Genomic DNA, 55,179 nt, shown 5'->3' on the forward strand with positions numbered 1-55,179 from the left:
CAAGATCTCCGGGTTGTCTGCAAAACCCCCGGAATCACACGAACCTCAGCCGCTCAACCCCTTTCGAAACGGCCTCTTTGGCAATTCAGATGGCCGACATATGTGCTTATTTTTTGCAGCAAAAATATGCACCTAACAGCTACGTCAAGCGTAAAGGTGGTCATCTATACTTTGACCGTCTCCAGCCGGTTTTGAACACGGCGGCAAGCAAGTCAAACGCGCTGGGCATTGTGCAACTATAAAAAGGGCGGATAACCGAAGCTACCCGCCGGGTCAGTCCTACTTCCCGGTTGTGCCGAGTTTCAGACCATTTCTTATAATAATGATTCTACCTTTTTTTTCAAGAATTTAAACTGATTCAGTTTCAGAGACTTAGCGGATGATGCCGGTGAACGTTGTCGTGAAGCGCCATCTCAGTTATAACCCGCGTATGAACATGCCCCTCAAGATCACGAAGATCGGCAACAGCGCCGGGGTGATCCTGCCCAAGGAATTGCTGGCGCATCTCCAGGCGGCGGCGGGCGACAGCCTTTCGGTTGTCCTCACGCCGCGCGGCATCGAATTGTCTGCGGCCGAGCCGGATTTCGAGGCGCAGATGGCCGCCGCGCGCGAAGTCATGGCGCGGCGCAAGCGGGCGCTGCGCGAACTGGCGAAATAATGGTCCGGCCCGATTGGGTCTGGATCACGCCCGCCGTGGCGGAAGCCGCCCATGCCGAGCAGATTGCCGAACATGGCGGGGGCGGCGACGCGTTGCGCGATCGTGGCCTGTTCGAAAGCGCGATGGCGCGGCCCCAGCAACTTGCCCATTATGGTGAACCGGATGCCGCTGCCCTGGCGGCAGCTTACGCCTATGGGCTGGCGCGTAACCATCCCTTTGTCGATGGCAACAAACGGATTGCGGCGGTGGTCAGCGAAACCTTCCTGCTGCTGAACGGCCATGGCGTGAACGCGACCGATGCCGAACTGGTCGTGGCGTTCATGGAACTGGCCGCTGGCACCCTGTCGGAAGAAGAACTGGCTGACTGGTTTCGCCACCATCTCGCCCCCTGACACCCCGGCGCCAATATCCCCTGTCCTACACGGCGATCCTCTGATCTACCCTGGGGAATGACACAGTCCATCCCCGCTCGCCCGCCCGCGCAGCCCGCGCCGGCGCTCTTCACCCCCGCCCGCTGGACCCCGGCCCGGCAGCGAACCTTCCTGACCGCCCTCTACCAGAGCGGCAGCGTGGCCCAGGCCGCGCGCATGGTCGGCATGTCGCCCTCCAGCGCGCATCGCCTGCGTCGTCGCCTCGCCGGCACCGCCTTCGACGGGGACTGGAGCAACGCGCTGGCGCTGCATGCCCAGGCGATGGCCGACCCGATCGCCACCCAGCTTCGCCCGCAGGCCGCGACGCGGCGCTGAGGCATATCGGTGCAAAACAGGTGCAAAGCTGTCGCGTCACCGGGGCATCATGGACGCAACATGCGTCGCCCCGGTGGCGCGTTCTGATGCAGAGCAGGCGCGTGGGTGACGCGCTGCCGGTGCAAAAGCGGCGCACATCCCCCGAAAAGGCCGATAACGCTGTGAACTTCGGGCGTGACCCTGGGGCGAACCGGCGTCCGCTCGCCGGTTCAGGCCTCCAGCATGCGCAGGGTGCGGCGCTTCTTCCAGTCGAGCACAACCTGGATGCGCATGCTCCAGCTGCCGTCCCAATCGACCGCCAGATCATGCGCGTCGAGTTGGGCGGTGATCCGCCGGCCGATGTCGAGCGCGGCCGCCTCGCCCGCCGCGCAGGCACCGTAATTGAGGTAGAGCGCCTCGCCCTCCACCGCCGCCTCGGTGTCCTGCATGTGGAAAAAGGCATAACCCTCGGCCGGGCGCCCTTCGCCGATCGCTTCCTCGATCTCGTCCCAGATCTCGATCGCGCCGCAACTGCCGCAGCAGGTGAAATTCTGCCGGGCGATCACGCCCTCGGCCTCCAGCGCGGCAAAGGCCGCGTCCAGCCGGTCGCAATCGGTCATGTCGGGCCAGGCCTTTTCGGCGGCATTATGTTCGGCCAGCGCCTGACGCAGCGCGGCCGATGCCTCGCGGCGCAGGGTCGGGCCGGGCAGTTCCTCGACGAACGTGTCGTGGGCGGCGGTCAGGATCGCGTCATCGTCATGAAATCCCCCGGCGACGTCGCGCCATACCTGGTCGCGCAGCGCGGCGAGCGGATCATAGGGGGGAAGGGCTGCTTCTTGCTCGGGGGCGTTGGTCTTGCCGAAGATTCGTTTCCACAATGCGCCGAACATGCGTTTGCCTGCCTCCCGCGATGCACTTTACTCGGCTCCAACATGGCGTGGCTTCGGGCAAAGGAAAAGGGGGCATTTCACCCATGAATCGCGACAGCTTCACGGTCCGCCGCAGCGATGCCCCATCTGCATAAGGCGTGTCAGTGTTTTTGCAGAAAATCGAAACTGCCAGCCCGATCCTCCAGTCGACCGCCCAACGTCAGTATTTTATGGGTGGTCGGGTGGGGGTTCAAACGAGTCACGTGCCTCGTTTGAAGGCTGGTGCGGCACAGAAAATGCGTTCCCGCATTTTCTAAAATTATGGCGCGGGTTCCAGCACCACATCCCAATGATCCTCCGTCACCGCCATGCGCTTCGCCTCCTCGGCATCGAACGCCGCCTTGTCGGGGAACATCCGTGCCTTGGCCGCCGCCATCGCCGCCTTGTATGCTTCGCCCGCGCCCACGCCGTCGGCGCCATGCTTGTAGACGATGGTGGTGCGCACGTCCCACCGCGTGCTGCCGCCCATATGGGTGAAGGGCATCTCGACCGTGACTTCGCTGATATAGCCCTGGCGCATCATCTCGCGCAGCAACGCTTCATGCTGTTTGTGATAGGTGGTCAGGAACTGGCCCATCCCGCCCCATTTGACGCGGTAGTAATTTTCCACCTTCAACGGGCCGTCGGCGGGTGCCGCGGTCTGGGCGGTGGCGGGCGCGGTGGCCAGGCTGGCGAGCAGGATCAGGGCAGGGGGGAAACGCATCGGGCAAGGGGCCTTTCGCAATCGAAGATCATCTGCCCCTACAGACGGATCAGCCGCCAATTTCCGCGCCCGTGGCGCAATCGCGCTTGCTCGCTGCCGCGTCCCGCCCCACGATGGGGGCATTCTCCTGCCGCAAAGGACCGCCGATGACCCGCCACCGCCTCTGGACCGTCCTGACCCTGCCCGTCCTCCTGTCTGTCACGCTGGCCGCCTGCAGCGGCGAGAAGAACAGCCCGGCCGACAATGCGGTCAATGCGGTCGAAAATGCCATGGCCAACGCCGCCAACGCGACCAACGCCGCCGCGCCCAGCGCAGACGCTTTCAGCCAGTATGTCGGCAAATATCCCTTCGACAAGGTCGGCGCCCATAGCTGGAACGACGATCCCGCCGTGGTCGCGGCGGTGAAGGCGGCGGTCGCGGACAAGGCAGTGCGCAAATGGGTGCTGGAGGATGGCGGCCCGTCCTCGCCGATCGCGACCGTCGACGGCAAGATCGCGGCCTGGTCGTGCGAGACCCATAATTGCGGCCCGCACCAATGGCTGACCCTGGTCGATCCGGCCAGCGGCACGGCGGAGGTCTGCTATTATGACGAGGCCGTCGATGCCCAGTCGACCCGCTGGTTCAAGGCCGGCCAGGAGGAAAAACGTCCCGGCCAATGCCCTGACGTGTCGAACTGACGGGACAGGGGCGCCACATGATGCGGCGTCGCCTCTGCCGCTATTGGACGACGACCCGCACCCGACCCAGATTCTGAATGCGGGCATAGGGGGCGGCGGCGTCGCCCTTGCGCTCCGACGCGATGCGCAGCGCGGGGAAATAGGTGCCTGGTGCGGCGAAGCTGTGGCGCGTGGTCAGGGTCAGGCTGCTGCCCGAACCGTCGGGCAGCTTCGCCTTCTCGGCAAAGGCGCCGCTGCCGTCGAAATCCCATTCCGCCGACACGATCCGGCCGGTGCCCGGCGGCACACTGATGGTCGCGCGGAAGGTCACGGCCGTGCCCGGCTTCACCACCGCCTTGGCCGCGCCATTGGCGGAGACGCTGGCGACCGGCTGGATGCCGCCCCGTGCCGCCGCATCGGCCGGCACGATCACCTGGCCATTATCGATGCGATAGGCGGTGTTGGCAGGCGGGGTGACGCCCTTTTCCACCCAGGCGGACAAATCGCGCAGCGCTTGCTCCAGCACGCCCAGATAACTGACCGTGCGGGTCGGGTCTTCCTGCTGGCTGCTGTCGCCATGCAGCGCATGGTCGGTGAACCAGATGCGGAAATTCTGGTCTACGCCCGCGCCCTGCGCAGCGATCACCCGCTGGCGATACCAGTCGCCCTGCCACGGCATGGCTTCGCGATCCCACAGATTTTCGACCAGGATCATCTTGCCCTGGAACTGCCCGGTCATCGGCGGCTGGCCCATCGGCTTGCCGGTGGTCGCCGCAGTGAAAAGCGGGCCGAGCAGGAAGGGGCGCTGCGGATAGAGCGGCTTGCCGTCGGGGCCGCGAAACTGGTCCCAGACCGGATAGCCGGCGTCGGCCGGCGGCACCTGATGCCAGTGATAGGTTTCGGCGGCGAGGAAATTGCTGTTGTCGACGCGCACCTTGTCGCCGGCCTTCAGCCGGTCGACCACCGCATCGTCCACCACGCCCAGGATCACGACATCGCCGGCGATGCGGTTGATCGTCAGCCGCTTGCCCTGCGCCGCGCCGGACCCGACGATCAGGTCGCCGCCGACGAAATAGGTCTTGGGCGGCGGGCTCGACAGGCGGAAGGCGACGATGCGCTGCGCCGCCCGGCCCTGCAGCGCGGCAAAGGCATTGTCGACGTTGGCCGCGCCATCGGTGATGCGCGTGTCGAGCTTCAGTTCGGCTGCCTGCGCCGCGCTGATCGGCGCGGCGATGGTCGCGTCATGCTGCAGCCGATAGCCGTCGAAACTCTTGGGATCATCATGGCCAAGATAGCCCGGCTTGTTCCAGAAATCGGTGAAATAGCCGGCATCCGCCATCACCATCCCGCCATAAAGGGCGGCAAAGCCGTGGATGCCCATCGTCTTCCAGCCGAACCAGCTGGGCGTCGGGAAACCCATCGCCGTTACCTCGCGCAGCACTGATGCCTGTTGCGGCGTCAGCCCGGCATAGGGGTCGCCGCTGCCGCCCGGCTCGACCGCGTCCAATATCTGCGGGAACTTGTCGTTGAGCACCCGCATCGCGCGCATCCGCACGGAGAACATGTTGGGCGGCGCCATCGGCGATCCCAGCACATAGGGGACGACGCCGTCCCACACGCCGGTCGTGTTCTCGATCGACCCGACCGTGCGGAAGCCGCCGCCACTGCCGCCAAAGGCATAGCCATAGGGGCGCTTGCCGCCGTACATCTGCTGCGCGACGACGCGCGAATAGCGGGCCGATGCGGCATTGGCGCGATAGGCCGCGATGGTGAAATCATTGGGCTTGCCCGGCATCCCCACCTGATCGCGGCCGCCGCCATTGGTCTCGACATAATAGCCGCCCGACGCGATCGAAAAGCCGATATAATTTTCCTCGCCATCGGTCAGCTTCTGCGCCAGATTTTCGTCATCCGGGACCGGCGTGATATGCTGGAAGAAGCGGCCCTGATAGTGCGCCTTGTCGGGGAAATAGAAGGAGAAGCGGGTCTCCGTCCCCTTGAACCCGCCATGGACATAGCGGTGCCGCACCGGCGCATCGCGCCATTCGTCGATATCGATATAGGGCTGGGTGAAGAGCGGGTCTTCGGCGGCGGCGGCCGGGGTGCTGCCCGGCTGGGCGTCGGCGCCGGTCCCTGCCGTTGCGACCAGGGCCAGTGACAGGGCTGTCATGCAGAGGGCAATCGATCGGCGCATCTTCTTCTCTCCCGTCATGGTGTCAGACCGCCGCTGCTAGCGCCGCCCTGCCCGTTTGTTCGTCCCAATGATCCGCATCGCCGCCGAGCGCGCAATTGAGCATCGCGCGCTTCAGGAACAGGTGACAGGGATGTTCCATGGTGAGGCCGATGCCGCCATGGAGCTGGATCGCCTCTTCCGCGACCAGTCGATAGACGGCGCAGGCCAGCGCCTTGAGCGCGCCCAGGGCGATGATATCGACGTCGGCCTGCTGCGCCCGGCTCCAGAACAGGGCGTCGGCGGCGGTCAGTTGCGTCCGCATGTCGGCGACGCGATGCTTGAGCGCCTGGAACAGCGCCAGCGGCCGATCGAACTGCTGCCGCGTTTCGAGATAGGCGACGGTCATCGCCAGCGCCGCCTCCGCGCCGCCCAGGCTGTCGCCCGCCAGGCAGAAGAGGCGCAGCGCCTCGATCCGATCGGCCAGCGCGCGGGCGGCATCGCCCTCTGCCAAAGTTAGGCCCGTGCCTTCAAGGACGACATCGAACAGGCGACGGCTCTTGTCCCAACCTTGCCGATACGTGACGGAAACCTGCTCGGCCGGCATCAGCGCCACCCGGTCCGCCGTGACATGCAAAACATGGCTGGCGGTATCGGCATCGGGCACGCAGGTCAGCCGGTCGGCAGCGTCCAGCCCGCCCGCCAGTGACGCGGTCATCACCTCGCCCGCCATGGCGTCAGCGATCAGCGCGTCGCGCTCCGGCAGATCATCTGCCGCCGCCAGCGCCTCGATCGTCAGCATCTGCGCCAGCACGGGGCCGGGCACCAGCGCCTTGCCCACGCCCTGATGGATGACGCCCGCCGCCTCGCGGCCGAGGCCCAGGCCGCCCAGTTCCTCCGGCACGCCCATCATCAGCCAGCCCATCTCGGCGATCAGCGCCCAGCTCTGCGCCGCATCCGGGGCCAACTCGCTCTGGCCGAACGCCTTGTCGGCCGCATCCTGTACTTCCGCGCGGGTCATGGTCATGCCGCGCCCTCCTTCAAGGTCCAGCTCTTGGGTTCACGCGGCATGCCGACCAGCCGTTCCGCGATGATGTTGCGTTGCACCTCGTCGCTGCCGCCGGCGATGGTCCAGGCATAGCTGTTCATGAAATCCGCCATCCAGTTGCCGGTCTCCATGCCGCCGCCAAAGGTGATCGGGCTGTGATATTGCGCGTCGATACCGCCCAGCCGAATCCCGAGCGATGTGAACTCCCGCAGCGTGCGCGAATAGGACAGCTTGACGATCGACGCGTCGCCGACCCGCTCGATCCCGGCGATGCGGTTGGCGAGGAACTGGTCGGCGACGGCGCAGCTGGCGTCCACCTTGGCGCTCAACCGGCCGAAGTCGCGGACTATGCCGCTATCATCCTCCCGGCCCTGCGCGCGGACCAGGTCGGCCAGCCGCCACAGCGCGCCACGCAGCCGGGCGCTCAGTTCCAGCAGGGTCAGGCCGCGTTCGGACGAGAGGGTGGATTGCGCCACGGCCCAGCCCTGACCTTCCGCGCCCAGCCGGTCGGCGACCGGAATCTCGACATTGTCGAGGAACAGCTCGGCAAATTCCTCGTCACCGTGAATCTGATGGATCGGCCGCGCGGTGACGCCCGGCGCCTTGAGATCGAGCAGCAGATAGGTGAGGCCGGCCTGTTTCGGCCCGTCTTGGCTGGTGCGCACCAGCAACAGGCATTTGTCGGCGAACTGGCCCATGGTCGACCACAGCTTCTGCCCGTTGACGACATAATGGTCGCCGACCCGCTCGGCGCGGGTGCGGACATTGGCTAGGTCGGACCCGGCATTGGGTTCGGAAAAGCCCTGGCACCAGATTTCGCCGGCCAGGATGCGCGGAATCAGCAGCGCCTGCTGCTCCTCGCTCGCCCATTCGAACAGGGTGCAGGCGGCATGATAGGTCGACATGAAGGACAGCAGCAGCCGCGGCGTGTCGGCGCGAGCCAGTTCCTCATAGAGGATCTTCTGTTCGGCAAGCGACCGGCCGCCGCCCGGCCATTGGGCCGGCCAGTGCGGCACGGCATAGCCGCCCTCGACCAGCTTCGCGAACCAGTCGCGCTGGATCTGTAGGAAGGCGGCCTCGCTGCTGCTGCGCTCCCGCCAGCCTTGGGGCGCATGGTCAGCCAGCCACTGGCGCACTTCCTGCCGCAGCCCGTCGAGCGCATCGGTCAAAGCCTGCCCCTCCATCCCGTTCCGGTTCCTTCCATGCCCGACGCTAGGCCCAATTGCGCGGCCCCCCGCAAGATGGCGGCCGGCGATATCCCCAAGGCGATGGCGCTAGATCGCCACCTCGATCATGTCGTCGACGATGCGGACGGGATAGGTGGCGATCGGTTCGCTCGCCGGGCCGGTCAGTGGCTCGCCGGTCTCCAGGTCGAACCGGGCACCATGCGCCGGGCAGGCGATCCAGCCCAGGCGAATACGACCGCAGGCGAGCGGTTCGTCGGCATGGGAACAGAGCGCGGCGATGGCGTGAATCTGCCCGTCGCTGTTGCACAGCAGGATGGTCTGGCCGTCGATGGTCACGCTTTTGGTCTTGCCCAGCGGCACCTCATCCAGGGAGGCTGCCATTTTGAAATCGCGCTCGCTCATGCCCGAAAGCTGCCCAAGCCGGTGGAGCGCGGCAAGGGCCGGCTCATGCCCATCACCGGGGCGTTCTCTTGCCCGCCGCCCTGTCGCGCCGCGCCGCTCTTAAGTATCGCATCCCTGTTCGGCAGGGGATGCGTGGACCGATGGATTTTGAATGGACGCAGGATGAAGAGGCTTTTCGCCAGCGGTTGCGCGACTTTCTCGCCGCGACGCTGCCGCAGGATTGGGAGCGTTTCTCGCAACATGGCCCGGCCTCCCCGGCGCTGACCGACTATGCCCGCACCTTTTGCGGGCGCCTGGCCGACGAAGGCCTGCTGACCCCGCACTGGACCAGGGAGATTGGCGGCCAGGGCCTCGACCCCTGGCACCAGACCATATTGGCCGAAGAAATGTGGATCGCGGGCGAACCACGCGGCGGCCAATATATGAACGTCAACTGGGTCGGGCCGACGCTGATCCGCTACGGATCGGAGGCGCAGAAAGCCCAGTATCTGCCCGCCATCACCGGCGGCCGGGCGCTGTGGTGCCAGGGCTTTTCCGAACCCGGTTCCGGCTCCGACCTCGCCTCGCTGCGCACCCGCGCGACCCGCGACGGCGACGTCTATCGCGTGTCGGGGCAGAAAATCTGGACCAGCTATGCGGGGCTTGCCGACACCTGTTTCCTGGTCTGCCGCACCAGCGACGATCGCAAGAAGGGCATTTCCATCCTGCTGGTGCCGATGGACACGCCCGGCATCACCGTCCGGCAAATCCCCTCGCTGATCGGCGAGGGCGACATTCACGAAGTCTTCTTCGACGATGTCGTCGTGCCGGTGGAGGCCCGGCTGGGCGAGGAAGGCCAGGCCTGGGAAATCATCGGCTATTCGCTCACTAATGAGCGGCTCGGCATTCCCCGCTATGCCCTCGCCCGCGCCGCGCTCGACCGGGCGGTGGCGCTGCTCCAGACGCAGGGCGAATTTGCCGGCGAGGCGGTGCGGATCGAGGCCGCCCATGCCGCCGCGCTGTGCGAAGCGGCGCGGATGGCCAGCTATGCGATCGTCGACCGCCGCTGCCGGGGCGAGGCGATCGGCGCAGAATCCAGCTCCGCCCGCTTCGCCACGGTGATGGCCGAACGGCGCGTGTGCGAATTCATCGTCGAATATCTGCCGCAGGCGCTGGCCGACGCGCATCCCTATCTCAAGATGCATCATCAGCGCGGGATTGTCGCGGGCATCGCCGCCGGCGCGGCGGAGATCCAGCTCAACATCATCGCCAGCGATGTGCTCAAACTGCCACGGGAGCCGCGCTGATGGACCTGTCCCTGACCGACGACCAGATCGCCATCCTCGACGCGATCGACACGCTGACCCGGCCCTATGCCGGCGCGACGCTGCATGAGGCAGGCTTTGCCCTCAGCAGCGACGCGCTCGACCGTGACCTCGCCGAAGGCGGCTTCCTCGATATCGGTTTCGATCCCGACCTCGGCGCGATCAGCGCCGCCCTGGTGGTCGAGCGGCTGGCGCGCCTGCCCCAGGCGGTGGAGGCGGCGGCCAGCGCCCTTATCCGCCCGCTGCTGGGTGATGCGACGCCGCGCCCGCTCTGCCTGGTGGAGGAAGGCAAGACCCATCGCCCGGTCCGCTTCCTTGCGCCGGGTGCGACGGTGCTGCTGGTCGGGTCCGATCGCGTGCGTAGCTTCGTCGCCGGCCCCGAGCATGTCCGGGCCGAACCCGAAGCCCTCTACGCCTATCCGATGGGCAGCCTGATCGCCCAGCCCGACGATCTTACCGATCACGCCGTGTCGGCCGACGATGTCCGCACCCGCTGGCGCGTGGCGCTGGCGACGGAGGCGGCAGGCCTGCTCGCCGCCGCGCTCGACAGCACCGCGACCTATGTCACCGATCGCCAGCAGTTTGGCCGCCCGCTCGCCACCTTCCAGGCGCTGCGCCATCGCCTGGCCGAGGCGCAGGTCCGCGCCAACGGACTCTACTGGCTGGCGATGAAGGCGGCGGCCACGCTCGATGCCGGGGACGCAGCGCTGGCCGCGCTGCATGCGCAGGAATCGGCGCGCAGCTGCGTCTATGATTTCCACCAGTTCCTCGGCGCCATGGGCATGACGCTGGAGCATCCGCTGCACCTGTGGACCTATCGCCTCAAGGCGCTGATCGGCGACCTCGGCGGACGCGGCGGCCAGGCGCTCGCCGTTGCCGATGCGCTCTGGGGTTAGAATCAATGAAAGAGCCTGATTCACGCCATCGGTGAAAGCGCGGCGCGCTTCCACCTCAGACGATCAGGCTCTAGCCCAGCTTCGGCTTGATCTCCTCGATCACCCAGCGGGCATAATCCTCATATTCGCTGATGCTGCGCACCGCCGGGATTGGCACCGAACTCATGGTGACGCCCAGCGTCGCGAACCAGCCGAGCCGGTCGATGATCTCCGGTGCGGTCATGCCCGGCCGGGCGCGCGGATCATCGACCACGGCATGCCCCTCGCCGACCCGGCTGGTGGCAAAGCCGTACATCACGTCGAACGGCCGGCCGTCATAGCCGGGCTGCGACTTGATGAAGTCGATCTTGGCCGGGATATCCTCGGGTTTCGTTAGATAAGGCCACCAGCCGCTGGCATGGCGCGCGGCGCGCCTGAGCACGGCGTCGGCCTCGCCACCCATCCAGATCGGCATATGCGGTTGCTGCACCGGGCGCGGGGCAAAGGCGACATCGCGGAAGGACACGAACTCGCCCTCGAATTGCGGATCGTCGCTGGTCCAAAGCTCGACGATCGCAGCCAGATATTCGTCGCACATTCGCCCGCGCTGGTGGAAGGGGACGCCGAGCAGGTCGAACTCCTGCTCCAGCCAGCCCGCGCCGAAGGTCACCATCGCCCGACCGCCCGACAGCCAGTCGATCGTCGACAGCGCCTTGGCGGTGATCGCGGGATGCTGCAGCGGCAGGATCGAAATCGAGCTGTTGATGCGGATGCGGCTGGTCGCGCCGGCATAATAGCCCATCGCCGCATAGGCATGGAAATGATGCGGCCCCGACAGGTCGACATGGGCGCGCGGGATCAGGAAATGTTCCGGCACGCTGATCATGTCGTAACCCAGATCATCGGCCAGCTTCGCCAGCTGCGTCTGGTCCGCCCCCGTGACCGACAATTCCCAGGGCTGCATCGTCGCCTTCAGCTCGATCAGCCGGGGCATGCCGAAGGCGAATTTCATGACCCCGCCTCCCGCCGGCTCAGAAGCCCAGATCGAGCACCGGCCCGTCGAAATTGCCGGCCAGCTTCTGCGTCGCCGCGCTCAGCTTATCCATGGGTTCATGCCGGATATAGCCGTCGATGATCCGCTGATAATTGCTGATCAGCCCTTCGATCACCTTGGACAGGCGCATGAAGTCGAAGCCCTCGGCATGCAGCCCCTTCTGCTGCAGCGGGATGTTGGAATAATCTTGGCGCGGGATCATCGGGAACTGATCGCTGTCATAGGGCAGCATCACCGGTTCCATCACCACCGGCGGCTCCTGCCCTTCGGGGAAATGGGTCAGCGACCATAGCTCGAACATGCAGCTTTCCGGGCCGATCGGGCGGATGCGATAGGCCGCCATGCTGGAGAGGAAGGGCAGCAGGAAATAATTGGGGAAGATGAATTCCACCGACTTGACCGGGGTTTCCACCGCCAGCTTGTTGAGATCGGGCGTGGGTTCGCCGCGCGCCTGCCCGGCCTGGGTCACGCAATGATTGACCATGCCGAACCAGTGCATGATCGCCTGTTGCGGGTCTTCGGGCAGTTCCACGTCGATCAGGGTACGGGCGACCGCGACATCCTTGGCATGGCACATGCCGGCCATGCCCTCGCTCAGCAGCTGCATATGGTCGACCTGGTCGACGATATTTTCCTTCATGGACCGGTTGGGATTGATCGGCACGCCGATCCCGCCGGTGTCCATGCCGTACATCATGTTATAGAGGATCGGCACCTTCTGCTGCAGCTGCGGATGGGTGCGCATGACATGATAGCCTTCCATGAAGGCTTCCATCGCGACCTTCCAATTGGCCGGCAGCACCGTGCCGAAACACCATTCGGCGCGCATCTTGTCGGCATTATAGGCGTCGAGCCCCACCGCGAGCGGGCCGAGCTGTTCACGCAGTGACGGCGCGTCATCGTCGAAATTGATGAAGACGCAGCCCATCTCGATCTCGGTGCGGCACGGGCGCAGCGCCAGATCCTGCTCGTCCAGCTGATGCTCGGAGAACATGTGCCGGCCATAGACGAAGGTATTCTTGCCCTCGATATTCCAGCGCCAGCCATGGAAGGGACAGATGAAGCCCTTGCCCTTGCAATTGCCATGGCTGCCCTCGGTCAGCGGCACGCCGCGATGGCGGCAGGCATTATGATAGGCGCGAATGCCGTCCTTGGTCCGCACGATGATGACGGACTTGCCCAGATTGCTATATTCGATCCAGTCGCCGACCTCCGGCACCTGCTCCACGCGGCAGGCCATCTGCCAGACATGGGGCCACAATTCCTCGCATTCGCGGCGATAGAAATCCGCGTCATAATAACGTGCCGTGGGAATGCGCTCGGGATCGCTGATTTCCAGCGGGAAGCCCGCACGCGTCATTTCAGCAGCCTCAACCATGCCATGCCTCACCCAGATTTCTTGCTTGGATGAAGTGGTAAAGGCTGGGCTGGGGAGCGCCAAGGCAGCGCCCCAACCCATCGCCCTACCGATGGACGGCCACCCCCAGTTCGTCCAGCACCTCCCGGCTGTGCGCGCCCAGTTCCGGCGCGCCGCCAGCGACCCGGCCCGGCGTCTGCGAGAACCAGGTCGGCACGCCGGGGAAGCGCACCGGCCCCTGCGGCGTCTCCACCGTCTCGAAAAAGCCGATCGCGTTCAGATGCGCATTGTCGAACAGTTCGTCCGTGGTGCGCAGCGGCGCGGCCGGGATATGCAGCGCCTCCAGCAGTTCAAGCCATTCCTGCGTCGTCCGCTCGGCAAAGGTGTCGCCCAGCAGGCCATAGACCCGGTCGATCTGCTTCGCCCGCTTGGCCAGCGTGTCGAACTCGTCGGTCGCCCAGGGCGGGTTCACCGCCGCGACGAAGGCGTTCCAATGCTTGTCATTATAGACCAGCGCGGCGACATGGCCGTCCTTGGTCGCATAGGGCTTGCGATTGCGGGCGACGACGCGGTGATAATGGGCCGGCCCCAGCGGCGGCTCGAACAGCATGCCGCTCGCATGTTCGGTGAGCATGAAGGACGCCATCGTCTCGAACATGGAGACTTCCACCTCCTGCCCCTCGCCGGTGCGCTCGCGGTGGAACAGCGCCATCATCGTCGCATAGAGGCCAGTGAGGCCCGCCACCTTGTCGGCGATGATCGTCGCCATGAAATCGGGCTTGCCGGTCATCAGTTGCTGCAAATGCGGGATGCCGCATTCGGCCTGGATCGTGTCGTCATAGGCAGGCTTGTCGCCGTCCGGCCCGCGCCGGCTATAGCCATAGCAATTGGTGTAGACGATGTCGGGCCTGATCGCCTTCACCGCCTGATAGTCGAAGCCCAGCTTGGCGATCGCCTTGCCGCGCATCGAATGGATGAAGACATCGGCGGTGGCGATCAGCGCGCGCAGCACCGTCTTGTCCTCCTCCTGCCGCAGGTCCAGCACCAGGCTGCGCTTGCCGCGATTGACGTTGGTGAAGACGCCGCCCAGCGCGGGCGCCGGCCCGGCATTGATATAGCGCGTGGCATCGCCGGCCGGTGGCTCGATCTTGATCACGTCGGCCCCCATGTCGGCCATGATCTGGGTCGCATAGGGGCCGAATACCATCGCCGTCAGGTCCACCACGCGGATCCCGGCCAGCGGCCCTTTCGGCATGTGCGTCGCGTCCATCATCCTCTCCCCATAACTGCCTTGGGGCTAGGCCAAGGGCGCGGCGAAATCCACGCGCAACCCCTTCGCCCCACCGATATGTGGGGCCGCCCGATTGTGCGCGCGGGAGGCCGGATGATACCCGCAGGCGATCATCCAGACGCCAGCAGAAGGCCCCCAGAGACGTGGATTTTGCCCTGACCGAAGACCAGAGGAACATCCGCGACGCGGTGTTCCAGCTCTGTGCCCAGTTCCCCGACGATTATTGGCTGGAACGGGACAAGGATGCCGTCTTCCCGTTAGATTTCCACCGGGCGATGGCGGACGCCGGCTGGCTGGGCATCGCCATGCCCGAAGCCGCCGGTGGCGCAGGCCTGGGCATTACCGAAGCGGCGATCATGGTGCAGGCGGTGGCGGAGGCCGGCGGCGGCATGACGGCGGCGTCCAGCATCCACGGCCCGGTCTTCAGCCTGGAGCCGATCGCCCTGTTCGGCACGGCGGAGCAGCAACAGCGCATGATCCCGCCGATCATCTCGGGCGCGGAGAAGATGTGCTTTGCCGTGACCGAACCCAATACCGGGCTCGACACCACCAAGCTCAAGACCAGAGCCGATCGGGTCGAGGGCGGTTATCGCGTCAATGGCGAGAAGATCTGGATCACCAACGCCCATGTCGCCGACCGGATGATGCTGCTCGCTCGCACCACCCCGCTCGATGAAGTGAAGAACAAGACGCAGGGCCTGTCGCTCTTCTTCACCAAACTGGATCGCAGCAAGATCGAGCATCAGCTGATCCCCAAGATGGGCCGCCATGCGGTCGGCTCCAACATGCTGTTCATCAACGACCTCTTCATCCCCGAAGAGGATCGGATCGGCGAGGAAGGTCAGGGCTTCAGGATCATCCTCAAGGGGCTGAACCCGGAACGCATATTGCTCGGCGCCGAAGCGATCGGCATCGGCCGCAACGCGATCCAGCGCGCCGCCCGCTATGCCCGCGAACGCATCGTCTTCGACCGGCCGATCGGCATGAATCAGGGGATCCAGCATCCGCTCGCCAAATGCTGGATGCAGCTGGAGGCGGCGAACCTGATGGTGATGAAGGCCGCCACCCTGTTCGACAAGGGCGAGGAATGCGGCGTGGAGGCGAACAGCGGCAAATATCTCGCCGCCGAATCCGCGTTCGAAGCCTGCCATACCGCGATGCTGACCCTGGGCGGCATGGGCTATGCCCAGGAATATCATGTCGAACGGCTGCTGCGCGAAGTGCTGATCCCGCGCACCGCCCCGGTCAGCCCCCACATGATCCTCAATTTCATCGCCGAAAAGGTGCTGGAATTGCCCAAATCCTATTGAGGCGAAAACGATGACGCTGCCGATCAAGATGCGCTCCTGGCTGTTCGCGCCGGGCGACAGCGAGAAGAAGATGGCCAAGGCGGCGGACAGCGCCGCCGACATCGCGCTGTTCGACCTGGAGGATGCGGTCGCGACCGAAAACAAGCCGCTCGCCCGCCAGATGGTGCATGATTTTCTCGCCGCCAGGCCGGAAGGGCGCGAGCGGCTCTGGGTCCGGGTCAATCCGCTCGACGGCCCCTATACGCTCGATGATCTCGCCGCGATCATGCCGGCGCGGCCGGGCGGCATCATGCTGCCCAAAGTCTATGGCCGGCAGGATGTCGAATTGCTCGACCATTATCTGACCGCGTTCGAAGCGGCGCATGGCATCGAACGGGGATCGACCCCGCTGATCGTGCTGGTCACCGAAACGGCCGAGGCGATGTTCCATACCGGCGATTACAAGGGCGCCCCGCGCGTGGTGGCGCTGACCTGGGGCGCGGAGGATCTGGCCGACTCGATCGGCGCCAGTTCCAACCGCAATGCCGACGGCAGCTATGGCTTCACCTATGAACTGGCGCGCTCCATGTGCCTGCTGGGCGCCGCCACCGCCGGCGTCACCGCGATCGAGACGATCCAGGGCGATTTCCGCGACCTCGACGGGCTGAAGGCACGCGCCGAAAAGGTGCGGCGCGACGGCTATCGCGGCATGCTGGCGATCCACCCGGCGCAGGTCGATGTCATCAACGCCGCCTTCACCCCGACCGAAGAAGAGATTGCCGAAGCCCAGGCGATCGTCGACATCTTCGCCGCCAATCCCGGCGTCGGCGCGATCGGCTACAAGGGCGGGATGCTCGACCGGCCTTATCTCAGCCGCGCCGAGCAGTTGCTGCGCCAGGCCGGGGCCTTGTGATCGACCTCACCCCCTATCTGCGGCGCGGCGACCGCATCGTCTTTGGTCAGGCCTGCGGCGAGCCGGTCAGCCTGGTCAGCGCGCTGATCGAGCGGGGCGCGCGGATCGGCGACCTGTCCGCCTTCATCGCCACCAGCTTCTCAGGCCTGTTCACGCCCGAAAGCGCCGACAGCTTCCGCCTCTCCTCCATGGGTGCGATCGGTGCACTCCGGTCGATGACGAAAGCCGGCAAGCTGCAGGTCATCCCCGTCCATGTCAGCCAGGTTGCGCCGATGATTACGGCCGGCATCATCGGCTGCGACGTGGCGATGATTCAGCTCAGCCCGGCCGACGCCGACGGCAATCATAGCTGCGGCCTGATCGGCGACTATGTCCGCGCCGCCGTGGACAAGGCGCGGGTCGTGATCGCGGAGATCAACGAAGCCGTGCCCTATGTGCCGGGCGAGTTGATCCCCGCATCCGCCATCGACGTCGCCATCCCCGTGTCGCGCCCGCCGGTCGAGGTGGCGCCCGCGAAGATCGGCGAGACCGACGAAGCGATCGCCCGCCACTGCGCCGCCTATATCGGCGACGGATCGGTGATCCAGACCGGGGTCGGCGCGGTGCCCGACGCGATATTGCGGCTGCTGGGCGACCGGCGCGACCTCGGCGTCCATTCGGGCATGCTGGGCGACGGGCTGGTGGAACTGGCAGAAGCGGGCGTGCTGACCAACGCCCGCAAGGAAATCGACACCGGCGTCTCGATCAACGGCGCGCTGATCGGCACCCGCCGCCTCTATGACTGGGCGCATAACAACCCGGCCATCCGCATGTGCGCGACCAGCTACACCCATGATGCCGCCGTCCTCGGGCGACTCTCGCGCCTCGTCACCATCAACAGCGCGCTGGAGGTGGACCTCACCGGCCAGGTCAATGCCGAACAGTCGGGCGCGGCCTATCTGGGCGGCACCGGCGGCCAGGTCGATTTCGTCCGCGCCGGCGCCCGCTCGCCCGGCGGCTGCTCGATCATCGCGCTCTCCGCCTCGGCCAAGGGCGGCAGTTTGAGCAAGATCGTGCCCAGCCTGTCCGGCCCGGTCACCACCGCGCGCAGCGATGTCGACATCATCGTCACCGAATATGGCGCGGCGGAACTGAAAGGGCAGACGCTGGCCGAACGCACCCGCCGCCTGATCGCCATCGCCGACCCCGCCTTCCGCGAGGAACTGGAGCGGTCGGCCCATATCATCCAGCAGAGGGGGTATTGATGCCCGACGCTTCAACCGACGCAGTCCTGTTCGAGGCGCGGGCCGACGGCATCGCCATCCTCACCATCAACCGCCCCGACCAGCGCAACTGCCTCAGTCGCGACGTGCGCGAGGGGCTGCGCACCGCCTGGCAACGGTTCGAGGATGATCCGGCGCTGCGCGTCGCCATCCTGACCGGCGCGGGGGACAAGGCCTTTTGCGCGGGCGGCGATCTCAAGGAAATGGTCGACACCGGCATGACCGTGCCGCCGCGCGCCATGTTCCCGCTGCCCTATGACGGTATCGAACTCAGCAAGCCGACGATCGCGGCGGTGAACGGCGTCGCCTTTGCCGGTGGCTGGATGATCGCCCAGGCCTGCGACCTGTGCGTTGCCAGCACGGCCGCGCGCTTCGCCATTACCGAGGTGAAGGTGGGGCGCAGCTCGCCCTGGGCCGCGCCGCTCATTCACATGATCCCGCAGCGGATCATGATGGAGATCATCCTGACCGGCAAACCGATCACTGCCCAGCGCGCCTACGAGATCGGCCTGGTCAATCGCCTGGCCGAGCCGGAAGCCCTGATGCAGGCGGCGCTCGATCTGGCGGCGGAGATTTTGGAGGGTGCGCCCCTGTCGGTGAAGGCCGGGCGCGACACGGTGATTCTGGCGACCGAAATGGGCCGCGCCGCCGCGCTGCAGGCTGCCCGCGCGGCATCCGAATATACTTATCATAGCGAGGACGCGCAGGAAGGACCGCGCGCCTTCGCCGAAAAACGCAAGCCGCAATGGACCGGGCGCTGAGCCCGACTGTCTGAAATCGTCAAGTCCGGGTGACGCGGACATGGCAAAAGGGTAGAATGGAGAAGGAATAGGCCATGAACGAGATCAGCAGCATCGGCATGCCCGGCGAGGATCTGATCGAGCCGGTCGTCGTCCCGGTCGAAGCCTATGTGTCGAAACACTATGCCCGCGCCGAGCAGGACCGGCTGTGGCGCAAGGTCTGGCTGCAGGCGGCCCGGCTGGAGGATATTCCCGAGGTTGGCGATTTCGTCACCTATGACATTCTCGAAGACTCGGTCATCATCATGCGCACCGGGCCGGATGAGCTGAGCGCTTATCATAATGTCTGCCCGCATCGCGGCCGCCGCCTGATCGACACGCCCGCAGGCCAGCGCAACGCGCGCGGCAACCGCAAGTCGATCATCTGCGGCTTTCATGGCTGGACCTTCGACCGCCAGGGCCAATGCACCTTCGCCAACCATGCCGATGACTGGCAGGGCAAGCTGACGGCGCAGCGCACCGCGCTTGGCAAGGTCAGCGTCGACACATGGGGCGGCTGGGCCTGGATCAATCTCGATCCCGATTGCGGCCCGCTCGCTGAATATCTGGGCGTGGTGCCCGACATGCTCGATCCCTTCGGCCTCCAGAATATGCGCTATCGCTGGCGCAAATGGATCATCTTCGACTGCAACTGGAAGGTCGCGATGGAGGCATTCAGCGAGACCTATCATGTCCAGACAACCCATCCCGAATTCAACGCCTTCGGCGAATTTCGCGGCTGGGCGCGCAAACATGGGCTGCACACCAATATCGGCTATGAAGCGCCCAAGAATATGGACGAGAACCAGGCCAAGCTGCGCATCGGTTCAGGCGAAGACCCGCGCCTGTCGACCGCGGAAATGCAGCTTTTCACCTGGGAAAATGCCAATACCAACACGACCATGACTTTGGTCGCCGCCGCCCAGCGGCTGAAGGACGAACTGCCCGAGGGCACCCCTGCGCCGCAGGTGCTGCAGCACTGGCTGGCCACGGCGCGCGCCGATGACGAGAAGCGTGGCGTCTTCTGGCCGGTGGTCGAACCCGCCCATACGGCGAAAAGTGGCACCGCCTGGCAGATCTTCCCCAATTTCCAGATCGGCCATGCCGTCAACAACATGCTCTGCTACTCCGCCCGCCCCTATGGCGCGGATCCGGACAAGTGCATTTTCGAGGCGGCGGTCTATGAACTCTTCCCGGACGCGGAAACCCCCGCGACCGAATGGGAATATACCAGCGCGGAGCAATGGCCGCCGGTGCTGCAACAGGATTTCACCAATATGCAGGCGGTGCAGCAGGGCATGAAGAATGTCGGCTTCCGCGGCACCCAGCCCAACCCCTATATGGAGCGGGCGGTGGCCAGCCTCCATTACAACCTGTCCCGCTACATGGGGACTGGCGCACCAAAGCCGCTGGACTGACCGACATTGCCGCGTTCCTGGCCCTTCGCCGCCGATCATCTGTCTGGCGGCGGAGCGCTTTCGCGTCTCCATTTTCACCAATGACTGTCTTCGACGACCGCCCTCCAATGGAAAGGGGCGCTCCCGGCAGGAGCGCCCCTTTCCGTTTTCATCCGGATTGCGCCCCTCAGAAAGGCAGCTTGTAGAGGTTCACCGCATTGTCCTGCAGCACCTTCTTCTTCACTGCAAAGTCATAGCCGCCCAGCACATCGGTCAGATGCGCCTGCACGCCCGGATAGAGCGAGGTCGGATGCGGGAAATCGGTTTCGAACATGACCTTGTCGACGCCGATCGTTTCCAGCAGCAGCTTGGGCGCGACCTTCTCGAACCAGAAGGTGACCCAGAAATGGTCGCGGAAATATTCCCACGGCCGCTTGTTGAGCAGGCCGACCTTGCTCGGCAGCATTTCGTCGAACTGATGCTCCAGCGCCTCGATCGCGAAGGGCACCCAGCCCGCGCCGCTTTCGATCAGGCCGATCTTCAGCTTGGGATGACGGTCCAGGCGACCCGACACCATCCAGTTGCCCAGCGTCGCGGCATTGCCGATCGAGAACATGGTCGCGACCACCGACAGCGTCTGTTCAAAGCCGAAGCCGTCCCAGGTGAGCGTATTGGGGTCGATCGCCGCATTGAGATGGAAATTGAGCGGCAGGCCTTCGGCCTCGCACATTTCCAGGAAGGGCGTCCAATAATCATTGAGGAAGCTCGGCACGCCGACGCGCTCGGGCGTGTCGGGCAACACGAAGCCGCGCAGGCCCATGTCGACGCAGCGCCGTGCTTCGGTCTCCATCGCCTTCTGGTCCCAGAATGGCAGATGGGCCATGTTGAAGATGCGTTCGCCCGACACCTGCTGATATTCGGCCGATGCGTCATTATACATCTGGATGATCGCGACCGCGAGGTCTGGGTCGCCCAGCGACATCAGCGATCCGGCCTGGGTGACGCCGGAATTCTGGAAGCCGATCTGGGCATAGATGCCCATATCGTCCATCGCCTGCAGCCGTTCCTTGATCAGATGGCCACCCGGATGCGCCTGCGCCAGCTTGGGGAAGGCAAGACGGCCGAGCAGCTTGTTATTGTCGGCGCGGATGACGTTGCCGCCCATCGACCCGAAATTGCGGTCGCCCACATACCAGCGTTCGACGCCGTCGGCGTCCTGCTTCACATAGGGCACCTTGGCCTTGTACTTGGCCGGCGCGCGCGAGGTGAAGAGGTCCGGCGCTTCGGTGATATGGGTGTCGGTATCGACGATCTTGATGCCGGCCAGCGACGGGTCGAGCCCGCCCGACTGGGTGCTGTAATCGACCTCGCGGATGACGCCGCCTTCGGTATAGCCTTCGGCCGACCAATATTTGCGGGCGGCCTGGGCGTCGGCGACGTCCTTGTCCTTCACATCAGCCATGCTTCACCTCCAGCGCGCCCTGCCAGCTGGCGGATTCGAAGATCGGCTGGACGGAGGCGGCCGGCGACTGTTCCTCGACCGAACGGCGGACCGCTTCGCTGAGCGTGCGCTGCAGGCCGGCGGCATCGATCTGGTCGGACGGTTCATAGACGAAGCCGATCGCCAGCGGCTGGCCGTCGGGCATGTGGGGCAGCAGCATGGCGGTGACGTCGGCGATCGAGCCAAAGCCGGCAAAGCCGCTGATATGGCCCTCGTCCCGGCAGCGCTGCACCTGGCCGGCGACATCGGCGAAGACGAACTTGCGCTCCTGCGGCGCTTCGGCATTGAGGCGACGGATCAGGCCGTCGCGGCGCGGCTGCTGCACGGTCGAGAGCATCAGCAGACCGGCGGCGGAGTCGGTCAGCCGTTCCTGGCGGCCACCGGCCAGGCCGTTATTGGCCGAGGTGCGCAGCGCCTTCTTGCCAGCGCGCCAGTGAACGATCTGGATGTTGAGGCCGACCATGCCGAACACAGCAATGCCAAGGCCCGTCTGGGCCGACAGGCGATCGATCAGGCCGTTGAGGACGCCATCGCGCACCATGCGCGGCTGGATCGCGGCACCCAGCATCGCAGCGCGCGGGGTCGGCGAATAGGCGCGCGAACCCGGATCCTTGTGGAGCAGGCCCAGGTCGACCAGGCTCGACAGCAATTCGGACGTGCTCGACTGCGGGCGGTCGAAGCGGCGGACAATGTCCATCACCGTCGCCTGCGGATGATCCTCGTCGAAAAATTCCAGTACCTCGACCACGCGCTTGGCGATCTTCGCCTTGTTGGACTCGGTCTTGGCTACCCTCGGCTTATGGGACTCGATCAGAGCCATGGTTCCTCTCCTTCGTTATTGAACATGGTTGTTCACTAACGCCGGGAGGCTGTCAACAAAAAATGAGATGCCCTCGTTTATGTGATATTCTCTGTCTCATTCTCCGTTTCCGGCGACATATTCGCAAACAGCGCCTGAAGCGCACGGCGATCGGTCTTGAGCGACGGGGTGCGCGGCAAGTCCCTGACGAACAGCCATTTTACCGGAACATGGGTGGCGGGGAGATGCTGGCGCACATGCGTTTCCAATGCTGCGACGGCGGGTGCAGCAAAATCGGTGTGAAGCCGGATCGCGGCCGCCGGCACTTGCCCCAGCCGGTGGTCCGCCATGCCTGTCACCGCCGCTTCGGTGACGGCCGGGTGCAGCATCAGCGCGCGTTCGATCGACTCGGGCAGCAATTTGAAGCCGCCGCGGATGATCGCGCCGTCCGCCCGGCCGCGCAGGAACAGGAAATCATCGGCGTCGATCAGGGCGATGTCGGACGTGCGAATCCAGTCCGGGCCGATTCGCGGCGCAATGACTTCCAACAGACCTTCGGTGTCGGGTGGTAGCGGGACGCCACTATCTGGATCGACGACGCGTAGCTCAACACCCGGCATGGCGCGGCCAACCGACCCGATCTTGCGGGCGCCCCATTCGGCATGGAGCGCGGCGGTCATCGACGCTACCGGGCCGGCGAACTCGGTGGCGCCATAGGAGAGCAGGATGGGAATGCCGTAGCGCGCCTCGAACGCCTGCTGCACGCCGGGATCGAGCGGCGCCGCGCCGCAGCCGATCGCGCGCAGGGAAGCGAGGTCTTCGGCCGCTATGTCGGCGTCCAGCACCGCCTGCACGCTGGCCGGCGGCAGGCCGCCATGGCTGGGCCGCCAGCGCCGCACATGGGCATGCCAGGCGCTGAGCGAGAAGCGCTCCAGCAGCTCGACCCGCTGCCCGCGCAGCAGCATCGGCAGCGTCGAATAGAGGCCGGTGATGTTGCCGAGCGGGAAATAGAGGAGAAAGGGGGCCGCGGCCTGGGGATCGTCCGTTTGTTGCCGGGTCAGCGGGGTCGAGAGGAAATGCCGTTCCAGCAGCGCATAAGGCACGGAGAAACTTTTCGGCGGTCCGGTGGTGCCGCTGGTCAAAATCTCGATCTGCGGCGCGGCCGGGCCCTGACGCTGCTGAACTTCTGGCGAGGCATATTCATGACCCGGCAGCGCAGCCGCGGCCATGCCGTCGATCGCGACTGCCGCGATGCCTTCCGTCGCCAGCACGGCCCGGATCTCCGGCCCGATATCCTCGGCAAAGGCGACCAGCGCGGCGGGGGCCATCCGCGTCAGGTCGCGGGCGATCGCGGCGTCCGACTGAAAGGCATAGATCATGCGGATCGTCCGCCCCTGCGCAATCAGGCCCAGCAGCGCGGCGAGCGCCGCCGGTCGATTGCGCGCAACGAAGGCGACCGGGGCATCCGCCGCAATGCCGCTCGCATCCATTGCCGCATCGATCTCTTCGGCTACTGCGCGCAGCGCTCCCCAAGCGATCCATTCGCCCTCATAAAGGATCGCTGCCTGATCGGCGGGCCGTTGCAGGGCGGCGGTGGCGAGCGCGCGCAGACTGGGGTGATCCGTCTCCATGGCGCGATATTGCGGCAGGGCGCGGCGCTGGTCAGCCATTGTCCGCAACGCCCTGGCGATCAGTGCTGCGGCCGCCTTTGCCGCGCTTCGGCCCGGTCCTACCCTGCCGCCCATGCCCGGCCCTGCCGCCCTGATCGACCCCGATGGCCTGACGCTCCCCTGGACCGGGGATGCGCAGCCCTATGGGCTGGTCGATCTCGACCGCGCGCCGCGCAGCGATGCGCCGTTGCACCTGCCACCCTTTCCCTTGCTGGGGATCGGCGACCCGACTCACCCGCTTGCGTCGCGGCTTGATGCGCTGATCGAACTGCCGGTGTCGCTCGCCACGATCACGCAGCAGATCATGGCGCAGCCGGAAGCGGCGCGGGTGCTGGTACAATTGCTGCGGTTGATCGACGGGCTGGACCCGGCCCAGGCGCTCGTCGCGGAATCGCTCGCTTATGGCCTGCTTCAGGGCAGCGCCGGCCATGCCCGCTGGCTGGCCGCGCAAGTCCCCGCGCCTGCGCAGGCACCCGGCGCCATCAAGGTCGATCGGGATGGCGACCGGCTGGCGATCCTGATCGATCGGCCCGATGCCCATAATGCCATCGACCGCGATCTGCGCGACGGGCTGCGCGCGGCGTTCGACATTGCTGCGCTCGATCCTGACATCACCCATGTCTGCCTGCGCGGCGCCGGGCGCAGCTTCTGCACCGGGGCTGACCTTAGCGAATTTGGCACCACGCTCGATCCCGCCGCCGCCCATGATATCAGGATGCAGACGCTGCCCGCCCATGCGCTGCTGCGCTGCGCGGATCGGCTGTCGGTCCATGTGCAGGGTGGCTGTGTCGGCTCCGGGCTCGAAATGGCGGCCTTTGCCAGGCACATCACAGCCAGCGCCGATGCGTGGTTCCATCTGCCCGAACTGGCGATGGGGATCATTCCTGGCGCAGGCGGCTGCGTCTCGCTCAACCGCCGGATCGGGCGTCAACGCGCAGCACTGATGATCCTCTCGGGCAAACGGATCAACGTCCGCACGGCGCTAGGCTGGGGTCTGGTCGACACGATCATGGACGACTGATCCGGCGATCCACGTCATCGCGACATCCTCCGCCCCTAGGCGGTCTCGTGCCTGCGCCCAGGGACGATCCAGCAGGCACAGGTCGGCCGGCGCGCCGACGACCATGCTGCGTTGCCGGCGCAGATCCAGCGGATCGGCGAGATAGAGGGCGAGCGCCGCCTCGGGCGTCAGTGCCTCGTCCTGCCCGATCACCGCACCACCAGCCGTTTCGCGCGAAACCGCCGCGCGCATCGCCGCCCAGGGATCGGCGACGCCATAGGGCGCGTCGCTCCCCGCCGCCAGCACCAGCCCGGCGCGGGCGAAGGCGCCCAGCCGATAGAGCAAGGGCCGTTCGCGCGGTTCGACATCGCGCAGATACTGATCGCCGCGCTCGGCGATGAAATGCGGCTGGCTCACCACCTGCACGCCCAATTCGACCATCTGCTCCAGCAGCGCATCGGGGGTGATGCCGGCATGTTCGATCCGGTCGCCCGGCCGCGCGCCGGCCTGTGCCAGCGCGGCGAGGGTGAAGACAAGTTCGGTCTCGGTCGTGCAATGGCTGGCGATCGCCCGGCCCTGATCATGGGCTGCGCGCAGGAAGGCAACGCACTGGTCGAAGTCGGGCAGGGCATTTTCATGCAGATGCAGCTTGGCCGGGCCGACCGCGATGCCCGGCGGGGGCGGCGCATCCCCCAGCGCCAGCGTGCCGGCGGCAACCAGATGCTGCGGCAGACGCGCGGCTGCCCGCTCGGCGGCGAACCAGGCAAGGCTCGCGCCGTCATTGCCCGGCGACATGTCGGTAACGCCGGTGACGCCATGGCGGGCCAGTTCGCGCCCCACCGTGTCGAGGGCCGGCGGCGTGCCGCCCAGCACCCGGCGCAGCCAGCCATCCTCGTCGAACAAGCGTCCGGTCCAGCGCCCGTCGATCCGCTCCAGCCCCGGCGGCGGCGCGTCCAGCGTCAACAACAGCTCCAGCGCCCGGCTGTTGAGCAGCCACATGCGCCCCGACCGATGCTGGATGCGCACCGGCCGTTCGGCTTGCCATCGGTCGATCGTCCGCGCGTCGGGCAGTCCGGCGACGCTCTCATGATAGCCGATGCCGCGCAGCCAGCCCTCGCCAGGCTGGCCCAGCGCGGCGGCCAGATCGGCTTCGCTGGTCACGGCCGGCGGTCCGCAGGGCAGCGAGGCGCGGGCAACGGCATGGGCGGCGAGATGGATATGATGGTCGTGCAGGCCGGGCAGCAGGGCGCCGCCGTGCGCGGCGACCACAGGCTCGCCGGGGAGCGTGGCGAGCACGCCGATCGCCGCGACCCGTCCGTTGGCGATGCGCAGGTCGGCCCGGCCCACGCCCCATAGTTCGGCGTCGCGGATCAGCATAGCCAGGCCGCATTATCCTGCCCCAGCGCCGCGACCGGTCCCGTGGTTCGCGCCGCCATGGCGGGAAAGGCAAGGCCCTCGGCCTCGGCCCAGCGTTGCAGCGTCGCGGTAAAGCCGGCCGCATCACGCGCCCGTTCCCAGTCGATCGCCTCGGCCACCACGGTGCTCATCGACAGCAGCAGATGCGCGCCTGTGCCTTTATGCCACTGTGCCAGCGCCAGGTGGGCAGCATGGATTCCGGTCATCGGGTCGGCGCAGGCGTCGCCGCCAAAGCCGATCCGCCGGCGCGCCTGTCGCAATGCGGCGCTCAGCCCACCGGCGACGCTGCAATCATCGCCAAAGCCGATCCAGTGGACCGCGTCGCCCTCCGCGCCATGGCCGGTGATCGTCACCCAGACCAGCCCCGGCACGTCGCGCACCAGCGCATCGGCATCGATCCCCAATTGCGCCAGCGCGCGGGGGCGGGCGGCCGCGATCACCATGTCGGCGCGGCGGATCAGCGCGATCAGAGCCGCCCGATCCTCCGCGTCGCGCAGGTCGATCGCGACATTGGCCTTATGCTGGTTCAGCCGCGCGAACAGCAGCGGATCGCCCGCGCGCATCCGGTCGGGCCGGTTGCGGCTCTCCACCTTGACGACCTGCGCGCCGGCCAGCCCCAGCAGATGCCCGGCCAGCGGACCGGCCCAGAGCGCCGACAGGTCGATCACCAGCGGCGGCCCGTCGCGCATCGGCCGCTCACCCCCTGTCACCATCAGGCGGCAGGTGGGGCTGGCGGGCACCTCGTCGATCGCCGCGATCGCGAGGCCCAGTTGACGCCCCTGTGTCACGATCGCGCTGGTCTGCGCAGTAGCGAAAGCCGTGACAATATCGCTGTCACTTTCGATGCCGACATCGCCGAACAGAGCCGGCATCAAGTCCCGGTCGTCGGCCCGTGCCAGGGTCAGCGCGACCTGTCCGTCGATCGTGTCGTAGAGCCGGCATCCACCCCCGGCCGAGCGCCGCCCCGGTATCGAAAAACCGTTCAGCGCCGCCCGCTCGCCCAGCAGTTGCGCGCCGCTCAAACCCGCCAGCGCCGGCGTTCCCGCCATCGCCCGGATCGCCTCCAGTTGCGCCTCGGCCCAGCCGGCAAGCGGCAGGGCGAGAGCCATGTCAGGCTGCGAACAGCTTCTTGATTTCCCGGCGGAGGAGCTTGCCCATTTCATTATAGGGCAGGCTCTTAGCAAAGAGCACGCGCTCGGGCACTCGCGAAGAACGCAGCCGGGCGCGGATGACCTGCTTCAGCTCCTCGTCGGCCGGCGCCGCATGGCCGTCGCGCACGACCACCATCAGGCCGACCGCCTCGCCCCATTCGGCGGACGGGATGGCGACCGCCGCCGCTTCGGCGATGGCGGGCAGGGCCAGCATCACATCCTCGATCTCGCCGGGCGAGATATTCTCGCCACCGCGCACGATCACATCGTCGGCGCGGCCCGACAGGAACAGATAGCCTTCGGCATCGATATAGCCGGCGTCGCGGGTCGGGAACCAGCCATCGGCATCGAGCGCGCTGCGCTCGCGATATTCGCCCGACACCTGGTCGCCGCGAACATAGATTTCGCCCGGCTCGCCGGCGGGCAGGCAACGGCCATCCTCGTCGCGAATCTCGATCTCGACCGTCGGCAGCGGCCGGCCGACTGACGCCAGCCGGGCGCGGGCGGCGGGATCGGTCGCGACATGGGCGGCGCGATGCTCGTCCGGCCCCAGCAGGGCGACCGTCGAGCTGGTCTCGGTCAGGCCATAGGCATTGGTGAAGCCGGTATTGGGAAACAGATCGAGCGCGCGCTGGATCAGTTCCAGCGGCATCTTGCCGCCGCCATAGGCGACCGCGCGCAGATTGCTGAGGTCGGGGCGGACACCCTTGTCGACCGTCTCGATGATGCGCGACAACATGGTCGGCACTACAAAGGCATTGCTCGCCCGCTCGCCCGCCGCCAGGTCCAGCCAGGCGGCCGGATCGAAGGCGGGGAGCAGCAATATGCGGCGCAGCGCATAGATAGAGCTGAGCAGGGCGGCGATGCCGGCGATATGATAGGGCGGCACGCTCACCAGCGCGGCATCCTCTTCCGGCGCGGCGCCGAACTCGACCGTACCCAATATATAGGACACCAGATTGGCGTGGCGCAGGATCGCTGCCTTGGGCGCGGCGGTGGTGCCGCTGGTGAACAGCTGGATGGCGACGCCATCGCCTTCGTCCGCCTCGGTCGGCGCATCGGCCGCAGCGTCCAGCGCGGCGGTCACGAAGTCGGCCCGCGCCAGCACCTTGTTGTCGGCCGAGGGGCAGAGCCGTTCGACCCGCGCGACATCGCCGACGATCAGCGCCGGCGTGATCCGCGCCAGCAGTGCGGCGAGGTCGGCGTCGGCCAGCCGATAGTTGAGCGGCACATAGGGCACGCCGGCGATCGCCGCGCCGAACAGCGCCATCGCCGCCGCCTCGCTGCTTTCGTCCAACAGCGCGACATGGCTGCAGCCACTGTTCCGGATCAGCGCGGCGGCGCCGCGCGCGCCGGCCAGCAGCCGGGCATAGCTCCAGCGCTGGCCGTCACAGACCAGGCCGATGCGGTCGGGCGCGGCATCGGCCGCCATTTCGAGGAACAGGGCGATGTTCATGGGATGGGCGTCAGTCCGAAGCGGGCAGGGGCTTGGCGTCCTTGGGGCTCAGCGCCACGCCGTCGACCGACAGCGAACCCTTGCCCGGCTTGACGCACAGCAATTCGAAATTGCCGGCCGGATCGACATAGCGCTTGCCCATCAGCGTGCCGGCGCTGAAATCGGCGGCGGGGGTGCCGACCGCTTCCGGCTTGGCCTCGCCCATGGCGCTGCCGCCGCATTCGATCGTGCCGGCGCCGCTGCGGATCACCATCACTTCGGTGTCGCACAACGCGCTTTTCAGTTTCGTACCCGGTTTCATATCATTCCTGCCTTCCAGTCCCCCGACGTCCGCCCCTTCAGGCAATAGCGCCGCTGGCCTTCCATTGTTCAATCTGGTCCCACTCGACGCCCAGTTCCATCAGCACCAGTTCGGTATGCTCCGACGCCTGGGGCGACCGCGTGGTCTGCACCGGCTGGCCGTCAAACTGCACCGGCCCGCGCACCAGCCGCAGCGGCGCGCCACCATCGGCGCCCTCCACCTCGATGATCATGTCGTTGGCGATGGCCTGCTCGTCGGTCAGCAGATCCTTGAAGCTCTGGATCGGCGCCCATTGCCCCTTCATCGTCTTCAGATGCTCGCGCCAATAGGCGAAGGGCTTCGCCCCGAAAGCCTTGACCAATATGTCGCTGGCCGCGCCGGCATTCTCGATCAGCGCCAGCACATCCTTGAAACGCGGATCGTCCTCCGCCTCGGGCACGCCGACATGGGCGAAGGTGTCGGCGATCAGGCCGGTTGGGCTGACCATGCACAGGTTGATCGTGCCGCCGTCCGAGGTGCGGAAATTGCCCATGAAGGGGTTGCGCAGCGACCCGCCGGAACTCGGCATGCCGTTGCGGGTCAGGATGTCGGTCTCCATCACCTGCGCGATCAGCGCGCCCGATGCCCACCATGCGCTCGACAGCAGCGAAACGTCCAGCTCGACCGCCTCGCCGGTCTTTTCGCGGTGGAACAGCGCGCCGGAAATGCCGCCGGCAATGAACATGCCGCCGATGGAATCGCCAAAGGCTGGAATGCCCTGGGTCAGCGGGCCGGGCAGTTCCTCGGGCGTCATCGCATGGGCAACGCCGCTGCGCGACCAGAAGCAGGTGCCGTCGAAGCCGCCGACCTCGCGCTCGGGCCCCTTGTTGCCCAGCGCGCTGCCACGGGCATAGATGATGTTCGGATTGACCGCGCGGATATGCTCGATGTCGAACTTGTTCTTCTGCCGCACCTGGGGAAGATAGTTGGTCAGGAATACGTCGGCGCTCTTGGCCAGCTCATAAAGCACGGCCTGGCCTTCCTCCGTCGACAGGTCGATGCCGACACTGCGCTTGCCGCGATTGGGATGCTCGAACAAGGTGTGGCGCAGCGGGTCGAGCTGGACCCCGCCCATGTTCAGGAACCCGCGCTGCGTGTCACCGCGCACCGGATGCTCGATCTTGATGACGTCCGCGCCCCAGTCGGCCAGGATCGCGCCGGCAGCCGGCACATAGGTGAACTGCGCCACTTCCAGAACGCGCACCCCCTTCATCACCTGGGTCATAAAATCAGCCATCCCCTCATTCGCCGCATGATGCGACCTGTTGGAGAAAGGGTAGAAGCTGCGCCGGTCGCCGCAAGTCCGGCGGGCCTGCTATCGCTATCGCGATGCGCCCCGGCCCCCTAGCGCCGCAGCGATATTGCCGGCGTCGGCTGGGTCATGGGTTGAGCCGCCTTGTTGCTGTGCCATAGCCGGTCCGAAAACAGATGTGGGAGACATGCCATGAAACTCGACTCTTCCCTGTCCGCCGTGGTGACCGGCGGTGCGTCGGGCCTGGGGCTGGCGACGGTGCGGGCGCTGCGCGAAGCCGGCGTGAAGGTCGCGATCTTCGATATCAACGAGGATAGCGGCCAGGCGATCGCGGCGGAGGTCGGGGCCACCTTCTGCAAGGTCGACATCATGTCGGAAGACAGCGTGCTCGCGGGTTTCGACGCGGCACGGGCGGCGCAGGGGCAGGAACGCATCCTGGTCCATTGCGCGGTCGTGTCGAAGGGAGGCAAGACCGTGTCGAAGGACAAGGAAACCGGCGGCTTCAAGCGCATGTCGACGCAGGATTATGCGATCTCGGCCGAAGGCGTGCTGGTCGCCAGCTATCGCATCGCCTCGATCGCGGCGCTCGGCATGGCGGCGCTCGACCCGCTGGAGGATGGCGAGCGGGGCAGCATCCTGTTGACCTCCAGTGCTGCGGCGCAGGATGGGCAGGTCGGCCAGGTCGCCTATGGCTCGCTGAAAGCTGGGGTCAACGGCATGGTGCTGCCGATGGCGCGCGACCTGATGGAGCTGGGGATTCGCGTCAATGCGCTCATGCCGGGCATCTTTGCGACGCCGCCGATGCTGCGCTTCAAGGATATGAATCCGGCCATGTACGAAAGCCTGAACAACAGCGTCCCCTTCCCCAAGCGCCTTGGAAAGCCCGAGGAATTTGCCGGGCTGGCACTGGAGATCACGCGCAACAGCTACATCAATGCCCAGCTGTTCCGGATCGACGGCGCGATTCGCTTTCCGCCGCGCTGAATCACCGGGGCTACGTCCATGGGACGAAGAGGCCGCGTTCCATATGGACGCGGCCTTTTGTCTGCCCGCTCAAGCCGCTGTTCGCACGTGCAAAAATAAATACTAAGCTAGGTTGACATTATCGCCGGCAATAGCTAACCTAGCTTAGTGTTAAGGGGATATAGTTCCCCGACCCGTTTTTAGTTGAAGAGGTTGTGCCATGACTCGTTTCGCCAAGATCGCCCTGTCGCTCTCTCTCGCCGCTGCCGCCCTGCCGCAGGTTGCTGCCGCCGGCGAAGCCGTCCAGATCAGCGCGGCCACCGCTGCCGCCGACTACAAGGGCAAGATGCTCTACACCGCCAGCGGCGATCGTCTGGCCGCCATTTATCGCGTCGCGGCCGATGGCAATGCGCAGATCATCCTCAACGGCAAGATGGTGAATGTTCCGGCGTCCAGCCTGACCGCCGCCGACGGCAAGCTGACCACCAGCCTGTCGAAGAAGGATCTGCTGACCGCGCACTAAGAGATCGCCGGGCGCGGCCTCCCCTGCGCCGGCCGATAGCGAATGGGCCGCCCCATCACAGGGCGGCCCTTTTTTATGTCCGGGAAGGGTGGGGCGCCGGGACGGCGGCGGCCTTCAGGGCTTGACGATATTTTCCGAAATCGTGTCGAGCAGGCTGTTGAGGCGCTTCAAATCCTCGGCCGAGAAGCCGGCAAAGGCGACCTCCTCATTCTCCTGCGCGATGCCCGACAGCTGCATGGTGATCGCCTGGCCGCGCTCGGTCAGGAATACGGCATGGGCGCGCCGATCATCATCCTTCTGCCGCCGCTCCAGCAGGCCGTCAGCGCAGAGCCGGTCGATCAGCCGTCCGGCCGATGCCTCGGCCATTTCCAGCAGATTGGCGATATGGCGCTGGGTCGTGCCGGGATAGCGCGCGACCGCCGCGATCACCGTCCATTGCGAGCGGGTGACGCCCAGTCGCACCACGCTCTGGTCGAAATGTGCGCGCAGCTGACGCGCGATGATCGTCAGCTTCATCGTCGCGTTGCGCATCAGCGCCGGCGGGTTGTCGGCGAGTGTCTTGTCCTGCAGGCTTTCCATTGTGCGCGCAGCATAGCGCCATCGCGGCGAAACGAAAGCAGCCTCCTCCTGTTCGGCGCAGCGCGGCGGCCGGACGATCCGATCAGACACGTTCGATGATGATCGCGGGCGCCATGCCCCCAGCCGCGCACATGGTGATCAGGGCATAGCGACCGCCGCTGCGCTCCAGCTCGTCGAGCGCGGTGCCGATCAGCACCGCCCCGGTCGCGCCGATCGGGTGGCCGAGCGCGATCGCGCCGCCATTGGGATTGAGCTTGGCGCGGTCGACGCCCAGATCGCGGATGAATTTCTCCGTCACCACGGCGAAGGCTTCATTGACCTCGAACACGTCGATGTCGGCCACGGTCAGGCCGGCCTTGGCCAGCACCTTGCGCGCGGCCGGGACCGGCGCGTTCAGCATCAGCGTCGGATCGTCACCGACATTGGCGGTCGCGACGATGCGGGCGCGGGGCTTCAGCCCATGGGCGTCGGCATAGGCTTTAGAGGCCAGCAGGATCGCGGCCGCGCCATCGACCACGCCGGACGAGGTGCCGGCATGATGCAGCGGCTCGATCGCCAGATCGGGATATTTCTGGTTGATGAGCTGGCGGAAGGTCGGCCCATCCTGGCGCGAGGGCATGTCCATGAACGCGGCGAAGGCGGGTTTCAGCCCGGCAAGCTGCTCGGCGGTGGTGTCGGGGCGGGGATATTCCTCATGGTCCAGCACCACGCTGCCATCCTCGTCATGCACCGGCACGGTCGACCGGGCGAAGCGACCTTCCCTGAGCGCGATGCCGGCGCGGCGCTGGCTTTCGGCGCCAAAGGCATCCAGCTCTTCACGCGTGATCCCTTCCATCGCGGCGATCGCATCGGCGGCGACGCCCTGGTTCGACTGGGGATGCTTGTCCTGCAACCGCATATTGCCGGTGCCAAGGCCGCCAGCGGCCTTCACGCCCGCTTCGCGCAGCGACTGGCCATACCAGGTGACATAGGACATCATCTCGGTCCCGCCGGCGATCACCAGATCCTCCATCCCCGACATGATCTGCGCTGCGGCCAGGTTGGTGGCGGTGAGGCCGCTGCCGCAGAAGCGATCCAGCGTCACCCCCGACGCCTTGACGTCATAGCCCGCATCGAGCGCCGCCATCCGGCCAAGGTCGCCGCCCTGCAGCCCCATCTGCGCGCTGGTGCCCCAGATGATGTCGTCGACATCGGCGGTGTTCAGATTGTTGCGATCCTTCAGCGCCTTCAGCACCGCCACCGCAATATGCTGCGGGTGCATGTGCGACAGCGCGCCCTTGCCCATCTTGCCGATGCTGCGCGGGGTGCGGACGGCATCAATGATATAGGCGTCGGTCAAGCATCTTCTCCCGGTCTCTTTTGCCGCAGGCGCGGCTCTCGCATCCTATCGCATGGAAGCGGGACGGCCCCCAATCGCACAGGCGATTGATCGCGCGCGGATTGGCCTGCGTCGCCCGGCTGGTGCAGGCTGGGCATGCAGATGATGAGGAGGGAGACGGATGGCGCAAGGCGAAGTCGCGCAGGCGACGGGCGGCAGCTTCGCGCCGCTGCGCGAACCGGTGTTCCGCCGCATCTGGACCGCCAGCCTCCTTTCCAATTTCGGCCAGCTGATCCTGGGCGTTGGCGCGGCTTGGGAAATGACGCGGATGAGCGCGTCGCCCAGCATGGTAGCGCTGGTGCAGACCGCGCTGATGCTGCCGCTGATGCTGGTGACATTGCCCGCCGGCGCCTTTGCCGACATGTTCGACCGCCGCCGGATCGCGATGAGCGGCCTGGCCTTTTCCATGGCCTGCGCCGCGCTGCTGACCTTCCTGGCCTGGACCGGCCACAGTTCGCCCTGGATGCTGCTCGCCTTCTGTTCGCTGATCGGCGCCGGCGTCGCGCTTTATTCGCCGGCCTGGCAGGCGTCGATCAGCGAACAGGTCGGGCCGCGCCTGCTGCCCGCCGCCGTCGCGCTGGGCACGATCAGCTATAATGTCGCGCGCAGCTTCGGCCCGGCGCTGGGTGGCATCATCGTGCTGGCGGCCGGCGCCCATGCCGCCTTTGCGATCAACGCCATCTGCTATCTGCCGCTGTTCCTCGCCTTCTTCGTCTGGCAGCGGCGTCATGTGCCCGCGCGCCTGCCGCCCGAACAATTCCACCGGGCGATGGTATCGGGCATGCGCTATGCGCTGCATGCCGGCGCGATCCGCACGGTGCTGCTGCGCGCTTTCCTGTTCGGACTGGCCGGCGCGTCGGCGTCCGCGCTGGCACCGCTGGTGGCAAAGGATCTGCTGGGCGGCGATGCCAGCATCTATGGTCTGTTGCTGGGCGCCAGCGGGGTGGGGGCCGTGCTGGGGGCACTGTTGGTCGGGCCATGCCGCGATCGCTTCGGAACGCAGCGGACGACCGCCGTGCTGGCGCTGGTCAGCGGCATCGCGCTCGCGCTGGTCGGGGTCAGCCGCCATGTGCCGCTGACTTGCCTTGCACTGCTGGTCGCGGGCGGCGCCAATATCCTGACCATCGCCTTGTTCAACGTGTCGGTGCAGCTGTCGGCGCCGCGCTGGGTGACGGCGCGGGCCTTGTCGCTCTTCTCCTCGGCGCTGACCGGCGGCATCGCGATCGGCGCGCTGCTCTGGGGGCTGGTGGCGCAACATTGGTCGGTCGATGTCGCCCTCTATGGATCGGGGCTGGCACTGGCCATATTGCCGTTGCTGGGCTGGCTGCTGCCACTGCCCGAAACCAGCGAGGCGGATGTCGAGCCCTTCATCATTGCGGGCGAACCGGAAGTCGGCATGGCGCTCACCCGTCGTTCCGGCCCGGTCATCATCGAGATCGACTATGATGTCGATCCCGACCAGGCGCGCGATTTCTATGCGGCGATGGTGGAGGTGCAGCGCACCCGCATGCGCAATGGTGGCTTCAACTGGTCGATCGCGCGCGACATCGCCAATCCCGCGCTGTGGACCGAGCGCTATCAATGCCCGACCTGGGGCGATTATCTCCATATGCGCGATCGTTTCACCCAGGCCGACAAGCTGGCGCAGCAGGTGGCGCGCGCCTTCGACCGCAAGGCGGGCGAGGTGCGGGTGCGGCGGCGGCTGGAGCGGCCGTTCGGATCGGTCCGCTGGCGTGCGGACTCGCCCGATCCGCGACAGGATACGATCGGATATCTTGGCCCCTGAATGCGGCGCGGCAACGCCGAGGCGATGAGTCAGCCGCCAGCCGCTTATCTGCGCGCGAGACCGCGGTTCTCGGCCTTATCATGCCGCCCATAGGGAAGGCCGGACCACCGGCACCGATCATGGGAGGCAAGGATGATCCATCGGAAGACGCTTATTCGTTCGTCGGGCATTGGCGCGGCCATGCTGCTGGCCACCGTGTCGCAACTGGCCGTCGCGCAGGAGGCTGCGCCGCCGCCGGCCCAGGATGACAGCGACCTCATTATCGTCACCGCGCAACGCCGTGCCGAATTGTCGCGCGACGTGCCGATCAGCATCACCGCCGTCACCCAGGATCAGCTCACCAGCGCCGGCGCCAGCCAGCTCACTGACATCGCCACCGTCACCCCCGCGCTGCGCTTCGACAGCGCGGCCGCCTTCGTCCAGCCGACCATTCGCGGCGTCGGCACGGCGGTCGCCAGTTCGGGCGGCGGCGCCAATGTCGGCATCTATGTCGACGGCTTCTACTCGCCCAACCCGCTGGCCGCCGATTTTCAGCTGATGAGCCTGAAAAGCGTGCAGGTGCTGAAAGGACCACAGGGCACGTTGTTCGGCCGCAATACCACCGGCGGCGCGATCCTGCTGACCACGGCCGATCCCAGCAGCGACGGTGCGGGCGAGTTCAAGGTCAGCTATGGCCGCTTCAACAGTCTGGCGGTGCAGGGCTATGCCACCTTCGGCGTGGTCCAGGATGTGGCGATGGATGTCGAGGCGCTGTTCCGGCGCGGCAACGGCTTCGTCCACAATATCACCACCGGCAGCGACCGGGACGGGCGCTACAGCAACTGGTCGGTGCGGACGGGGATCAAGGCGGACATCAGCGATTCCGTGTCGCTGCTGCTGCGCTATACCCATAGCGACACCGATGATCCGACCCTGCTCAACACCAATATCTATGTCGGTGACGATATTGGCGGCGCGGGCACCAACCTGCCGCCCAGCCTCTACGCGACCAAACATGATGAAGTGGCGACCGGCGGCCCGACCGAGTTCCTGTCGAACAATGACGTGATCCAGGCAACGCTGAAGGCGGATCTGGGCTTCGCCGACCTCAGCTCCTACACCCAGTATCGCGACGAGAATTCGCTGATCGTCGAGGATCTGGACAGCACGGCAGCGAACATCTTCCTGTTGCACATTCCGGTGCGCAGCAAGACCTTCTCGCAGGAATTGCTGCTGACCTCGAAGCCGGGCGGACCGCTGCAATGGACCGCGGGTCTCTTCTACTTCAACAACAAGGATACATGGGGCACGCGGGTCGGCACGCCGACCGCCGGCGATCCGCTTGCCAGCATTGCGCTGGGCGGTTCGGGCACCAACAGCAAATCCTATGCCGCCTTTGCCGACCTCACCTATGCCTTCACGCCCGACCTGTTCCTGACGGTGGGCGGGCGCTACAGCCACGACAGGATCGGCGACGCCTATTATATCATCCCCTTCTCCGGCGTGCGCACCTATGTGCCGGACCTCAATGGCGACAAGTTCACGCCGCGCGCGGTGCTGCGCTACAAGCCCAGCGAGGAATCGAGCGTCTACGCCTCCTATAGCAAGGGCTACAAATCGGGCATTCTCGACGTCGGCGGCAATACCGGCAACAAGGTCGCGCCGGAGGATATCGACGCCTATGAAGTCGGCTTCAAATATGATGACCGGCGCCTGTCGGTCGACCTGTCGGCCTATTATTATGATTACAAGAATCTGCAGGTGTCGCTCTATCGCGGCAACCCGCCCTCGGCCCAGATCATCAACGCCGCCTCGTCGGAAATCTATGGTCTGGAAGGCCAGCTCTCCTATCGGCTGACCGACCGGTTCCAGTTCAATGTCGGCGCCGCCTATACCCATGCGCGCTACACCAATTTCGAGGATGCGCCGATCTATACGCGCTGCACCCTGGCCGCCTGCGCGGCGCAGGGGATCAGCTTCGTCGTCGTGCCGACCCAGCTCAACGATGTGCATATGCAGCGTACGCCCGATTTCACCGGCAATGTCGGCGCGCGCTACACGCTGGACCTGGCGGGTGGCTCGCTCGCCCTGTCGGGCAATCTCTATTACACCTCGAAATTCTATTTCGGCCCGTCCGGCACCCAGTTCGCGCAGAAGGGCTATGAGGTGTTGGCGCTGCGCGCGGAATGGACCGACGCCAGCGACCGCTTTTCGCTGGCCGTCTTCGGCGACAATGTCACCGACAGCCGCTACCGCACCCAGGTTCTCAGCAATAATTTCGGGATCGGCAATGTCTGGAGCGCACCCGCGACCTGGGGCGTCCAGGCCGGCGTCAAATTCTGATCCGGGCGGCAAGGGAGAGGATGGCGATGGGCAAGCACTATCGGGTGATCCAGTGGGCCACCGGCAATATCGGCGGCCGTGCCCTGCGCGCGGTGATCGAGCATCCGGGGCTGGACCTGGCCGGTCTTTGGGTCAGTTTGGCGGCGAAAGCGGGGCAGGACGCCGGCACGCTCGCCGGCACCGCGCCGCAGGACATTACCGCCACCAGCGATGTCGACGCACTGGTCGCAACCCCGGCCGATTGCGTCCTCTACATGCGGCAGGGGACTGACATCGACGAACTGTGCCGGCTGCTGGCATCGGGCAAGAATGTCGTCACCACGCGCGGCGATTTCCATCATCCCGCCTCCATGGATCCGGATGTCCGCGCCCGGATCGAGGCGGCCTGCCAGGCCGGCAACAGCTCGATCTACAGCACCGGCTCCAGCCCCGGTTTCGTGACCGAGGCGCTGACCATTCCGTTGCTCTCGCTCTCGCGCCGGCATGACTGCCTGACGATCGACGAGTTTGCCGACATGGAAAGCCGGGATTCGCCCGACCTGCTGTTCAACATCATGGGCTATGGTGTCGCGCCGACGCAATTCGACCAGCGCAAGGTCGATTATGTGAAGCATGATTTCGCCGGCTCGCTCGCCCAACTGGCCGACGCCGCCGGCATCGTGGTCGACCGGTGGGAGGCATTCGGCGAAATGGCGGCGGCGACCCGCGACGTGACGATCGCAGCCGGCACGATCGCCGCCGGCACCGTCGGCGCCCAGCGCATCACCATATCGGGGATGCGGGGCGACAAGGCCGTGCTGCGCTTCCGCGCCAACTGGTATTGCACCCGCGACATAGACCGGCCCGACTGGGAATTGCGCGAGTCCGGCTGGCGTATCCAGGTGCAGGGCGACACGCCGCTCGACGTCAACATCAGCTTCCCGGTCGCGCCGGAGGATTATGCCGCCTTCACGCCGGGCCTGACGGCCCATCGCGCGGTGAATGCCATTCCGGCGGTCTGCGATGCGCCGCCGGGCATCCGCACCACCGCCGATCTGCCGCAGATCATCGCGCAACTGGGGTGAGCATGGACAGGATCGACTTTACCGGCCGCACCATCCTCATCACCGGGGCGGGCGGGGGCCTGGGCCGTGCCTATGCGCTGGACATCGCCGCGCGGGGCGGTGCCGTCATCGTCAATGATCTGGGCGGATCGGTGACGGGGGAGGGAGCGTCCGCGACCATGGCCGACGCCGTCGTGGCGGAAATCGTCGCGGCGGGCGGCATCGCGATCGCCAATGGCGATGATGTGTCGTCGCCCGACGGCGCGCAGGCGATGATCGACCTCGCCATCGCCCGTTTCGGCCGGATCGACGCAGTGATCGCCAATGCCGGCAATATGCGCTTTGCGCCCGTAGAGGATCTGACGGCGGCCGATCTCGATGCGCTGCTCGCCGTCCATGTGCGCGGTTCCTTCAATGTCGCGCGCGCCGCCTGGCCGCATATGCGGGCGCAGGGCGGCGGCCGGCTGGTGCTCACCACATCGGGCGGCGGGATGCTGGGCATGGGGCAATTGTCCGCCTATGGCGCGGCGAAGGGCGGCGTCATGGGGCTGATGCACAATCTGGCGGAGGAGGGGCGCCCGCATGGCATCCTCTGCAACGCGGTAATGCCCAATGCCGCCAGCCGCATGTCGGCGGGCATGAGCGAGGGGACGCTCGGCCATAATCCCTGGGGCCGGGCGCTCGGCCCCAGCTTCGATCCACGCTTCACCGCCGGCCTCGTCGCCTGGTTGGCGCATGATCGCTGCACCTCGACCCACAGCATCTATTCCGCGCTCGGCGGCCGGATCGCACGGGTGTTCGTCGGCGCCACCACGGGATGGGATCATGGGCTGGACGCACCGCCGACGGCCGAGGATGTTGCCGCCCATATCGACAGGATCCGCGACGATGGCGCCGGCTATGCCATCCCGACCGATATCTTCGACGAGTTCCGCATCGTGGCCGAGGGGCGGGGCTAGAGCATTCTGAAGTCGGCTGGAACAGCCGACGACTCGCAGAATGCGGCAAACCAAAGGAAATTAGAGCATCCTCCGATTTAACCTAATCGGAGGATGCTCTAGAAACCCGCCACCATCGCTTCGCTCACCTGCCACAGCTTCAATGCCTGCGCATCATCCTGCGCGGCCGCCGATGGCGTCAGTTCCGCGCGCTGATGGAAATAGCGGCCGCTGCTGCGCCCCGGCTCCTCGGCACTGGCCAGCCAGACCAATGTGTCGGCGGCCTGGGCGGGCGTGACCGATCGGTCGAGGATCGATTCCATATAGGCCTGCATCGGCGCGTCGCAGTGGCTGGCGAAATTGCTCGCGACCACGCCGGGATGCATGGCGTGGGCGATAATGCCGTCATCGGCGACACGGCGGGCCAGTTCGCGGGTGAACAGGATATTGGCGAGCTTCGCATGGCAATAGGCCGCGCCACCGACGAAATTATTGGCGAAGCTGAGGTCGTCCCACTGGATGCCCGGACTCTGTTCATGCCCGGTCGAGGACACGGCGATCACGCGCACTGCGCCCGGCCCCCGCCTAGCGGCGGCAGCACGCAGATTGGGCAGCAATTTCTGCGTCAGCAGGAAGGGCGCGAGATGGTTGGAGGCAAAGGTCGCCTCGAACCCTTCGGGCGTGATCGTCCGTTCCGCCACCACGCCGCCGGCATTGTTGAGCAGCGCGTCGATCTCCGGCGCAAGCGTCGCGATCTCCCGCGCGACCCGCGCCGTATCGGCCATGGAGGAAAGATCGGCGCGCAGCATCGTGAAATCGCCGCCGGCCTCGGCCCTGAGATCGGCCTCTGCGGCGACGCAGCGGGTGGCGTCGCGGCCGATGCCGATCACCCGCCAGCCCTGTTGCAGCAGGGCGCGGGCGGCTTCCTTGCCGACGCCGGCGCTGGCCCCGGTGACGATCGCGATGCGTTGGGTGTCGCTCATGCGTAGACGGGCTCCATAGTGGGGGGACGGCGCCCCAGGGTCAGGAACAGGGCAGCGCCGGCCAGGGTGACGCAGGCGCTGAGCGCCAGGAACGGCGCATAGCTGCCCCAGATGCTCAGGGTGAGGCTGAGCGTCAGTGATCCCAGCGCAGCGCCGCCCGCGATCGCCGCGCCGACGAAACCCATGACCAGGCTGAACACGCCCAGGCCAAAACGGCGCGAGACGAGATAGGCGGCGATGTCGCCCTCCGCCCCCTGCGCCAGCCCCATCATCGCGACGGAGAGGGCGAGGACAATGGTCGCATCCAGTGGCGAGGCCATCAGCGCCATGCCGATCGCCGGCATCGCCAGTGCCAGCGCGGCGACATGGTGCGGCGGCATCCGGTCGAGCGACAGGCCGCAGGCGAAGCGGCCGAGCAGCACGCCGATGGCATAGATGGAAATCAGCCAGGTCGCGGTCTGCGACGCGGCGCCGCTGTCCATCAGCACCAGCTTCATCTGGGCCGAGGCGAGGCCCTGCGGGAAATTGACCAGTACCATGCCGACGATCAGCACCCAGAAAGCGGGATTGCGGAAGATGACGCGGCTGCCGACCGGCGCGGGCGCCCCTGCCTCCTCGACCTCCTCATGGGGATGCACGCCGATATGCGCCGGGGTCAGCAGCACCGCGATCAGGCCGAACACCAGGGTGACGCCGCCCATCAGCAGATAGCCGTTGCGCCAGCCCTGGCTTTCGATGAACCCGCCGAGCAGCGGGGCGATCACCGCGCCGACTAGCGGCGGACCAGTCATCACGATCGAGAAGGCAAGGCCGCGTGCCCGCTCGAACCGTTCGGCGACGATGCGGGTATAGACCGGCGATGTGGTGAGCGTGCCAAGGATGATCTGCAGCACGGCGACGGCGAAGAAGGCGCGGATGCTGCCGGGCTGGAAGGCGAAGCCCAGATAGGCGAGTGGCCCGGCCAGCACGCCCACGGCGGAGACGGCGCGCACGCCGAAGCGGTCGGTCAGCCGCCCGGTGATCGGCTGCATGATCAGCATCAGCAGGCCGAAACTGCCGAGCAGCGCGAATTGCGATTTTGCCCAGCCAAACTCGCCGATCATCTTCGGCGCGAACAGGCTCATCGTATAGGCCGACAGGCCGATGCCGAAGCCCAGTCCCATCGTCGCGGCGAGCAGGGGGCGCCAATGCGTCCGCAACTCACCCCAATAGGCCGATCCCATATCCCTCTCCTCATCTGGTGCCGGCCCCCTCTTGCGGGTGGTCCGGGTTACTAGTCCGATCTGGTCCTTATGCCGTTCAGGAACAGGCGCACGGCGGCCCGCACCCAGTCATCCACCTCGGCGGCGCTCATCGGCTGGGGCGATCCCACCAGCCGGATCGGCCCGCCCAGCACCATCGTCATGAACAGGCTGGCTGCCATGTCCGGCCGGTCCACGCAAATCGCCCCGGCGCTATCATGGCGGCGCAGCAGGTCGGCCAGATGGTCGTGCACCGGCTGGGCGCCCTGGCTGTAGGACAGCATCAGAAGATCGAGGAAACGATAGGATTCGGTGGTGATGATCCGCCGCAGCCGAACGCCCTCGGGTGTCGACAGGTCGGCGATGCGCAGCCGGGCGATCGCGACCAGCGTGGTTTCCAGATCGTCGCCAGCGATCGCCTCCAGAGCGGCGCGCGGCGTGGCGGTGCGTGCGATCGCCCGGCCGACCGCGGCCATGAACAGCGCCCCCTTGTCGGGATAGCGGGCATAGATGGTGCGCTTGGTCATGCCCACGGCGGCGGCCACCGCCTCCATCGTCGTCAGCTCGAACCCCTTGTCGAGGAACATGTCGAGCGCGGCGTCGAGCATTTCGGCCTGGCGTGCCTGCGCCTGCGCGCGGGTCGGGCGCCCGGCGGCGGGGCGGGGATCTGAAATCGGAGTGTCCATGACCAGCATCATTATGGCCCTTGCCGCCTTTTGCGAATCATGCATAATGATACGCACCAGGTGTCATTAATGCACCGGAGCCACAAGGGCAAGGAGCAGGATATGGGCGCGCAGGCCGATCGCCTCACCGGACTGGTCAGTTCGGACTATCGATTCAACATTCCCCACGCCGAATTGCGCGACGCGCAGATCGCGGCGCTGAACGAGCGGTTCCAGGAAAAGAAGGATGGCATCCGCCTGCTCGGCCACCGCGCGCGGGAAGCGGGGATCAGCGAAGTCACCTCGCTCGACGACGCGGTGAAGCTGCTGTTCCCGCATACGGCGTACAAGAGCTACCCCGAAAACTGGCTGATGCAGCAGCGCTGGGACAAGCTGACCCAGTGGCTCAACACCATTTCCGCCCATCCGGTCACCGACATCGACCTCGATGGCATCACCGATGTCGATGACTGGATCGCCCGGCTGCAGGCAGCGGGCCATTATGTCTCCTGCTCCAGCGGCACCACCGGCAAGTCGGCGATGCTGATCGCGTCGCAAGCGGACATGGACTGGTCGAAGGTCGATACCGTCAATGTCTTTGCCTGGGGATCGGGCGTGCAGCCGGCGCAGGACCGCCGCATCATGGGGCTGGCCCCGGTCGCCAAGGTACCCAAGAACGAGATTATCGGGGAAGCCCAGCGCGCGGCCTTTGGCGATCCGGAAAAGGCGATGTTCCAATATCCGGTGCCGCCGATCACCGTCGGCTCGCTGACCCGCATGGTCGTGCTGCGCAAGGCGATGGCGGACGGCAGCGCGCTGCCCGGCGACATTGCCGAGTTCGAGGAAACGTCCCGCTTCCGGCAGGAGGCGATGGACGCCGCCGTCCATATCGCCGCCGATGCGATGATCGAACATCGCGCCGAAAAGCTCTATATCGCGGGCATGTGGAACGCGCTCTACCATGTCGCCAAGGCGGTGCGGGAGCGCGGCTATTCGGCCAAGGATTTCAACCCCGACAACTGCATCTATATCGGTGGTGGCCTCAAGCGCGCGCAACTGCCGGACGACTATCAGCAGTTCGTGCATGAAACCTTCAACATTCCCGAAGGCCGGCATTTCCAGAATTATTCGATGCAGGAACTCAATAGCGGCATGCCCAAATGCCGCGAGGGCGGGCGTTATCATGTGCCGCCCTGGATCGTGCCGATGATCCTGGACAAGGATGGCGATGCGCTGATCACCCATGATCATGATGGCGAGGTCGAGGGGCGGGCCGCCTTCTTCGACCTGTCGCTCGACGGCCGCTGGGGCGGCGTCATCACCGGCGACCGGATATCGGTCGATTACAGTCCCTGTGCCTGCGGCAATAGCGGGCCATCCATTCGCGACAATATTGCCCGCTATGCCGATCTGGATGGCGACGACAAGATCGGCTGCGCGGGCACCGTCGATGCCTATGTGCGAGGTGTGGCATGAGCGTGCTTGAACAGACGGCCCCAGTCGAAACGGCGGCCGAACCGATCCGCGTCGATCATTTCGTGCGCGGCAAACTGGTCGAGGGCGGGGCGGTGCGCCATCGCTCGCGCGATCTGGGCGTCGATTTCGCGACGCCGCAGATCGACCTCAATGCGCTGGTCGCGCCGCGATCCGAACTGCCGCCCCTGCTCGACGTGCCGGTCAGCGAAATCATCGATTTCCTGGTCGAGGCCGGGCAGCGGATGGATTTCGAGACCAATCCCTATCTGCAGGCGGCGCTGGAACATACGGTCAAGGTCAATCCGCTGCCGCGCCGGGTGGTGGAAAATCTGTTCCGCCGGGCCAAGCATTTCCTGACGCCCGAGGGGCTGCGTTGCAGCATCGAATCGAGCTTCCTCAATCCTGCCGCGCTCGACCGCTGGGTGGAGCGCACCGACATGCACGGCAATCGCGGCGCGCTGCGCGCCTTCCCGCCGCGCATGGTGCATATGCTGGCGGGCAATTCGCCCACCGGCTGCATCTCCTCGATTGCGCAGGGCGCGCTGGTGAAGGCGGTCAACGTCTTCAAGATGCCGTCGAGCGACCCGTTCACCTGTGTCGCGATGCTGCGCACCATGGCTGATGTCGATCCTAATCATCCGGTCGTCCGGTCGATGTCGGCGGTCTATTGGCGCGGCGGTGACGAGCGGATCGAAGGGACGCTCTATCGGCCGCAATATTTCGACAAGATCGTCGCCTGGGGTGGCGGCGATGCGATCAAGAATGTCATCAAATATCTGGGGCCGGGCATCCAGATGGTGTCGTTCGATCCCAAGACATCAATCTCGATGATCGGACCGGAAGGGTTCGATCCCGCCGTCATCGAGGATGTCGCCGATGCCGCCGCAACCGACGTCGCGACGATGAATCAGGAAGCCTGCCTCGCCAGCCGCTTCATCTTCGTCGAGGGCGACCGGGCCGGGGTGGAGGCCTTCTGCGCGAAGCTGCAGGAGAAGCTTGGCCTCGATCGCGAAACGGCGTCCGCGGTCGCACATCCGCTGCCGGTCGAGGTGCGCGACGAGATCGAGATGCTGACGCTGATGGGCGACGATACCAAAGTCTGGGGCAAGCCGGACGGCCGGGGCTTGGTCATCCTGACCGACGAGCCGGTCGATTTCCATCCGAGCAACAAGACCGCCAATGTCGTCCATGTCGCCTCGCTCGATGCGGCGGTCCGCTATGTGAATGTCGCGACCCAGACGATCGGCATCTATCCGCCCGAGCGCAAACTGGCGCTGCGCGACCGCCTCGCCAGCGCCGGGGCGCAGCGGGTCGTGCGGCTCGGTGGCGCGGCCAAGCATGTGATGGGCGGCGCCCATGACGGCATGTTGCCGCTCCAGCGCTTCGTCCACTGGATGAGCGACGAGGACGCCTGATCCTATCTGGCCGGGCGGGGAGGGGCCATCGCGCAAGCGATCCTTTCCCGCCCGCATTGCCTCCCGCGTCGAACCGGTTTCAAATCCTGCCCGGACAAGACGGCTCCAGCCGCATGATCGTCGCGCGCCACGACCGCGCCGCAACAGGTGAGGACAAGCGCATGGCAGACAGCGACCCGCATTTCGACACGGCTTCCGCCGTCACGCCGCCCGAAGCGCTGCCCTCCATGGCCTATCGCGCCTATTTCCTGCTGCTGATGGTGCTGGTGTCGGCCTCGGTCCAGGGCGAACGCTATCTGATGGTGGTGATGGTCGAGCCGATCCGCCACGAACTGGGCCTGTCCGACGCGGCGATCGGCATGGCCAAGGACATGATCATCGCGATCGTCTATATCCTCGCCATCATCCCGCTGGCACGGCTCGCCGATGGCTGGTCGAAGCGCAAGATCGTCGCCATCGCCGCCACCGTGTGGAGCGCGGCGGTCATCGTCTGCGGTCTGGCGAAGAGCTTCTGGATATTGCTGATCGGTCGCGCCGGCATCGGCCTTGGCGAAGGCGGCTTCACCCCGCCGTCCCAGGCCTGGATTGCCGATCTTTTCCCGATCCGCCAGCGCGCGACCGCGCTGTCCATCTTCCTGCTGGGCGCCTCGCTCGGAACCTTCCTCGGTCCTGCCGTCGGTGGCTGGGCGGTGCAGGCCTATGGCTGGCGCGAAACGCTGATCTTCGCCTCCATCCCCGGCTTCATCCTGGCGCCGATCGTCTGGTTCACCCTACGCGACAGCCGATCGGGCCTGGCCGACGGCGCCTCGGCCGAACAGGCGCGGCCCGTGCCCTTCCTCCAGACTGCGCGCGAATTGCTGGCGATCCGCACCCTGCCGCCGCTGATCGCCGCCGCATCGCTCAACGCGCTGCTGACCATGGGCTTCATCAGTTGGGCGCCGGCCTTCATGGAACGGACCCATGGCATGCCGGCCAGCCAGGCCGGGTTGCAGATGGGCGGCGCGCTCTTCTTCGGTTCGGCGATCGGCCATACGCTGGGCGGACCGCTGGCCGACTTTCTCGGCCGCCGCGACATGCGCTGGTATGTCTGGATATTGATGCTGTCGGGCGCCTGCGCCACCGCCATCGGCTGGATGATCCTGACCGGGCCGGGCGAGCGGGTCTTCCCGCTCTATGGTCTCAACATGCTGCTGGGTGGTCTCTCTGCGGCGCCGCTGATGGCGGTGGTGGCGGGGCTGGTGCCCTCGCGCTCGCGCGCCACTGCGATCGCGGTTCTGATGGTGTCGATCCAGGTGGTGGGTCTGGGCGGCGGACCGGTGCTGGTGGGCGCGCTCAGCGATGCGCTGCGCCCGGTCTATGGCGAGGATTCGCTGGGCATGGCGATGCGCTGGGCGCTGCTGGTCGGCATTCCCAGCACCATCCTCGCCTGGTTCGCCAGCCGCAGCTGCCGCAAGGATTTCGCCGCGGCCGGCGGCTGGGACCGCAGCGTTATGCCCGCCGCCATCCACTGACGCGAGGAACGCTGCCGATGCCCGCTTATATGATCGTCACCCGCGAAGGCCCGATCGCCGATCAGGAAGCGATGGATACCTATAGCGCGATGAACCGCGCCAATGCCGCGACCTTCGTCGCCCATTACGGCATCCGTCCGCTCGCCGTTTATGGCGCGCAGCAATTGCTGGAAGGCGAGGGTGCGGACGGCGCGATCATCCTGGAATTTCCCGACGCCGCCAAGGCCCGCGCCTGGTATGACAGCCCTGAATATCAGGCGGCCTTGCCCTATCGGATGAAGGCAGCGCCCTATCGCGTGCTGCTGGTCGAGGGACTTTGAGATTCTCCATCAAGGACGCATCATGACCGACATCACCCCCCGTATTTCCCATCTGCCGCGCGACCAGTGGACCGACGACGCGCGCGAGGTCTTCGCCTTCTGGGGCGAACCCAATGCCTGGGAGGAGGGGTCCAAGACCAATGTCATGATGGTGATGGCCAACCATCCACCGCTGGGGAAGGTCTATAATATCTGGGGCAAGCATCTGCTGATGGCGAACAGCCTGTCGACGCGCGCGCTCGAACTGCTGATCCTGCGTGTCGCCTGGCGGGTGAACTCGGCCTATGAGTGGCACAACCATGTCGGCTATGCGCTCAACGCCGGCATCACCCTGGAGGAGATTGGCGCGATCCGCGATTTCCCCGAAGGTGGCGACTGGACGGATCAAGATGCGCTGGTGCTGCGCTCGGTCGACGAACTGATCGAGGATGGCAAGATCAGCGACGCCACTTGGGACGGGCTGGGCGCCTATTATGACACGCGGCAGAAAATGGATCTGGTCTTTTCGATCGGCCATTATGTCATGACCAGCTGGGCGCTCTCCTCCTTCGGCGTCGGTATCGAGGGTGGGGCCGATCCGATCGGCTTCGACCTCAAGACCGGATCGGGCAGGACGCCGGGCAAGACCTTCAAGCCGGGCGAAACCGACAATTGGACCGACACGCGCGGCTACTGATCGTCGTTCCCTTATCGCGCCGGTGATATGGCGGCGGCGTGCCGCTTTTGCGCATTGTCCGCCGCCAAAGGCGCGATAGCAGGGGAACAGATATTCGCTGTTTCAAAGGGGACACACCATGGCCACCAACATCCTGCTGCCCAAGATCGGCTTTTCCATGACCGAGGCGCAGATCGCCGAATGGCTGGCCGAAGACGGCGCGACCGTTACCGAGGGCCAGCCGCTCTATCTGCTCGAAGCCGACAAGTCGGCGAACGAGGTCGAGGCTCCGGCCAGCGGCACGCTGCGCATCATCGCCCAGCCGGGCGAAACCTATGAGGTCGGCACCGTTCTGGGCACGATCGAATAAGATGGTGCTGCGCGTCGGCATCGTCAGCGCCGCCTGGGGCGCCTTCGCGCATCTGCCTGCCTGGCGCGCCATTCCCGGCGTCGAGGTAACGGCGATATGCACCTCGCGCGAGGAGACGGCCCGCGCCGCGCAGCAGCGGCTCGGCCTGCCGCGCGCCTTCTGGAATGCGCAGGAGATGTGCGCGGATCCCGACATCGACATTGTCGACCTCGGCACCCGGCCCAGCGTCCGCCTGCCGATGGTTCTGACCGCGCTCGCCCATGGCAAACATGTCTATAATGCCAGTCCCCACGCGCCCGACTGGGCCGGTGCCAAGGCGATCGCCACGGCCTGGCAAGGCGGCACCAGCATCGGCGTCGTCGACGCCTTCTCGCAATATCTGCCCGCCCTGCGCCAGATGAAGGAGATGCTGGACGATGGCCATATCGGCGCGCCACTCGGCGGCACCTGCCATTTCAACATTTCGCTGTTCAACCAGCCCAACAAGCTGTTCCCCTATAACTGGTTCGCGCAGGCCGGGCAGGGGGTGTCGGCGGTGCGCAACAATGGCAGCCATGCGCTCTATCTGTTGGTCCATCTGCTCGGTCCGATCGCCGAACTGGTCGCCGACGACAGCCAGATACTCAAGCGCTGGGTCTTTCCCGACGGCGACACCATCACGCCCGAAACCACCGATCTCGCCAATGTCATCCTGCGCTTCGAAAGCGGGCTGGTGCTGCAGATGCAGATCAGCTGGAGCATGGCGCTGCATGACGGTTTCCTGCTCGACCTGTTCGGCGACAAGGGGCGGATGGTCTCGACCTCGCCCACTTTCCCGACCGCGCGCGACTGCACGCTGCGCGCCGGGCAATTGGGCGGCACGCTGGCGGATGTGGCGCTGCCCGATGCGTTCAAGACGACGCCCGGCATCGCCCTCGACTGGCAGAGCGAGCCCCAGCCCAGCTACCCGATGGCGCTGTCGATGCAGGCCATGGTGGCGGCGATGCACGGTCGCGGCGCGGCCGCCCCGGACTTCGCCCGCGCGCTGGAGGTCGAACGCATCCAGGAAGCGATCCGCATCTCCAGTGCCGAACGCCGCTGGGTGCGCATGGCGGATATTATCTGACGCGCCACCACCGTTCGTCATGCCAGCGAAGGCTGGCATCTCTCTTCTTTTGGCGATGGGCTTGAAAGAAAAGAGAGATGCCAGCCTTCGCTGGGATGACGGTATGAAGAAGGCTGTCGCCTACGCATCTATCAGTGGCCTTCTATCGCCCTGTAAACTTCGGCGTCCGCTTCTCCTTGAGCGCGGCGATCCCCTCGCGGTGATCGGCGGTGCGGACGCTGAGCGATTCATAGGCGATGCCGGCTTCCATCACCGCGCCGGCGATCCGCTTCAATTCCATGTTGGTCAGGATCTTGGTCCAGCGGATCGCATTGGGCGCGCCGGCCAGCAGCTTGGCGCAAAAGGCATCGACCGCCTCGTCCAGCTCGTCGGCCGGCAGGCAATGGTTGATCAGGCCGATCTCCGCCGCCCTGGCCGCACTCAGCAATTCGCCGGTCAGCAGATATTCCTTCGCCTTGGCAAGGCCGATCCGCTGCGCCCAGATGACCGCGCCGCCATCGCCGGCGACCAGGCCGATGCCGACATGCGGGTCGCCGATCTTCGCCCCCTCGGCGGCAAAGATGATGTCGCACAGCAAGGCGATCGACGCGCCCAACCCGACCGCATGGCCGTTCATCCGGCACACCACCGGCTTTTCGATGTCGAGCAGGGCGGACACGATCCGCTTGGCCTGCCGCGCCTCATGGTCGAACAGATGCGGATTGGCGGCATTATGCTCCATATGGGCGATGTCGCCACCGGCGGAGAAAGCGCGCCCGGCGCCGGTCAGCAGCACCACGTCCGACCCATTGTCGCGGCCGGCAAAGGCCAGCGCCTCGGGCAATTCGTCATGCAGGTCGAGATTGACTGCGTTCAGCGCTTCCGGCCGGTTGAGCGTCATCACCAACAGCCGCCCCCGCCGCTCCAGCAGGATGGTGCGATAATCGGGCAGGTCGTGGTTCATGCGTCTCTCCTTGCGGCCTGCTCTAGCATGGCGCCGTGCGGCGCGAACGTCGCCGTGGCGATGAGCGTGGCTTCGCCCTCCCCATCATCGCCCCGGCACGATAGCCCGGACGCACAGAAAAGGGAGAGCGGCGCATGGACGGGTTCGACGAGATATTCGACTGGGTGGTCGTGGGCAGCGGCGCTGGGTCGATGAGTTCGGCGCTGGTCATGCGCCAGGCCGGCAAGTCGGTCGTCATCCTGGAAAAGACCGACAAGATCGGCGGCACCACCGCCAAGTCGGGCGGCGTCATGTGGATTCCCGCCAACCGCTTCATGCTGGCCGATGGCGAGGCGGACAGTGCCGAGGCGGCGATGACCTATCTCGACGCGCTGCAGGCGCTGGACGGCCATCCGGCCCCCGGCACCTCGCGCGAGAAGCGCCTCGCCTATGTGACGCAGGCGCCGCGCGCGGTCGATTTCCTGGTGGATCAGGGAGTGGCGCTGCAACGCGGTTCGACCTTCTGGCCGGATTATTACGATGAGCAGCCCGGCGGTTGCAAGACGTCGCGCACCGTGGTGGCCAGGCCCTTCAACCGCAAGGAACTGGGCGACTGGGCCGACCGGCTGCGTCAGGGTTTTGCGGAGTTCAACGTCACGCTGGTCGAGGGGATGGAGGCGCAGGGCCATCGCCGCACCAACAAGGCGTCGGGCAAGATGATGGCCAAGATCGCGCTGCGCACCATTCGCGACAAGCTGCTGGGCCGCAAATATACGACGGCCGGGGCCGCGCTGCAGGGGCGGATGCTGAAAGCCGTGCTGGCCGCCGGTGCAGATGTCCGCACCGATACGCCGGTAAGGGAGGTCGTCGTGCAGGAGGGGATCGCGACCGGCGTCGTCACGGTGAAGGACGGCAAGCCCTGGCGGATCGGCGCGCGGCTGGGCGTGCTGGTCAATGCCGGCGGCTTTGCCCGCAACCAGGCGATGCGCGACCGCTACATGCCGGGCACCCGCGCCGAATGGTCGCAGACGCCCGAGGGCGACACCGGCGAGATGCAGCAGGAACTGGAGCGGATCGGCGGCCGGCTGGCACAGATGGACCAGATGGTCGGCTATCAGCTCACCCCCGCGCCCGGCTGGGACAAGGGCTATGTCGCGCCCGGCGCCCAGTCGATGACCGGCAAGCCGCACGCCATATTGGTCGATCAGGGCGGCACTCGCTTCATGAATGAAGGGGGCAGTTACGAGCTTTATTGTGAAACGATGGTCCGGCGGAACGCGGTGGTGCCGGCGGTGCCGAGCTGGGCGATCCTGGACCGTCAATATGTCGAACTTTATGCCGTCGCCGGCCGCTTCATCGACAAGGCGATTCCCGAAGGCTGGGTGGAAAGCGGCTATCTGCACAGCGCCGACACGATCGAGGGGCTGGCGGCCAGCATCGGCGCCGATCCCGCCACCCTGGCCGCGACGGTGGCGCGCTGGAACGGCTTCGTTGCCGTCGGCAAGGATGGGGACTTTGATCGCGGCGCGCGCGCCTATGACAATTGCGGCTTCGTCGGCGATCCCTTTTCCGCGGAACGCTCCATGGGATCGATCGAGAAGGGGCCTTTCTACGCCGTGCCGGTCGTGCCGGGCGATGTCAGCACCTATGGCGGCGTCGTCACCGACGAACGCGGGCGGGTGGTCGATGGTGCAGGCGCGCCGATCCCCGGCCTCTATGCCACCGGCGTCACCACCGCATCGGTGATGGGCAATGTCTATGTCGCGGCGGGCGCCAGCATCGGGCCGTCGATGGTGTTCGGCTACATCGCCGCGCGCCATGCGGCGGGGCTGGAAAATCAGTAACGAAGGAAGGGAATAGCCCGGAAAACCATTGCCCCCGACGCGGGGGGAGTGCGCCGGGGGCCTGGTAAGATGTCTCGGCCTGAGGGGGCTGGCCGGGACTATTCAGAGATAGGAAGCCGCCCGCCGCTTTCAACCCGCGTCGGACGGAGAATTTTCATCCTGCGCATCGAACCGGGCCGGACGCGAGAGCAGGAAGGGCAGGCTGGGCGAGGCGATCTTGGTCTGGCCGCCATCGGCGTGGATCAGGGTCACGCGGCCGACCCCCGGCGAGGCCACGACCGCGACCACCGTATCGACCCATTGGTGCAGCACCGCGCGCGAATGGGCGAGTTCGTCGCCGCCGGTCCGGGCATCGCCTTCCGCCTCCAGTTCGGCCTCCAGTTGCAGCACGCGCTTGGCCGCCTCGCGCGCCTCTTCATTCTTGTCCATGCGTCCGTTCCAGAATTTAGAGTAGGTTTATCCCGATCTTGCCGAAGAATTGGCCGCTTTCCAGATGGCGGCAGGCATCGGCCAGACGGGTGAGATCATGGACCGCATCGACCACCGGCCGGATGCGATGCTGCGCGCAAAAGGCCAGCATGGCCTCATGCTCGGCGCGGTTGCCGACCGAGATGCGGGCGACCGGATGGCCGCCGACATCGGCAAGGTGCCAGCTGAACTCGGACCCCAGCATGCCGATCGCGGCGATCACCCCGCCGGGATTGAGCAGCGATGCGGCGGTTTCCACCTGGCTGGCACCGACCACATCGACGACGATGTCGACACCGCGCCCGCCCAGCGCCTGGCGGATCGCCGCCGGCCAGTCGGGATCGGTCCGATAATTGACGCTGATGTCGGCGCCCAGCGCACGGGCACGCGCCAGCTTCGCGTCGGAGGAGGAGGTGATGGCGACATGGGCGCCGGCCGCCTTGGCAAATTGCAATGCCGCGATCGAGACGCCGCCGGTGCCCTGGCATAATATCCATTCGCCCCGCTGGATCGGGCGGGGCAGGAACAGCGCGTTCCAGGCGGTGAGGCCAGCGCAGGTCAAAGTCGCCGCCTCCAGATCGCCGAGCGCGTCCGGCACGATGCACAGGCTTTCCGCCGGAAAGACCGCATATTGGCGGGCGACGCCGTCGGCGCTGCCGCCCAGCATCGCCATGCTCGGCTGTCGTCCCTCCAGCCAGCCCAGCGCGAAGATCGGATTGACCCGGTCGCCCGGCTTCACATGCGATACGCCCTCGCCGACCGCGACCACCTCGCCGGTGGCGCAGGACAGGGGGACATAATCGGGTTCCTTGGCGAGCGCCGCCATCATGCCGCGGGCGATGATCAGGTCGCGGAAATTGAGCGTCGCCGCCTTGAGCCGCACCAGCGCCTCGCCCGGCCCCGCAACCGGGATCGGCACGCTGTGGATCGCGATCCCCTCAATCCCTTCGCCGCCCCTGGCGACGGCGGTCAGCATGTTCGTCATCGCGCGCTCTCCCTGCTGCCAGCTTGGGCCGATCGGACCGCATTGCAAGCATCGCCGGCCGCATATCGGTGGAGCGAAATCGCGCGGAAAAGCGACGCATTTTCGCGCCTTTTGGGGCGCGGCACCACATATCGCCGGGGCGAGTTGACCCCCGATGCCCGACGGCCAATGCAGGGGGCACATTCCATAGCCATCGAGGAACCCATGGCAGAGTTGAGCAACGCCCCGGCGCCGAGCCAGGAAGCGCTGGTGGACATCTACCGCCGCATGATCCGGATCGAGCGCAACGACGACGCGATCCGCAAGACCATCCGCCTGGGGCGGCTGGTGATGCCCTATTATTCGGCGCGCGGGCAGGAAGTGATCCCCGCGACCATCTCGTCGCTGCTGACCGATGATGACAAGATCTGCACCATTTATCGCGGCATCCACGACATGGTGGCCAAGGATATGCCGCTGCGCCCGCTCTGGGCGGAGATTGCCGGGCGCGTCGATGGCACCTGCAAGGGCAAGGGCGGGCCGATGCACCTCACCCATCCCGAAACCGGGGTGATGGTGACGACCGGCATCGTCGGCTCCTCCATGCCGATCGCCAATGGCCTTGCCTGGGCGGCGAAGCTGGATGGATCGAAGCGGGTGACGATTGCCTATTTCGGCGATGGCGCATCGAACATCGGCGCCTTCCACGAGGCACTGAACCTCGCGTCGGTGTGGAAGCTTCCGGTGATCTTCGTGTGCCAGAATAACGGCTTTGCCGAACATACGCGCTACGAAAATGGCACCTCGGTCGACTTCATCGCCAAGCGCGCGATCGGCTACGGCATGCCCGGCCATACGGTCGACGGCAATGATCCGCTCGCCATGTATGCCGCCGCGCATGAAGCGATTACCCGCGCCCGCGAGGGCGAGGGGCCGACCCTGCTGGAGTGCAAGACCTTCCGTTTCCTGGGCCATGTCCTGGGCGACGACGACAAGTACATGACCAAGGAAGAAAAGGCCGCGGCGATCGCCAAGGATCCGCTGCCCGCCTTCAAGGCATGGCTGGTGGCACAGGGCCACGCGACCGAGGATCAGCTGGCCGACATGCAGGCGAAGATCGAGGC

The 55,179-nt window shown here is 66.2% G+C and carries 53 protein-coding genes (1 of these 53 only partly in view); 28 read left to right on the forward strand and 25 right to left on the reverse strand.

Features of this window, described 5'->3' with window-relative positions:
* The 4 genes from AC0KVN_RS18125 to AC0KVN_RS18140 all read left to right on the forward strand — a co-directional run.
* The coding region (locus tag AC0KVN_RS18125) for a hypothetical protein (RefSeq protein ID WP_483656248.1) at window positions 1–242 on the forward strand (242 nt) is incomplete at its 5' end.
* A gap of 188 nt (window positions 243–430) precedes the next feature.
* Entirely contained in the window at window positions 431–658 is a 228-nt protein-coding gene (locus AC0KVN_RS18130) for an AbrB/MazE/SpoVT family DNA-binding domain-containing protein (RefSeq protein WP_333883041.1), read from the forward strand.
* Window positions 658–1,050 (forward strand): type II toxin-antitoxin system death-on-curing family toxin, encoded by a 393-nt coding sequence (locus AC0KVN_RS18135; RefSeq protein WP_435568629.1) that lies wholly within the window; start codon window positions 658–660, stop codon window positions 1,048–1,050. Before AC0KVN_RS18130 ends, AC0KVN_RS18135 begins: the two co-directional genes overlap by 1 nt.
* 57 nt (window positions 1,051–1,107) lie before the next feature.
* Window positions 1,108–1,404, forward strand: a complete 297-nt coding sequence (locus AC0KVN_RS18140) for a LysR family transcriptional regulator (RefSeq protein ID WP_435568628.1) — start codon at window positions 1,108–1,110, stop codon at window positions 1,402–1,404.
* A gap of 209 nt (window positions 1,405–1,613) precedes the next feature.
* On the opposite strand, the gene AC0KVN_RS18145 is transcribed toward AC0KVN_RS18140, so the two are convergent.
* The gene (locus AC0KVN_RS18145) at window positions 1,614–2,273 is read right to left on the reverse strand and encodes a DUF6891 domain-containing protein (RefSeq protein WP_435568627.1); all 660 of its coding nucleotides are present in this window, start codon (window positions 2,271–2,273) and stop codon (window positions 1,614–1,616) included.
* Window positions 2,274–2,571: 298 nt separating this feature from the next.
* Complete coding sequence (locus AC0KVN_RS18150; RefSeq protein ID WP_037508146.1) at window positions 2,572–3,015, reverse strand: hypothetical protein; 444 nt, start codon at window positions 3,013–3,015, stop codon at window positions 2,572–2,574.
* A 146-nt stretch (window positions 3,016–3,161) separates the two neighbouring features.
* Here AC0KVN_RS18150 and AC0KVN_RS18155 point away from each other — a divergent pair, with 146 nt between their 5' ends.
* On the forward strand, window positions 3,162–3,692 hold the full coding sequence (locus AC0KVN_RS18155; RefSeq protein WP_435568626.1) for a hypothetical protein: 531 nt from the start codon (window positions 3,162–3,164) through the stop codon (window positions 3,690–3,692).
* Window positions 3,693–3,732: 40 nt separating this feature from the next.
* Here AC0KVN_RS18155 and AC0KVN_RS18160 read toward each other — a convergent pair whose 3' ends face one another.
* The 4 genes from AC0KVN_RS18160 to AC0KVN_RS18175 form a co-directional block, all read right to left on the reverse strand.
* Window positions 3,733–5,865 carry a hypothetical protein gene (locus AC0KVN_RS18160; RefSeq protein WP_435568625.1) on the reverse strand — a complete coding sequence of 711 codons (2,133 nt, stop codon included), beginning with the start codon at window positions 5,863–5,865 and terminating at the stop codon, window positions 3,733–3,735.
* Between the two features lie 22 nt (window positions 5,866–5,887).
* Window positions 5,888–6,868, reverse strand: coding sequence for an acyl-CoA dehydrogenase family protein (locus AC0KVN_RS18165; protein ID WP_435568624.1), 981 nt, complete (start codon window positions 6,866–6,868; stop codon window positions 5,888–5,890).
* Window positions 6,865–8,073 carry an acyl-CoA dehydrogenase family protein gene (locus tag AC0KVN_RS18170; protein ID WP_435568623.1) on the reverse strand — a complete coding sequence of 403 codons (1,209 nt, stop codon included), beginning with the start codon at window positions 8,071–8,073 and terminating at the stop codon, window positions 6,865–6,867. Before AC0KVN_RS18170 ends, AC0KVN_RS18165 begins: the two co-directional genes overlap by 4 nt.
* A 90-nt stretch (window positions 8,074–8,163) precedes the next feature.
* Window positions 8,164–8,478: a Rieske (2Fe-2S) protein gene (locus tag AC0KVN_RS18175; RefSeq protein ID WP_435568622.1), complete on the reverse strand. Its 315-nt coding sequence runs from the start codon at window positions 8,476–8,478 to the stop codon at window positions 8,164–8,166.
* A gap of 140 nt (window positions 8,479–8,618) precedes the next feature.
* Here AC0KVN_RS18175 and AC0KVN_RS18180 point away from each other — a divergent pair, with 140 nt between their 5' ends.
* Together AC0KVN_RS18180 and AC0KVN_RS18185 are read left to right on the forward strand one after the other, a co-directional pair.
* Window positions 8,619–9,764, forward strand: coding sequence for an acyl-CoA dehydrogenase family protein (locus AC0KVN_RS18180; protein ID WP_435568621.1), 1,146 nt, complete (start codon window positions 8,619–8,621; stop codon window positions 9,762–9,764).
* Window positions 9,764–10,678 carry an acyl-CoA dehydrogenase family protein gene (locus AC0KVN_RS18185; protein ID WP_435568620.1) on the forward strand — a complete coding sequence of 305 codons (915 nt, stop codon included), beginning with the start codon at window positions 9,764–9,766 and terminating at the stop codon, window positions 10,676–10,678. Before AC0KVN_RS18180 ends, AC0KVN_RS18185 begins: the two co-directional genes overlap by 1 nt.
* Before the next feature lie 70 nt (window positions 10,679–10,748).
* Here the strand turns inward: AC0KVN_RS18185 and AC0KVN_RS18190 are convergent, their stop codons facing one another.
* The 3 genes from AC0KVN_RS18190 to AC0KVN_RS18200 all read right to left on the reverse strand — a co-directional run bounded on the left by AC0KVN_RS18190 (window position 10,749) and on the right by AC0KVN_RS18200 (window position 14,338).
* Entirely contained in the window at window positions 10,749–11,669 is a 921-nt protein-coding gene (locus AC0KVN_RS18190; protein ID WP_435568619.1) for a TIGR03619 family F420-dependent LLM class oxidoreductase, read from the reverse strand.
* A gap of 19 nt (window positions 11,670–11,688) precedes the next feature.
* On the reverse strand, window positions 11,689–13,071 hold the full coding sequence (locus tag AC0KVN_RS18195) for an aromatic ring-hydroxylating oxygenase subunit alpha (protein ID WP_435568634.1): 1,383 nt from the start codon (window positions 13,069–13,071) through the stop codon (window positions 11,689–11,691).
* 103 nt (window positions 13,072–13,174) lie between these two features.
* The gene (locus AC0KVN_RS18200; protein WP_435568633.1) at window positions 13,175–14,338 is read right to left on the reverse strand and encodes a CaiB/BaiF CoA transferase family protein; all 1,164 of its coding nucleotides are present in this window, start codon (window positions 14,336–14,338) and stop codon (window positions 13,175–13,177) included.
* Between the two features lie 164 nt (window positions 14,339–14,502).
* On the opposite strand from AC0KVN_RS18200, the gene AC0KVN_RS18205 reads away from it, so the two are divergent.
* The 5 genes from AC0KVN_RS18205 (at window position 14,503) to AC0KVN_RS18225 (ending at window position 20,020) form a co-directional block, all read left to right on the forward strand.
* Entirely contained in the window at window positions 14,503–15,669 is a 1,167-nt protein-coding gene (locus tag AC0KVN_RS18205; RefSeq protein WP_435568618.1) for an acyl-CoA dehydrogenase family protein, read from the forward strand.
* 10 nt (window positions 15,670–15,679) lie between these two features.
* Window positions 15,680–16,561 carry an HpcH/HpaI aldolase/citrate lyase family protein gene (locus tag AC0KVN_RS18210; protein WP_423300560.1) on the forward strand — a complete coding sequence of 294 codons (882 nt, stop codon included), beginning with the start codon at window positions 15,680–15,682 and terminating at the stop codon, window positions 16,559–16,561.
* Window positions 16,558–17,805 carry an acetyl-CoA hydrolase/transferase family protein gene (locus AC0KVN_RS18215; protein ID WP_435568617.1) on the forward strand — a complete coding sequence of 416 codons (1,248 nt, stop codon included), beginning with the start codon at window positions 16,558–16,560 and terminating at the stop codon, window positions 17,803–17,805. Before AC0KVN_RS18210 ends, AC0KVN_RS18215 begins: the two co-directional genes overlap by 4 nt.
* A complete protein-coding gene (locus AC0KVN_RS18220) occupies window positions 17,805–18,584 on the forward strand; it encodes an enoyl-CoA hydratase/isomerase family protein (protein WP_483656249.1) in 780 nt (259 codons plus the stop codon). Before AC0KVN_RS18215 ends, AC0KVN_RS18220 begins: the two co-directional genes overlap by 1 nt.
* A 74-nt stretch (window positions 18,585–18,658) precedes the next feature.
* On the forward strand, window positions 18,659–20,020 hold the full coding sequence (locus tag AC0KVN_RS18225; protein WP_435568615.1) for an aromatic ring-hydroxylating oxygenase subunit alpha: 1,362 nt from the start codon (window positions 18,659–18,661) through the stop codon (window positions 20,018–20,020).
* A 166-nt stretch (window positions 20,021–20,186) separates the two neighbouring features.
* On the opposite strand, the gene AC0KVN_RS18230 is transcribed toward AC0KVN_RS18225, so the two are convergent.
* The 3 genes from AC0KVN_RS18230 to AC0KVN_RS18240 form a co-directional block, all read right to left on the reverse strand.
* A complete protein-coding gene (locus tag AC0KVN_RS18230; protein ID WP_435568614.1) occupies window positions 20,187–21,461 on the reverse strand; it encodes an amidohydrolase family protein in 1,275 nt (424 codons plus the stop codon).
* Window positions 21,454–22,320, reverse strand: a complete 867-nt coding sequence (locus AC0KVN_RS18235; protein WP_004209457.1) for a helix-turn-helix domain-containing protein — start codon at window positions 22,318–22,320, stop codon at window positions 21,454–21,456. The genes AC0KVN_RS18230 and AC0KVN_RS18235 overlap by 8 nt, the downstream gene beginning before the upstream one ends.
* 77 nt (window positions 22,321–22,397) lie before the next feature.
* Window positions 22,398–23,969 carry a class I adenylate-forming enzyme family protein gene (locus AC0KVN_RS18240; RefSeq protein ID WP_435568613.1) on the reverse strand — a complete coding sequence of 524 codons (1,572 nt, stop codon included), beginning with the start codon at window positions 23,967–23,969 and terminating at the stop codon, window positions 22,398–22,400.
* On the opposite strand from AC0KVN_RS18240, the gene AC0KVN_RS18245 reads away from it, so the two are divergent.
* Window positions 23,929–24,990, forward strand: coding sequence for an enoyl-CoA hydratase/isomerase family protein (locus AC0KVN_RS18245; protein WP_435568612.1), 1,062 nt, complete (start codon window positions 23,929–23,931; stop codon window positions 24,988–24,990). The genes AC0KVN_RS18240 and AC0KVN_RS18245 overlap by 41 nt on opposite strands.
* Here the strand turns inward: AC0KVN_RS18245 and AC0KVN_RS18250 are convergent.
* The 5 genes from AC0KVN_RS18250 to AC0KVN_RS18270 are packed head-to-tail and all read right to left on the reverse strand — an operon-like array spanning window position 24,952 to window position 30,557.
* Complete coding sequence (locus tag AC0KVN_RS18250) at window positions 24,952–26,346, reverse strand: amidohydrolase family protein (protein WP_435568611.1); 1,395 nt, start codon at window positions 26,344–26,346, stop codon at window positions 24,952–24,954. The genes AC0KVN_RS18245 and AC0KVN_RS18250 overlap by 39 nt on opposite strands.
* On the reverse strand, window positions 26,340–27,494 hold the full coding sequence (locus AC0KVN_RS18255; RefSeq protein ID WP_435568610.1) for a CoA transferase: 1,155 nt from the start codon (window positions 27,492–27,494) through the stop codon (window positions 26,340–26,342). The genes AC0KVN_RS18250 and AC0KVN_RS18255 overlap by 7 nt, the downstream gene beginning before the upstream one ends.
* Window position 27,495: 1 nt before the next feature.
* Entirely contained in the window at window positions 27,496–28,992 is a 1,497-nt protein-coding gene (locus tag AC0KVN_RS18260) for a class I adenylate-forming enzyme family protein (RefSeq protein WP_435568609.1), read from the reverse strand.
* Between the two features lie 10 nt (window positions 28,993–29,002).
* Window positions 29,003–29,293, reverse strand: coding sequence for a hypothetical protein (locus tag AC0KVN_RS18265; protein WP_435568608.1), 291 nt, complete (start codon window positions 29,291–29,293; stop codon window positions 29,003–29,005).
* Between the two features lie 37 nt (window positions 29,294–29,330).
* Window positions 29,331–30,557 carry a CaiB/BaiF CoA transferase family protein gene (locus tag AC0KVN_RS18270; protein WP_435568632.1) on the reverse strand — a complete coding sequence of 409 codons (1,227 nt, stop codon included), beginning with the start codon at window positions 30,555–30,557 and terminating at the stop codon, window positions 29,331–29,333.
* Between the two features lie 219 nt (window positions 30,558–30,776).
* Between AC0KVN_RS18270 and AC0KVN_RS18275 the strand changes: the two genes are divergently transcribed.
* Together AC0KVN_RS18275 and AC0KVN_RS18280 are read left to right on the forward strand one after the other, a co-directional pair.
* Window positions 30,777–31,568, forward strand: a complete 792-nt coding sequence (locus AC0KVN_RS18275; protein ID WP_435568607.1) for an SDR family oxidoreductase — start codon at window positions 30,777–30,779, stop codon at window positions 31,566–31,568.
* Between the two features lie 199 nt (window positions 31,569–31,767).
* Window positions 31,768–32,070, forward strand: a complete 303-nt coding sequence (locus tag AC0KVN_RS18280) for a hypothetical protein (protein ID WP_004209466.1) — start codon at window positions 31,768–31,770, stop codon at window positions 32,068–32,070.
* 114 nt (window positions 32,071–32,184) lie between these two features.
* On the opposite strand, the gene AC0KVN_RS18285 is transcribed toward AC0KVN_RS18280, so the two are convergent.
* On the reverse strand, window positions 32,185–32,649 hold the full coding sequence (locus AC0KVN_RS18285; RefSeq protein WP_004209468.1) for a MarR family winged helix-turn-helix transcriptional regulator: 465 nt from the start codon (window positions 32,647–32,649) through the stop codon (window positions 32,185–32,187).
* Window positions 32,650–32,731: 82 nt separating this feature from the next.
* On the reverse strand, window positions 32,732–33,988 hold the full coding sequence (locus AC0KVN_RS18290) for an acetyl-CoA C-acetyltransferase (protein ID WP_483656250.1): 1,257 nt from the start codon (window positions 33,986–33,988) through the stop codon (window positions 32,732–32,734).
* 160 nt (window positions 33,989–34,148) lie between these two features.
* Here AC0KVN_RS18290 and AC0KVN_RS18295 point away from each other — a divergent pair, with 160 nt between their 5' ends.
* The 4 genes from AC0KVN_RS18295 (at window position 34,149) to AC0KVN_RS18310 (ending at window position 40,137) form a co-directional block, all read left to right on the forward strand.
* Complete coding sequence (locus tag AC0KVN_RS18295) at window positions 34,149–35,813, forward strand: MFS transporter (protein ID WP_435568605.1); 1,665 nt, start codon at window positions 34,149–34,151, stop codon at window positions 35,811–35,813.
* A gap of 132 nt (window positions 35,814–35,945) precedes the next feature.
* Window positions 35,946–38,135 carry a TonB-dependent receptor gene (locus tag AC0KVN_RS18300; protein WP_483656251.1) on the forward strand — a complete coding sequence of 730 codons (2,190 nt, stop codon included), beginning with the start codon at window positions 35,946–35,948 and terminating at the stop codon, window positions 38,133–38,135.
* Window positions 38,136–38,161: 26 nt separating this feature from the next.
* Window positions 38,162–39,199, forward strand: coding sequence for an NAD(P)H-dependent amine dehydrogenase family protein (locus AC0KVN_RS18305; RefSeq protein WP_435568631.1), 1,038 nt, complete (start codon window positions 38,162–38,164; stop codon window positions 39,197–39,199).
* Window positions 39,200–39,201: 2 nt separating this feature from the next.
* Window positions 39,202–40,137, forward strand: coding sequence for an SDR family NAD(P)-dependent oxidoreductase (locus AC0KVN_RS18310; protein ID WP_483656252.1), 936 nt, complete (start codon window positions 39,202–39,204; stop codon window positions 40,135–40,137).
* 98 nt (window positions 40,138–40,235) lie between these two features.
* Here AC0KVN_RS18310 and AC0KVN_RS18315 read toward each other — a convergent pair whose 3' ends face one another.
* The 3 genes from AC0KVN_RS18315 to AC0KVN_RS18325 are packed head-to-tail and all read right to left on the reverse strand — an operon-like array spanning window position 40,236 to window position 43,026.
* Window positions 40,236–41,099 (reverse strand): SDR family NAD(P)-dependent oxidoreductase, encoded by an 864-nt coding sequence (locus AC0KVN_RS18315; RefSeq protein WP_435568602.1) that lies wholly within the window; start codon window positions 41,097–41,099, stop codon window positions 40,236–40,238.
* Complete coding sequence (locus AC0KVN_RS18320) at window positions 41,096–42,322, reverse strand: MFS transporter (RefSeq protein ID WP_435568601.1); 1,227 nt, start codon at window positions 42,320–42,322, stop codon at window positions 41,096–41,098. The genes AC0KVN_RS18315 and AC0KVN_RS18320 overlap by 4 nt, the downstream gene beginning before the upstream one ends.
* Window positions 42,323–42,372: 50 nt before the next feature.
* Window positions 42,373–43,026, reverse strand: coding sequence for a TetR/AcrR family transcriptional regulator (locus AC0KVN_RS18325; RefSeq protein WP_435568600.1), 654 nt, complete (start codon window positions 43,024–43,026; stop codon window positions 42,373–42,375).
* Between the two features lie 69 nt (window positions 43,027–43,095).
* Between AC0KVN_RS18325 and AC0KVN_RS18330 the strand changes: the two genes are divergently transcribed.
* The 7 genes from AC0KVN_RS18330 (at window position 43,096) to AC0KVN_RS18360 (ending at window position 49,857) form a co-directional block, all read left to right on the forward strand.
* The gene (locus AC0KVN_RS18330; protein WP_435568599.1) at window positions 43,096–44,481 is read left to right on the forward strand and encodes a hypothetical protein; all 1,386 of its coding nucleotides are present in this window, start codon (window positions 43,096–43,098) and stop codon (window positions 44,479–44,481) included.
* Window positions 44,478–45,896 carry an acyl-CoA reductase gene (locus AC0KVN_RS18335; RefSeq protein WP_435568598.1) on the forward strand — a complete coding sequence of 473 codons (1,419 nt, stop codon included), beginning with the start codon at window positions 44,478–44,480 and terminating at the stop codon, window positions 45,894–45,896. Before AC0KVN_RS18330 ends, AC0KVN_RS18335 begins: the two co-directional genes overlap by 4 nt.
* Window positions 45,897–46,057: 161 nt before the next feature.
* Window positions 46,058–47,407: an MFS transporter gene (locus AC0KVN_RS18340; protein WP_435568597.1), complete on the forward strand. Its 1,350-nt coding sequence runs from the start codon at window positions 46,058–46,060 to the stop codon at window positions 47,405–47,407.
* Between the two features lie 17 nt (window positions 47,408–47,424).
* Complete coding sequence (locus AC0KVN_RS18345; protein ID WP_125998014.1) at window positions 47,425–47,727, forward strand: DUF1330 domain-containing protein; 303 nt, start codon at window positions 47,425–47,427, stop codon at window positions 47,725–47,727.
* Between the two features lie 22 nt (window positions 47,728–47,749).
* Window positions 47,750–48,403, forward strand: a complete 654-nt coding sequence (locus tag AC0KVN_RS18350; RefSeq protein ID WP_435568596.1) for a carboxymuconolactone decarboxylase family protein — start codon at window positions 47,750–47,752, stop codon at window positions 48,401–48,403.
* 118 nt (window positions 48,404–48,521) lie between these two features.
* The gene (locus AC0KVN_RS18355; RefSeq protein ID WP_435568595.1) at window positions 48,522–48,752 is read left to right on the forward strand and encodes a biotin/lipoyl-containing protein; all 231 of its coding nucleotides are present in this window, start codon (window positions 48,522–48,524) and stop codon (window positions 48,750–48,752) included.
* Window position 48,753: 1 nt separating this feature from the next.
* The gene (locus AC0KVN_RS18360; protein ID WP_435568594.1) at window positions 48,754–49,857 is read left to right on the forward strand and encodes a Gfo/Idh/MocA family protein; all 1,104 of its coding nucleotides are present in this window, start codon (window positions 48,754–48,756) and stop codon (window positions 49,855–49,857) included.
* A 142-nt stretch (window positions 49,858–49,999) separates the two neighbouring features.
* Here the strand turns inward: AC0KVN_RS18360 and AC0KVN_RS18365 are convergent, their stop codons facing one another.
* The gene (locus AC0KVN_RS18365; protein ID WP_435568593.1) at window positions 50,000–50,800 is read right to left on the reverse strand and encodes an enoyl-CoA hydratase/isomerase family protein; all 801 of its coding nucleotides are present in this window, start codon (window positions 50,798–50,800) and stop codon (window positions 50,000–50,002) included.
* A 134-nt stretch (window positions 50,801–50,934) separates the two neighbouring features.
* Here AC0KVN_RS18365 and AC0KVN_RS18370 point away from each other — a divergent pair, with 134 nt between their 5' ends.
* Complete coding sequence (locus AC0KVN_RS18370) at window positions 50,935–52,623, forward strand: FAD-dependent oxidoreductase (RefSeq protein ID WP_483656253.1); 1,689 nt, start codon at window positions 50,935–50,937, stop codon at window positions 52,621–52,623.
* A gap of 129 nt (window positions 52,624–52,752) precedes the next feature.
* Here the strand turns inward: AC0KVN_RS18370 and AC0KVN_RS18375 are convergent, their stop codons facing one another.
* Together AC0KVN_RS18375 and AC0KVN_RS18380 are read right to left on the reverse strand one after the other, a co-directional pair.
* Window positions 52,753–53,052 (reverse strand): hypothetical protein, encoded by a 300-nt coding sequence (locus AC0KVN_RS18375; RefSeq protein WP_435568591.1) that lies wholly within the window; start codon window positions 53,050–53,052, stop codon window positions 52,753–52,755.
* A gap of 16 nt (window positions 53,053–53,068) precedes the next feature.
* On the reverse strand, window positions 53,069–54,076 hold the full coding sequence (locus tag AC0KVN_RS18380; protein ID WP_435568590.1) for a zinc-dependent alcohol dehydrogenase family protein: 1,008 nt from the start codon (window positions 54,074–54,076) through the stop codon (window positions 53,069–53,071).
* A gap of 204 nt (window positions 54,077–54,280) precedes the next feature.
* Between AC0KVN_RS18380 and AC0KVN_RS18385 the strand changes: the two genes are divergently transcribed.
* A protein-coding gene (locus AC0KVN_RS18385; protein WP_010335430.1) for a thiamine pyrophosphate-dependent dehydrogenase E1 component subunit alpha crosses the window boundary here: on the forward strand, window positions 54,281–55,179 show its 5' portion. The gene runs 97 nt beyond the window's last position; 899 of the gene's 996 nt are visible here — the first part of the coding sequence; it begins with the start codon at window positions 54,281–54,283; its stop codon lies beyond the right edge, outside the window.

Source organism: Sphingobium sp. SG1 (genome assembly GCF_057063145.1).

What these genes read in the sequence shown, in the direction of transcription:
- AC0KVN_RS18130 (WP_333883041.1), top strand. Translation starts at nt 431, where the DNA reads ATGAACATGCCCCTCAAGATCACGAAGATCGGCAACAGCGCCGGGGTG.
- AC0KVN_RS18135 (WP_435568629.1), top strand. Translation starts at nt 658, where the DNA reads ATGGTCCGGCCCGATTGGGTCTGGATCACGCCCGCCGTGGCGGAAGCC.
- AC0KVN_RS18140 (WP_435568628.1), top strand. Translation starts at nt 1,108, where the DNA reads ATGACACAGTCCATCCCCGCTCGCCCGCCCGCGCAGCCCGCGCCGGCG.
- AC0KVN_RS18145 (WP_435568627.1), bottom strand. Translation starts at nt 2,273, where the DNA reads ATGTTCGGCGCATTGTGGAAACGAATCTTCGGCAAGACCAACGCCCCC.
- AC0KVN_RS18150 (WP_037508146.1), bottom strand. Translation starts at nt 3,015, where the DNA reads ATGCGTTTCCCCCCTGCCCTGATCCTGCTCGCCAGCCTGGCCACCGCG.
- AC0KVN_RS18155 (WP_435568626.1), top strand. Translation starts at nt 3,162, where the DNA reads ATGACCCGCCACCGCCTCTGGACCGTCCTGACCCTGCCCGTCCTCCTG.
- AC0KVN_RS18160 (WP_435568625.1), bottom strand. Translation starts at nt 5,865, where the DNA reads ATGCGCCGATCGATTGCCCTCTGCATGACAGCCCTGTCACTGGCCCTG.
- AC0KVN_RS18165 (WP_435568624.1), bottom strand. Translation starts at nt 6,868, where the DNA reads ATGACCATGACCCGCGCGGAAGTACAGGATGCGGCCGACAAGGCGTTC.
- AC0KVN_RS18170 (WP_435568623.1), bottom strand. Translation starts at nt 8,073, where the DNA reads ATGGAGGGGCAGGCTTTGACCGATGCGCTCGACGGGCTGCGGCAGGAA.
- AC0KVN_RS18175 (WP_435568622.1), bottom strand. Translation starts at nt 8,478, where the DNA reads ATGAGCGAGCGCGATTTCAAAATGGCAGCCTCCCTGGATGAGGTGCCG.
- AC0KVN_RS18180 (WP_435568621.1), top strand. Translation starts at nt 8,619, where the DNA reads ATGGATTTTGAATGGACGCAGGATGAAGAGGCTTTTCGCCAGCGGTTG.
- AC0KVN_RS18185 (WP_435568620.1), top strand. Translation starts at nt 9,764, where the DNA reads ATGGACCTGTCCCTGACCGACGACCAGATCGCCATCCTCGACGCGATC.
- AC0KVN_RS18190 (WP_435568619.1), bottom strand. Translation starts at nt 11,669, where the DNA reads ATGAAATTCGCCTTCGGCATGCCCCGGCTGATCGAGCTGAAGGCGACG.
- AC0KVN_RS18195 (WP_435568634.1), bottom strand. Translation starts at nt 13,071, where the DNA reads ATGACGCGTGCGGGCTTCCCGCTGGAAATCAGCGATCCCGAGCGCATT.
- AC0KVN_RS18200 (WP_435568633.1), bottom strand. Translation starts at nt 14,338, where the DNA reads ATGGACGCGACGCACATGCCGAAAGGGCCGCTGGCCGGGATCCGCGTG.
- AC0KVN_RS18210 (WP_423300560.1), top strand. Translation starts at nt 15,680, where the DNA reads ATGACGCTGCCGATCAAGATGCGCTCCTGGCTGTTCGCGCCGGGCGAC.
- AC0KVN_RS18220 (WP_483656249.1), top strand. Translation starts at nt 17,805, where the DNA reads ATGCCCGACGCTTCAACCGACGCAGTCCTGTTCGAGGCGCGGGCCGAC.
- AC0KVN_RS18225 (WP_435568615.1), top strand. Translation starts at nt 18,659, where the DNA reads ATGAACGAGATCAGCAGCATCGGCATGCCCGGCGAGGATCTGATCGAG.
- AC0KVN_RS18230 (WP_435568614.1), bottom strand. Translation starts at nt 21,461, where the DNA reads ATGGCTGATGTGAAGGACAAGGACGTCGCCGACGCCCAGGCCGCCCGC.
- AC0KVN_RS18235 (WP_004209457.1), bottom strand. Translation starts at nt 22,320, where the DNA reads ATGGCTCTGATCGAGTCCCATAAGCCGAGGGTAGCCAAGACCGAGTCC.
- AC0KVN_RS18245 (WP_435568612.1), top strand. Translation starts at nt 23,929, where the DNA reads ATGGCGCGATATTGCGGCAGGGCGCGGCGCTGGTCAGCCATTGTCCGC.
- AC0KVN_RS18240 (WP_435568613.1), bottom strand. Translation starts at nt 23,969, where the DNA reads ATGGCTGACCAGCGCCGCGCCCTGCCGCAATATCGCGCCATGGAGACG.
- AC0KVN_RS18250 (WP_435568611.1), bottom strand. Translation starts at nt 26,346, where the DNA reads ATGCTGATCCGCGACGCCGAACTATGGGGCGTGGGCCGGGCCGACCTG.
- AC0KVN_RS18255 (WP_435568610.1), bottom strand. Translation starts at nt 27,494, where the DNA reads ATGGCTCTCGCCCTGCCGCTTGCCGGCTGGGCCGAGGCGCAACTGGAG.
- AC0KVN_RS18260 (WP_435568609.1), bottom strand. Translation starts at nt 28,992, where the DNA reads ATGAACATCGCCCTGTTCCTCGAAATGGCGGCCGATGCCGCGCCCGAC.
- AC0KVN_RS18265 (WP_435568608.1), bottom strand. Translation starts at nt 29,293, where the DNA reads ATGAAACCGGGTACGAAACTGAAAAGCGCGTTGTGCGACACCGAAGTG.
- AC0KVN_RS18270 (WP_435568632.1), bottom strand. Translation starts at nt 30,557, where the DNA reads ATGACCCAGGTGATGAAGGGGGTGCGCGTTCTGGAAGTGGCGCAGTTC.
- AC0KVN_RS18275 (WP_435568607.1), top strand. Translation starts at nt 30,777, where the DNA reads ATGAAACTCGACTCTTCCCTGTCCGCCGTGGTGACCGGCGGTGCGTCG.
- AC0KVN_RS18280 (WP_004209466.1), top strand. Translation starts at nt 31,768, where the DNA reads ATGACTCGTTTCGCCAAGATCGCCCTGTCGCTCTCTCTCGCCGCTGCC.
- AC0KVN_RS18285 (WP_004209468.1), bottom strand. Translation starts at nt 32,649, where the DNA reads ATGGAAAGCCTGCAGGACAAGACACTCGCCGACAACCCGCCGGCGCTG.
- AC0KVN_RS18295 (WP_435568605.1), top strand. Translation starts at nt 34,149, where the DNA reads ATGGCGCAAGGCGAAGTCGCGCAGGCGACGGGCGGCAGCTTCGCGCCG.
- AC0KVN_RS18300 (WP_483656251.1), top strand. Translation starts at nt 35,946, where the DNA reads ATGATCCATCGGAAGACGCTTATTCGTTCGTCGGGCATTGGCGCGGCC.
- AC0KVN_RS18305 (WP_435568631.1), top strand. Translation starts at nt 38,162, where the DNA reads ATGGGCAAGCACTATCGGGTGATCCAGTGGGCCACCGGCAATATCGGC.
- AC0KVN_RS18310 (WP_483656252.1), top strand. Translation starts at nt 39,202, where the DNA reads ATGGACAGGATCGACTTTACCGGCCGCACCATCCTCATCACCGGGGCG.
- AC0KVN_RS18315 (WP_435568602.1), bottom strand. Translation starts at nt 41,099, where the DNA reads ATGAGCGACACCCAACGCATCGCGATCGTCACCGGGGCCAGCGCCGGC.
- AC0KVN_RS18320 (WP_435568601.1), bottom strand. Translation starts at nt 42,322, where the DNA reads ATGGGATCGGCCTATTGGGGTGAGTTGCGGACGCATTGGCGCCCCCTG.
- AC0KVN_RS18325 (WP_435568600.1), bottom strand. Translation starts at nt 43,026, where the DNA reads ATGGACACTCCGATTTCAGATCCCCGCCCCGCCGCCGGGCGCCCGACC.
- AC0KVN_RS18330 (WP_435568599.1), top strand. Translation starts at nt 43,096, where the DNA reads ATGCACCGGAGCCACAAGGGCAAGGAGCAGGATATGGGCGCGCAGGCC.
- AC0KVN_RS18335 (WP_435568598.1), top strand. Translation starts at nt 44,478, where the DNA reads ATGAGCGTGCTTGAACAGACGGCCCCAGTCGAAACGGCGGCCGAACCG.
- AC0KVN_RS18340 (WP_435568597.1), top strand. Translation starts at nt 46,058, where the DNA reads ATGGCAGACAGCGACCCGCATTTCGACACGGCTTCCGCCGTCACGCCG.
- AC0KVN_RS18345 (WP_125998014.1), top strand. Translation starts at nt 47,425, where the DNA reads ATGCCCGCTTATATGATCGTCACCCGCGAAGGCCCGATCGCCGATCAG.
- AC0KVN_RS18350 (WP_435568596.1), top strand. Translation starts at nt 47,750, where the DNA reads ATGACCGACATCACCCCCCGTATTTCCCATCTGCCGCGCGACCAGTGG.
- AC0KVN_RS18355 (WP_435568595.1), top strand. Translation starts at nt 48,522, where the DNA reads ATGGCCACCAACATCCTGCTGCCCAAGATCGGCTTTTCCATGACCGAG.
- AC0KVN_RS18360 (WP_435568594.1), top strand. Translation starts at nt 48,754, where the DNA reads ATGGTGCTGCGCGTCGGCATCGTCAGCGCCGCCTGGGGCGCCTTCGCG.
- AC0KVN_RS18365 (WP_435568593.1), bottom strand. Translation starts at nt 50,800, where the DNA reads ATGAACCACGACCTGCCCGATTATCGCACCATCCTGCTGGAGCGGCGG.
- AC0KVN_RS18370 (WP_483656253.1), top strand. Translation starts at nt 50,935, where the DNA reads ATGGACGGGTTCGACGAGATATTCGACTGGGTGGTCGTGGGCAGCGGC.
- AC0KVN_RS18375 (WP_435568591.1), bottom strand. Translation starts at nt 53,052, where the DNA reads ATGGACAAGAATGAAGAGGCGCGCGAGGCGGCCAAGCGCGTGCTGCAA.
- AC0KVN_RS18380 (WP_435568590.1), bottom strand. Translation starts at nt 54,076, where the DNA reads ATGACGAACATGCTGACCGCCGTCGCCAGGGGCGGCGAAGGGATTGAG.